The 57,671-nt window shown below is 30.8% G+C and carries 71 protein-coding genes and 3 pseudogenes (1 of these 74 running past the window's edge); 66 read left to right on the forward strand and 8 right to left on the reverse strand.

Going from position 1 to position 57,671, the window contains the following annotated elements; all coding sequences use genetic code 11:
• Window positions 1-171 precede the first annotated feature (171 nt).
• The 12 genes from ACX6U0_RS00005 (at window position 172) to ACX6U0_RS00060 (ending at window position 7,234) form a co-directional block, all read left to right on the forward strand.
• Window positions 172-498, forward strand: coding sequence for a hypothetical protein (locus ACX6U0_RS00005; RefSeq protein WP_464957957.1), 327 nt, complete (start codon window positions 172-174; stop codon window positions 496-498).
• An 88-nt stretch (window positions 499-586) separates the two neighbouring features.
• Window positions 587-1,003 carry a hypothetical protein gene (locus tag ACX6U0_RS00010; protein ID WP_464957958.1) on the forward strand — a complete coding sequence of 139 codons (417 nt, stop codon included), beginning with the start codon at window positions 587-589 and terminating at the stop codon, window positions 1,001-1,003.
• Window positions 1,004-1,164: 161 nt separating this feature from the next.
• Window positions 1,165-1,713 carry a hypothetical protein gene (locus ACX6U0_RS00015; RefSeq protein WP_464957959.1) on the forward strand — a complete coding sequence of 183 codons (549 nt, stop codon included), beginning with the start codon at window positions 1,165-1,167 and terminating at the stop codon, window positions 1,711-1,713.
• A gap of 136 nt (window positions 1,714-1,849) precedes the next feature.
• A complete protein-coding gene (locus tag ACX6U0_RS00020) occupies window positions 1,850-2,116 on the forward strand; it encodes a hypothetical protein (RefSeq protein WP_464957960.1) in 267 nt (88 codons plus the stop codon).
• Between the two features lie 212 nt (window positions 2,117-2,328).
• Window positions 2,329-2,712, forward strand: a complete 384-nt coding sequence (locus ACX6U0_RS00025; protein ID WP_464957961.1) for a hypothetical protein — start codon at window positions 2,329-2,331, stop codon at window positions 2,710-2,712.
• A 152-nt stretch (window positions 2,713-2,864) separates the two neighbouring features.
• Window positions 2,865-3,467, forward strand: a complete 603-nt coding sequence (locus tag ACX6U0_RS00030) for a hypothetical protein (protein ID WP_464957962.1) — start codon at window positions 2,865-2,867, stop codon at window positions 3,465-3,467.
• Between the two features lie 208 nt (window positions 3,468-3,675).
• Window positions 3,676-3,966, forward strand: coding sequence for a hypothetical protein (locus ACX6U0_RS00035; protein ID WP_464957963.1), 291 nt, complete (start codon window positions 3,676-3,678; stop codon window positions 3,964-3,966).
• A gap of 78 nt (window positions 3,967-4,044) precedes the next feature.
• On the forward strand, window positions 4,045-4,515 hold the full coding sequence (locus tag ACX6U0_RS00040) for a hypothetical protein (protein ID WP_464957964.1): 471 nt from the start codon (window positions 4,045-4,047) through the stop codon (window positions 4,513-4,515).
• 165 nt (window positions 4,516-4,680) lie between these two features.
• On the forward strand, window positions 4,681-5,256 hold the full coding sequence (locus ACX6U0_RS00045) for a hypothetical protein (RefSeq protein WP_464957965.1): 576 nt from the start codon (window positions 4,681-4,683) through the stop codon (window positions 5,254-5,256).
• A 114-nt stretch (window positions 5,257-5,370) separates the two neighbouring features.
• Window positions 5,371-5,952, forward strand: coding sequence for a group-specific protein (locus tag ACX6U0_RS00050; protein ID WP_464957966.1), 582 nt, complete (start codon window positions 5,371-5,373; stop codon window positions 5,950-5,952).
• A gap of 107 nt (window positions 5,953-6,059) precedes the next feature.
• Complete coding sequence (locus ACX6U0_RS00055) at window positions 6,060-6,557, forward strand: NUDIX domain-containing protein (RefSeq protein WP_464957967.1); 498 nt, start codon at window positions 6,060-6,062, stop codon at window positions 6,555-6,557.
• A gap of 221 nt (window positions 6,558-6,778) precedes the next feature.
• Window positions 6,779-7,234 (forward strand): hypothetical protein, encoded by a 456-nt coding sequence (locus ACX6U0_RS00060; protein ID WP_464957968.1) that lies wholly within the window; start codon window positions 6,779-6,781, stop codon window positions 7,232-7,234.
• A gap of 124 nt (window positions 7,235-7,358) precedes the next feature.
• Here ACX6U0_RS00060 and ACX6U0_RS00065 read toward each other — a convergent pair whose 3' ends face one another.
• Window positions 7,359-7,808: a hypothetical protein gene (locus tag ACX6U0_RS00065; protein ID WP_464957969.1), complete on the reverse strand. Its 450-nt coding sequence runs from the start codon at window positions 7,806-7,808 to the stop codon at window positions 7,359-7,361.
• Between the two features lie 232 nt (window positions 7,809-8,040).
• On the opposite strand from ACX6U0_RS00065, the gene ACX6U0_RS00070 reads away from it, so the two are divergent.
• The 7 genes from ACX6U0_RS00070 (at window position 8,041) to ACX6U0_RS00100 (ending at window position 12,844) form a co-directional block, all read left to right on the forward strand.
• The gene (locus ACX6U0_RS00070; RefSeq protein WP_464957970.1) at window positions 8,041-8,895 is read left to right on the forward strand and encodes a hypothetical protein; all 855 of its coding nucleotides are present in this window, start codon (window positions 8,041-8,043) and stop codon (window positions 8,893-8,895) included.
• A gap of 191 nt (window positions 8,896-9,086) precedes the next feature.
• Window positions 9,087-9,860, forward strand: a complete 774-nt coding sequence (locus ACX6U0_RS00075; RefSeq protein WP_464957971.1) for a hypothetical protein — start codon at window positions 9,087-9,089, stop codon at window positions 9,858-9,860.
• A 641-nt stretch (window positions 9,861-10,501) separates the two neighbouring features.
• Window positions 10,502-10,858, forward strand: coding sequence for a hypothetical protein (locus ACX6U0_RS00080; protein WP_464957972.1), 357 nt, complete (start codon window positions 10,502-10,504; stop codon window positions 10,856-10,858).
• A gap of 104 nt (window positions 10,859-10,962) precedes the next feature.
• The gene (locus ACX6U0_RS00085) at window positions 10,963-11,517 is read left to right on the forward strand and encodes a hypothetical protein (protein WP_464957973.1); all 555 of its coding nucleotides are present in this window, start codon (window positions 10,963-10,965) and stop codon (window positions 11,515-11,517) included.
• A gap of 168 nt (window positions 11,518-11,685) precedes the next feature.
• Window positions 11,686-12,264, forward strand: a complete 579-nt coding sequence (locus ACX6U0_RS00090) for a hypothetical protein (RefSeq protein ID WP_464957974.1) — start codon at window positions 11,686-11,688, stop codon at window positions 12,262-12,264.
• 170 nt (window positions 12,265-12,434) lie between these two features.
• Entirely contained in the window at window positions 12,435-12,590 is a 156-nt protein-coding gene (locus ACX6U0_RS00095) for a hypothetical protein (protein WP_464957975.1), read from the forward strand.
• Between the two features lie 50 nt (window positions 12,591-12,640).
• A complete protein-coding gene (locus tag ACX6U0_RS00100) occupies window positions 12,641-12,844 on the forward strand; it encodes a hypothetical protein (RefSeq protein ID WP_464957976.1) in 204 nt (67 codons plus the stop codon).
• Between the two features lie 94 nt (window positions 12,845-12,938).
• On the opposite strand, the gene ACX6U0_RS00105 is transcribed toward ACX6U0_RS00100, so the two are convergent.
• The 3 genes from ACX6U0_RS00105 to ACX6U0_RS00115 form a co-directional block, all read right to left on the reverse strand.
• Window positions 12,939-14,099, reverse strand: coding sequence for a hypothetical protein (locus ACX6U0_RS00105; RefSeq protein ID WP_464957977.1), 1,161 nt, complete (start codon window positions 14,097-14,099; stop codon window positions 12,939-12,941).
• Window positions 14,100-14,466: 367 nt separating this feature from the next.
• Window positions 14,467-15,000, reverse strand: coding sequence for a hypothetical protein (locus ACX6U0_RS00110; RefSeq protein ID WP_464957978.1), 534 nt, complete (start codon window positions 14,998-15,000; stop codon window positions 14,467-14,469).
• Window positions 15,001-15,018: 18 nt separating this feature from the next.
• Complete coding sequence (locus ACX6U0_RS00115) at window positions 15,019-15,309, reverse strand: DUF4879 domain-containing protein (protein ID WP_464958855.1); 291 nt, start codon at window positions 15,307-15,309, stop codon at window positions 15,019-15,021.
• 324 nt (window positions 15,310-15,633) lie between these two features.
• Here ACX6U0_RS00115 and ACX6U0_RS00120 point away from each other — a divergent pair, with 324 nt between their 5' ends.
• The 5 genes and pseudogenes from ACX6U0_RS00120 (at window position 15,634) to ACX6U0_RS00140 (ending at window position 18,918) form a co-directional block, all read left to right on the forward strand.
• A complete protein-coding gene (locus ACX6U0_RS00120) occupies window positions 15,634-15,849 on the forward strand; it encodes a hypothetical protein (RefSeq protein ID WP_464957979.1) in 216 nt (71 codons plus the stop codon).
• Window positions 15,848-16,291, forward strand: a pseudogene (locus tag ACX6U0_RS00125) (HAD hydrolase-like protein); the annotation flags it as partial. The gene ACX6U0_RS00120 and the pseudogene ACX6U0_RS00125, both read left to right, overlap by 2 nt.
• A 218-nt stretch (window positions 16,292-16,509) precedes the next feature.
• Window positions 16,510-17,424, forward strand: a complete 915-nt coding sequence (locus ACX6U0_RS00130; protein WP_464957980.1) for a DUF2716 domain-containing protein — start codon at window positions 16,510-16,512, stop codon at window positions 17,422-17,424.
• Window positions 17,425-17,615: 191 nt separating this feature from the next.
• The gene (locus ACX6U0_RS00135; RefSeq protein WP_464957981.1) at window positions 17,616-18,542 is read left to right on the forward strand and encodes an SMI1/KNR4 family protein; all 927 of its coding nucleotides are present in this window, start codon (window positions 17,616-17,618) and stop codon (window positions 18,540-18,542) included.
• Window positions 18,543-18,723: 181 nt separating this feature from the next.
• Entirely contained in the window at window positions 18,724-18,918 is a 195-nt protein-coding gene (locus tag ACX6U0_RS00140) for a hypothetical protein (RefSeq protein ID WP_464957982.1), read from the forward strand.
• A 216-nt stretch (window positions 18,919-19,134) separates the two neighbouring features.
• Here ACX6U0_RS00140 and ACX6U0_RS00145 read toward each other — a convergent pair whose 3' ends face one another.
• Window positions 19,135-20,352: an IS110 family RNA-guided transposase gene (locus ACX6U0_RS00145; RefSeq protein WP_464957983.1), complete on the reverse strand. Its 1,218-nt coding sequence runs from the start codon at window positions 20,350-20,352 to the stop codon at window positions 19,135-19,137.
• 336 nt (window positions 20,353-20,688) lie between these two features.
• On the opposite strand from ACX6U0_RS00145, the gene ACX6U0_RS00150 reads away from it, so the two are divergent.
• From ACX6U0_RS00150 to ACX6U0_RS00190, 9 genes and pseudogenes are all read left to right on the forward strand, one after another.
• Window positions 20,689-21,060: a hypothetical protein gene (locus ACX6U0_RS00150; RefSeq protein WP_464957984.1), complete on the forward strand. Its 372-nt coding sequence runs from the start codon at window positions 20,689-20,691 to the stop codon at window positions 21,058-21,060.
• Between the two features lie 672 nt (window positions 21,061-21,732).
• A complete protein-coding gene (locus tag ACX6U0_RS00155; RefSeq protein WP_464957985.1) occupies window positions 21,733-22,167 on the forward strand; it encodes a hypothetical protein in 435 nt (144 codons plus the stop codon).
• 264 nt (window positions 22,168-22,431) lie between these two features.
• Window positions 22,432-23,799, forward strand: a complete 1,368-nt coding sequence (locus tag ACX6U0_RS00160) for a hypothetical protein (protein ID WP_464957986.1) — start codon at window positions 22,432-22,434, stop codon at window positions 23,797-23,799.
• A 333-nt stretch (window positions 23,800-24,132) separates the two neighbouring features.
• Complete coding sequence (locus ACX6U0_RS00165; protein WP_464957987.1) at window positions 24,133-24,699, forward strand: hypothetical protein; 567 nt, start codon at window positions 24,133-24,135, stop codon at window positions 24,697-24,699.
• A gap of 55 nt (window positions 24,700-24,754) precedes the next feature.
• The gene (locus ACX6U0_RS00170) at window positions 24,755-25,012 is read left to right on the forward strand and encodes a hypothetical protein (RefSeq protein ID WP_464957988.1); all 258 of its coding nucleotides are present in this window, start codon (window positions 24,755-24,757) and stop codon (window positions 25,010-25,012) included.
• Window positions 25,013-25,096: 84 nt separating this feature from the next.
• Window positions 25,097-25,405, forward strand: coding sequence for a hypothetical protein (locus ACX6U0_RS00175; RefSeq protein WP_464957989.1), 309 nt, complete (start codon window positions 25,097-25,099; stop codon window positions 25,403-25,405).
• Between the two features lie 497 nt (window positions 25,406-25,902).
• Window positions 25,903-26,337 carry an SMI1/KNR4 family protein gene (locus ACX6U0_RS00180; RefSeq protein WP_464957990.1) on the forward strand — a complete coding sequence of 145 codons (435 nt, stop codon included), beginning with the start codon at window positions 25,903-25,905 and terminating at the stop codon, window positions 26,335-26,337.
• Window positions 26,338-26,406: 69 nt separating this feature from the next.
• A complete protein-coding gene (locus ACX6U0_RS00185) occupies window positions 26,407-26,658 on the forward strand; it encodes a hypothetical protein (protein WP_464957991.1) in 252 nt (83 codons plus the stop codon).
• A gap of 128 nt (window positions 26,659-26,786) precedes the next feature.
• Window positions 26,787-27,146 (forward strand): annotated as a pseudogene (locus tag ACX6U0_RS00190) (DUF3995 domain-containing protein); the annotation flags it as partial.
• 206 nt (window positions 27,147-27,352) lie between these two features.
• Here the strand turns inward: ACX6U0_RS00190 and ACX6U0_RS00195 are convergent.
• Window positions 27,353-28,246, reverse strand: coding sequence for a DMT family transporter (locus ACX6U0_RS00195; protein ID WP_464957992.1), 894 nt, complete (start codon window positions 28,244-28,246; stop codon window positions 27,353-27,355).
• Window positions 28,247-28,419: 173 nt separating this feature from the next.
• Here ACX6U0_RS00195 and ACX6U0_RS00200 point away from each other — a divergent pair, with 173 nt between their 5' ends.
• The 5 genes from ACX6U0_RS00200 to ACX6U0_RS00220 all read left to right on the forward strand — a co-directional run bounded on the left by ACX6U0_RS00200 (window position 28,420) and on the right by ACX6U0_RS00220 (window position 31,897).
• Complete coding sequence (locus ACX6U0_RS00200; protein ID WP_464957993.1) at window positions 28,420-29,304, forward strand: LysR family transcriptional regulator; 885 nt, start codon at window positions 28,420-28,422, stop codon at window positions 29,302-29,304.
• A gap of 135 nt (window positions 29,305-29,439) precedes the next feature.
• On the forward strand, window positions 29,440-29,802 hold the full coding sequence (locus ACX6U0_RS00205) for a hypothetical protein (RefSeq protein ID WP_464957994.1): 363 nt from the start codon (window positions 29,440-29,442) through the stop codon (window positions 29,800-29,802).
• Between the two features lie 264 nt (window positions 29,803-30,066).
• Window positions 30,067-30,501: a hypothetical protein gene (locus ACX6U0_RS00210; protein WP_464957995.1), complete on the forward strand. Its 435-nt coding sequence runs from the start codon at window positions 30,067-30,069 to the stop codon at window positions 30,499-30,501.
• Window positions 30,502-30,711: 210 nt separating this feature from the next.
• Window positions 30,712-31,275 (forward strand): hypothetical protein, encoded by a 564-nt coding sequence (locus ACX6U0_RS00215; RefSeq protein ID WP_464957996.1) that lies wholly within the window; start codon window positions 30,712-30,714, stop codon window positions 31,273-31,275.
• 148 nt (window positions 31,276-31,423) lie between these two features.
• On the forward strand, window positions 31,424-31,897 hold the full coding sequence (locus ACX6U0_RS00220) for a DUF2716 domain-containing protein (protein WP_464957997.1): 474 nt from the start codon (window positions 31,424-31,426) through the stop codon (window positions 31,895-31,897).
• Window positions 31,898-32,095: 198 nt separating this feature from the next.
• Here the strand turns inward: ACX6U0_RS00220 and ACX6U0_RS00225 are convergent, their stop codons facing one another.
• Complete coding sequence (locus ACX6U0_RS00225; RefSeq protein WP_464957998.1) at window positions 32,096-32,494, reverse strand: DUF5412 family protein; 399 nt, start codon at window positions 32,492-32,494, stop codon at window positions 32,096-32,098.
• Between the two features lie 331 nt (window positions 32,495-32,825).
• Between ACX6U0_RS00225 and ACX6U0_RS00230 the strand changes: the two genes are divergently transcribed.
• The 8 genes from ACX6U0_RS00230 (at window position 32,826) to ACX6U0_RS00265 (ending at window position 37,496) form a co-directional block, all read left to right on the forward strand.
• Window positions 32,826-33,098: a hypothetical protein gene (locus ACX6U0_RS00230; RefSeq protein WP_464957999.1), complete on the forward strand. Its 273-nt coding sequence runs from the start codon at window positions 32,826-32,828 to the stop codon at window positions 33,096-33,098.
• A gap of 86 nt (window positions 33,099-33,184) precedes the next feature.
• Window positions 33,185-33,529: a hypothetical protein gene (locus tag ACX6U0_RS00235; protein WP_464958000.1), complete on the forward strand. Its 345-nt coding sequence runs from the start codon at window positions 33,185-33,187 to the stop codon at window positions 33,527-33,529.
• Between the two features lie 336 nt (window positions 33,530-33,865).
• Complete coding sequence (locus ACX6U0_RS00240; RefSeq protein ID WP_464958001.1) at window positions 33,866-34,231, forward strand: hypothetical protein; 366 nt, start codon at window positions 33,866-33,868, stop codon at window positions 34,229-34,231.
• A gap of 139 nt (window positions 34,232-34,370) precedes the next feature.
• A complete protein-coding gene (locus tag ACX6U0_RS00245; RefSeq protein ID WP_464958002.1) occupies window positions 34,371-34,601 on the forward strand; it encodes a hypothetical protein in 231 nt (76 codons plus the stop codon).
• 190 nt (window positions 34,602-34,791) lie between these two features.
• A complete protein-coding gene (locus ACX6U0_RS00250; RefSeq protein ID WP_464958003.1) occupies window positions 34,792-35,442 on the forward strand; it encodes a hypothetical protein in 651 nt (216 codons plus the stop codon).
• 204 nt (window positions 35,443-35,646) lie between these two features.
• Window positions 35,647-36,006: an HIT family protein gene (locus ACX6U0_RS00255; RefSeq protein WP_464958004.1), complete on the forward strand. Its 360-nt coding sequence runs from the start codon at window positions 35,647-35,649 to the stop codon at window positions 36,004-36,006.
• A gap of 382 nt (window positions 36,007-36,388) precedes the next feature.
• Window positions 36,389-36,559 carry a hypothetical protein gene (locus ACX6U0_RS00260; RefSeq protein ID WP_464958005.1) on the forward strand — a complete coding sequence of 57 codons (171 nt, stop codon included), beginning with the start codon at window positions 36,389-36,391 and terminating at the stop codon, window positions 36,557-36,559.
• Between the two features lie 214 nt (window positions 36,560-36,773).
• Window positions 36,774-37,496, forward strand: coding sequence for a GntR family transcriptional regulator (locus ACX6U0_RS00265; protein ID WP_464958006.1), 723 nt, complete (start codon window positions 36,774-36,776; stop codon window positions 37,494-37,496).
• A 51-nt stretch (window positions 37,497-37,547) separates the two neighbouring features.
• Here the strand turns inward: ACX6U0_RS00265 and ACX6U0_RS00270 are convergent, their stop codons facing one another.
• A complete protein-coding gene (locus ACX6U0_RS00270) occupies window positions 37,548-38,495 on the reverse strand; it encodes an alpha/beta hydrolase (RefSeq protein WP_464958007.1) in 948 nt (315 codons plus the stop codon).
• A gap of 221 nt (window positions 38,496-38,716) precedes the next feature.
• Between ACX6U0_RS00270 and ACX6U0_RS00275 the strand changes: the two genes are divergently transcribed.
• The 20 genes and pseudogenes from ACX6U0_RS00275 to ACX6U0_RS00370 form a co-directional block, all read left to right on the forward strand.
• The gene (locus ACX6U0_RS00275; protein WP_464958008.1) at window positions 38,717-39,607 is read left to right on the forward strand and encodes a LysR family transcriptional regulator; all 891 of its coding nucleotides are present in this window, start codon (window positions 38,717-38,719) and stop codon (window positions 39,605-39,607) included.
• A 44-nt stretch (window positions 39,608-39,651) separates the two neighbouring features.
• Window positions 39,652-39,853: pseudogene (locus tag ACX6U0_RS00280) on the forward strand (DDE-type integrase/transposase/recombinase); the annotation flags it as partial.
• Between the two features lie 368 nt (window positions 39,854-40,221).
• Entirely contained in the window at window positions 40,222-40,395 is a 174-nt protein-coding gene (locus ACX6U0_RS00285) for a hypothetical protein (RefSeq protein WP_464958009.1), read from the forward strand.
• Between the two features lie 291 nt (window positions 40,396-40,686).
• Window positions 40,687-42,321, forward strand: a complete 1,635-nt coding sequence (locus ACX6U0_RS00290; protein ID WP_464958010.1) for a S8 family serine peptidase — start codon at window positions 40,687-40,689, stop codon at window positions 42,319-42,321.
• A 17-nt stretch (window positions 42,322-42,338) separates the two neighbouring features.
• The gene (locus tag ACX6U0_RS00295; RefSeq protein WP_464958011.1) at window positions 42,339-45,494 is read left to right on the forward strand and encodes an Ig-like domain-containing protein; all 3,156 of its coding nucleotides are present in this window, start codon (window positions 42,339-42,341) and stop codon (window positions 45,492-45,494) included.
• A gap of 287 nt (window positions 45,495-45,781) precedes the next feature.
• Entirely contained in the window at window positions 45,782-47,164 is a 1,383-nt protein-coding gene (locus ACX6U0_RS00300) for an alkaline phosphatase (RefSeq protein ID WP_464958856.1), read from the forward strand.
• Window positions 47,165-47,487: 323 nt separating this feature from the next.
• Window positions 47,488-47,874 (forward strand): hypothetical protein, encoded by a 387-nt coding sequence (locus tag ACX6U0_RS00305; protein WP_464958012.1) that lies wholly within the window; start codon window positions 47,488-47,490, stop codon window positions 47,872-47,874.
• Entirely contained in the window at window positions 47,858-47,998 is a 141-nt protein-coding gene (locus ACX6U0_RS00310; protein ID WP_464958013.1) for a hypothetical protein, read from the forward strand. The genes ACX6U0_RS00305 and ACX6U0_RS00310 overlap by 17 nt, the downstream gene beginning before the upstream one ends.
• Window positions 47,999-48,057: 59 nt before the next feature.
• Window positions 48,058-48,435, forward strand: a complete 378-nt coding sequence (locus ACX6U0_RS00315) for a hypothetical protein (protein ID WP_464958014.1) — start codon at window positions 48,058-48,060, stop codon at window positions 48,433-48,435.
• A 178-nt stretch (window positions 48,436-48,613) separates the two neighbouring features.
• Entirely contained in the window at window positions 48,614-48,841 is a 228-nt protein-coding gene (locus ACX6U0_RS00320) for a hypothetical protein (RefSeq protein WP_464958015.1), read from the forward strand.
• A 158-nt stretch (window positions 48,842-48,999) separates the two neighbouring features.
• On the forward strand, window positions 49,000-49,359 hold the full coding sequence (locus tag ACX6U0_RS00325) for a hypothetical protein (protein WP_464958016.1): 360 nt from the start codon (window positions 49,000-49,002) through the stop codon (window positions 49,357-49,359).
• Between the two features lie 222 nt (window positions 49,360-49,581).
• Window positions 49,582-49,782 (forward strand): hypothetical protein, encoded by a 201-nt coding sequence (locus ACX6U0_RS00330; RefSeq protein ID WP_464958017.1) that lies wholly within the window; start codon window positions 49,582-49,584, stop codon window positions 49,780-49,782.
• Between the two features lie 91 nt (window positions 49,783-49,873).
• Window positions 49,874-50,425, forward strand: coding sequence for a hypothetical protein (locus tag ACX6U0_RS00335; RefSeq protein ID WP_464958018.1), 552 nt, complete (start codon window positions 49,874-49,876; stop codon window positions 50,423-50,425).
• Between the two features lie 175 nt (window positions 50,426-50,600).
• Complete coding sequence (locus tag ACX6U0_RS00340) at window positions 50,601-50,747, forward strand: hypothetical protein (protein WP_464958019.1); 147 nt, start codon at window positions 50,601-50,603, stop codon at window positions 50,745-50,747.
• A 238-nt stretch (window positions 50,748-50,985) separates the two neighbouring features.
• A complete protein-coding gene (locus ACX6U0_RS00345) occupies window positions 50,986-52,614 on the forward strand; it encodes a YVTN family beta-propeller repeat-containing protein (RefSeq protein ID WP_464958020.1) in 1,629 nt (542 codons plus the stop codon).
• Between the two features lie 630 nt (window positions 52,615-53,244).
• Window positions 53,245-54,486: an ATP-binding protein gene (locus tag ACX6U0_RS00350; protein WP_464958021.1), complete on the forward strand. Its 1,242-nt coding sequence runs from the start codon at window positions 53,245-53,247 to the stop codon at window positions 54,484-54,486.
• Window positions 54,487-54,791: 305 nt separating this feature from the next.
• Complete coding sequence (locus ACX6U0_RS00355) at window positions 54,792-55,370, forward strand: hypothetical protein (RefSeq protein ID WP_464958022.1); 579 nt, start codon at window positions 54,792-54,794, stop codon at window positions 55,368-55,370.
• A 339-nt stretch (window positions 55,371-55,709) separates the two neighbouring features.
• Window positions 55,710-56,303 (forward strand): hypothetical protein, encoded by a 594-nt coding sequence (locus ACX6U0_RS00360; RefSeq protein ID WP_464958023.1) that lies wholly within the window; start codon window positions 55,710-55,712, stop codon window positions 56,301-56,303.
• 157 nt (window positions 56,304-56,460) lie between these two features.
• On the forward strand, window positions 56,461-56,997 hold the full coding sequence (locus ACX6U0_RS00365; RefSeq protein ID WP_464958024.1) for a sigma-70 family RNA polymerase sigma factor: 537 nt from the start codon (window positions 56,461-56,463) through the stop codon (window positions 56,995-56,997).
• Window positions 56,987-57,671: the 5' portion of a hypothetical protein gene (locus ACX6U0_RS00370; RefSeq protein ID WP_464958025.1), read on the forward strand. 8 nt of this gene lie beyond the right edge of the window; only the first 685 of its 693 coding nucleotides appear in the window; it begins with the start codon at window positions 56,987-56,989; its stop codon lies off the right edge, out of view. Before ACX6U0_RS00365 ends, ACX6U0_RS00370 begins: the two co-directional genes overlap by 11 nt.

A 57,671-nucleotide genomic window follows, 5' to 3' on the forward strand; every position in this document is an offset into this window, starting at 1 on the left:
AGTTAAAACAGTGTGGTAGTATTCATAAATCTGAGAATCTTTAATAATGTTCGAAGTGACAGATTTTTAGTAAGACTTCTACCCTTAATCCATTAAAGATATAGAATAAAAGCATCTAAGAAGAGATTTGAATAAAAAACCTAAAATAAAGAAGATTGACAGAGGTATGAAATGAATAGTTCGCTTAAGAAAATAATTAAAGTATTATTAATATCAGTTTTTTATTATTCAATAATTAGCTCATATATAATAGATGGATTGGGCTGGTCCTATTTTGAGAAGTTTTTAAAAACAGAGAAACATTTAGGTTATGATAATAGGGGTCATAAATTTGGTTGGTATGGACCCGATGGGCATTTAAATTATAAAGCAAGTAGTTTTAAAGATGGTGGAATTTTCAGAAAATATAAAGTGACTTTTCTTGATGAAAAAGGAAATAAAATTGAATATTCAGCATTTGAAATGTTTGGTATATTCTTTGATTTATCAAAAAACTAATAAAACTTATAAATATCTTATTCAACTAATTGGCGCTTTAGTTGTACAAAAATTACTTTAATAGTATTTAAAAAAGATGGTGAACTAATTGAAATTAGAGGATCAAATCAAAGTTATCAATAACTTTCATGATGGTAGTATTGTTCCACTTTCAAAAAATCCTAATTTAATAAAATTGAAGATTGAAATTGAATATTTAGCTGAGTTAATTAATAAAAATTTTAATTATTTTATATGTGAATTGATAAATTGTGAAGAAATTTATTTTAAATTTTGGGAAGAAGAAAATTTTGTTTATGATTTAGAAATTATAAATAATTATGAGTTAGAGATTCTAAGTGCGAAAGATGTTGAAGATAAACTGGTGGTAACGTGTCTAACTACTGTAAATAAAGGTGGAGAACTCTTTATAAAAACAGAAAACATAAAAATTTACGACCAAGATGAGAGAGAAATTACATATGGCGAGTTAGCTCAATTAAGCAAACAATATTGGAATACATGAACATTTTTCGTTATTTATTATATAACTAACTACAACTTGATCGACTGTATAGTCGATTTTTTTTTACACTAACTGAAGGTATAGTTGAATAAGAAATGTTATAATTGAGCTTAAAATATGAGACGAAAAATCTTTAATGTTATATATGGGAGAACAATATATTGGAATTCAAAACTAAATCAATTGAGACTAAAATTCTCTTACTTTACGGAGAATACGTTGCACCATACTATCATAGAGAAAAAATAATAAATAAATACCATAATTATTACATGCGTGATATGAATGAACCAAACTTTAACTTAGATGATTATTATGAAGTATATATTGAAGAACGGTATACTGGTTCAAAAAATAGGAACTACTATCCAACAGTTGGGGTAAGAGTAAGAAAAATATATTTTCAAAAATTTATTGAAATCTTTAAATCATTAAAAGGAAATTTAGAAATTTGTACTCGTAATCATGGTCATCCAATGGCACACATAAAAAATATTATGTATGAAGGTTATTGTTATGTATCTGATGAAAATCATGTATTTTTTATTGAGTCTTTCTCTATTGATGATAATGAGGAACAAAGCATTGATTACATTAAATGGTATAAACAGACTCCCGAAAATAAGCGATATCTTAAAGTGAAAAATAATCTTCCATTCGAGAAAGTATTCAAACAATGGATAAAGGAACTTGAGTCATTTTATAACTAAAGCAACAACTTGGATATTAATGTTATTGAACTAACGGCCGCAAGAGTTTAAGATTAGGATCATGAGCTGCATTGTTGTGAAGCCAATAACTTCAACATTACAGAAAGCAGGAACGAAATTATAAAAAGGTGATAATATGTGGGGTTGGATTGTAGCACTAATATTTCTAATTGGTGGAATTGTAGGATGTGTGAATGCATACCTTTATAATTTAGAACGACATAAAAGTGATATTCCTAAGTGGACTTCAACTTTAGTAAATGGTACTTTTATGGATGAATTTTTAAGAGTAACACTCCCTAAGTTACCCTGGTGGGTTACTAAAATTGTATATGCTTTACTTGGTTTGGCACTATTAACTATAGGAATTATTGCGATATTGGTTGAACTAAAAATTGTATAATAATAATTAGCTGTTATTAACATTATAAATATACTGTTGTACAACTAACGAAAGCGTTACTGGAATAACCAGAGTCACAGAGTGGCTCTTTTTTTGTTACCCTAAAAGGGGATTAGTTGAATAAGAAATTTTATTATTTAACCTAAATCATTAAGGAAATGTTACAATTATTTTCATAATAATTGTAAAGAAGAATTGGAGTGTACAACCAGATGAAGCTGATTTGTAAAACCTGTGGAATAAATGTTTCTAAAGAATTAGAGGAATTGAAAAATATCAAATTATTGTATAGTAATGGTGACCAAGAATATATTCGCAAAGGTTTCTATATCCTTGATTTCTCTCCAATTGGTAGGTACTTTCATGGAACTCCTTCTGTATTGAATACAAAAGATTTCTTTATTATTAATATTAAAGATTTAATTAATTCAAGACCTCACCCGAATCCAGATAGATTGAGTGGTTGTTGTGGATTAAGCGGAGATAATGGACATAATATTGTTTGTAAAAATAATCATGAAATAGGGATTAAAGAAGAAGACTGTGCTGGGCCACATTTTGTAGCACTAGATCCAGACTTAGTAAAACGTAATTAAATTAAATACAAATTCAACTAACTGGCGCGTTAGTTAAACAAGATCGCGAGTCGCTATTGCGGCTTTTTTTGTTCAATTAATTGGCAGAATAGTTCAACAAGGAATGATATAATTTATAATTAAGTAATTAATAGATAAGTTAAGGTGATGTAATGAAGAAAGAAGAAATAAACAAAAGATTCTTAGGTGCTACACTAAATGATCTAAGGTTATTGTATAAAATTTTTGGTTCTTTAAAAGTAGATACTCTTGAGACACCTGAATCTATTTTTAAAGGAATTGGAATCTTAGATGTTTTTAGCTTTTGTTTATCAGAGAACGAGGCAAGAAAATACTTATGGATTGATGATTTCGGACAAAAACATGTTGGTAAATACCTGAATTTCATCAGTGATGTTTTTCGGTTAAATCATGGTGAACCTGTCTTTGTTAAAATCGATAAATTTTTGAATGAATTTAACAAGAATAGTGTAATTAATAGAGTAATAAAGGAAGATGAACCAGAAGATCGAACAATATTTTTAAATATTTTATTAAATGATGGGTATTTCTTAAAAGTATATGATTTAAAAGTTTTATATACTCTTGTTAAGTTAATTGCAAGGGAAGATGTACTTTCGACATTCTATTTTCCAAAAACGGAAACGGTCTTGATTGGAAATTATGATCTTAGTTTACCTCTATATTCAAAAAAGGAACTAATGTTCAAAGAATACGAAAAATTGGCGCATAAAAGTAATTTGTATATAAGATGAATTTAAGTTTTTCTAATGTAACTAACTGGCGCGTTAAATAAATAAGGTTATGTTTTCTATTGCACCATTTTTAGTACCAAAATGTACAAGGATGTTTAATTGATATAGGAAATAAAGGAATTTAAAACAAGCAAATGGAAATATACTTATGTAAGAATTTGGAAATTTTATAAAGGGATTTATTACATAAGGAATGGAGTAATAGTTAATGAATAAATACAGTGTATTTTCTTTTCTATCTTTAGGTGTATTTATACTATTGTCATATTTACTAATTAATGGCTCATATGGATCATTCGGTCAATTTGGAAGATTAATAATCGTTTCATTGATTGTTTTGCCTGTAATTGGATCTTTAACAGGATTAAAGGGTAAAAAGGGGATAGTAAAATGGGTACCCATAGCTTTTAACTTTATTGCAATTTGCTCAGTAGTCTACATTTTTCTACTTGCATATGGGCTAGGAGAAAATAAATTAAACTTAGTATTTCTTATATAACTAACTGGCGCGTTAGTAAAATATAAACGGACTTATTTATTTACAAAAGGGTATTTAAATTAAAGAAGGAGTTAGTTGATGATACTTCTTAACGGTATTACAGGCAATTATGAAAAACAAGATAGGCCACCCAATAATGATGGTAAACAATTTAAAAAGATTTGTCATAGTATCATAAACAGTAATGGAGGGAAAGTGATAAAATTTACAGAACCACAAATAGATACGAATTTCTATATTGTGGAAGTTAATGTTTTCAGTAAACATTTTTACATTCTATTGAATAGCCATTATCCATTTGTAGCTTTTGCTACAAATGTTGATTTAGGTGAAATTAAATTTATTGATGAACCACGATTAGTAAATGAGTTTAACGTTTTTTATAGAGTTTTAAGTACAAATGAGCTAAACGAACCATTGAATATAAAGTTAGGATCAAAAAAGAATATTATAGAAAATGAAAATGATTTGAATAGAGCAGAATTGAAACAAATAGCCTTTTGGCAACCCAACAGAATTGGTGATGTAATTTTTAATCAGTGGGATTAAAAGGCTTTAAAATATCAAATTCTTATGTAACTAACGGATGCGTTAGTTGCATTACATGAGTTACTTCGGTAACTCTTTTTTTGTTGGTTAACTGGCAGATTCGTTTTATAAGGATAGTAGGAATAGGCTTGGATAAAATAATCAATAAATAGAAAAAGGGTGATTATGTTGAATAAGTTTATTTCTCTTATATTTATATTTTTGACATATATTTTTGTATCATTTAATGGTACGGTTTATGCAAACTCAAACCATAAAACTCGCACCTTAGAAGAATCTTATTCCGAACTTGGATATGTATCCGTCGATAAAGCTGTAAAAGCATTTGAACAACATTTTAAACATAACTTAGAACTACCATTGAGAGTCCCACCAATTCCATTTACTCATGTTTTTGGACGATTTAATGATTTGGAAGGCGAACAGAATGACTCGTTTGAAATGGAATTTATTAATGAGGAGTCATCAGGAAATCATTTCTTTATTAATGTAAGGCCTTCAGAGTATAGGATGAAAATATTTGATAAGGACGTAGTAAGAGTATATAAACTTAAGAACGGAGAAAAGGCAACATATATGAATATTAGAGGTGCCAATCTATTAGTATTTGAACGAGGTAATTTCAATTATATATTTAGTGCAAACGGAAAAATCTCGGAAAAAGTGACCCCTGAAATATTAGTTCAAATAGCCAATTCTATTGATTATTCAACAAGACAATCCAAAGAGGACTTTAACTAACGGATGCTTTATTTATATAACACGATCGACAAATAAGTCGGTCTTTTTTTTGTGTGCTGGCAATATAGTTCAATTTGAAGGACTAAATAACTAAAAATAGAATAATGAAAGAGTATGGAAAAAGGGGGAGATTTTATTAAATACGTTTATCATATGGTTCCAAAAAATATGAGTGGAGAAACACTTATGTCCTTAAATAAAATAAAGCTTATGGATTCAGAACTATATAAACATTATGCAAAAAAGTACTATGACCACCCTGAACGACCAAAACTTTTGGAAAAAGAAATTCCAAAATTGAATTGCCTGTGGAATGATGTTATTCATTTACTACCTTTACATCCACATCTTGTTTATGATGCCCTTAGAACTGTTGGTGTTAAAGTAAAAATGGATTTAATGTTTTATAAAATCCCGACTAAAAACTTAGTAAATAATAAGAATGTGGTTTATTTATACAGTAAAGAAAATTATATAGGACCTGCTGCGAGAATAAATAGCGAAGATGTTCATTTTATAGATATAGAGGAATATGAAGAAATTACTGAGTTTCCAATAGATACCCGAAATTACTATGTGGAAGAAAATAAGAAAGGCAATAAGTTTGGAGTGTTTCCATTTATTCCTCACATTCTAAGCTTAGGAGAAGTAAGTGTATTAGAAGCAGAGGTAATAAACTGGAGTGTATTCAACTAGTAATCCATATTATCCTTATGAAACTAACACTATATTTATCTGAATTAGTTTCTGTGAACGAAGATCGTTTTTTATTGACGATAATGATGATAAAGTGGGGATTAACAATGAATTGGGAAGAGTCTTATATCGGAAAACTAAGAAATCTTGTAGGTAATCAAAAATTAATAGTCCCGTCAATTAGGGCAATTATAGAAGACCAGAAGGGAAACATCCTCTTTATTGAGAGAAAAGGTGGAGGTAGGTGGGGGATGCCTGCTGGCTCAATAGAATTAGATGAATCTATTTTCGAATGTTTAGTTCGAGAGGTAAAAGAAGAAACAGGTTTAGAAGTAATTTCTGGAAAAGTAATTGCAATCTATTCTAATCCGAAGTATGGTCAGAAAAATAAGTTTGGTGATGAGTACCAATTATTTGAATTCTTGTTCTTGGTTGATAAATGGCAGGGTTCTTTGATTAAATGTACAGATGAAACAAGTGATGCCGAATTTTTTTCTATAGACGAAATTCCTCAAAACACTAATGAATTTTGGCAATTATTTCATAAGGAAGTCATTAATGACTATAAACAATTCAAAAACAATGAGAGATTAATATTAAAATAACAGGATAGGTTGGGAAAACAGAGAAAGTTTCCCCCTGATTAGTAACAGTAACAACATTAAATTCAACAGAGCTTTTATATTAAAGAAATTTCTTATTGAACTAACGGATGCGTTAGTTGTAGATCACGAGCTGCTAAAATGCAGCTTTTTTTATTAGATAACTAACAGAATAGTTCAACTTAAATTGGTATAATAAACATACACATTTAACGAGGTGACCTATGAAAAAATATGAAAAAATGTTATTAGGGATTAATGAAAAGGACCTTAACTGTTTCGCTAATAAAGGAGAATGGTTATATATAGCAAGTAAAAAGGATACAAAGAAAGGCCTATTTAGACTACCAAGTAGTTTTCATTACTTTGTCTCATTAAACAAAGAGCGTATGCCTTCTGAGATTGGAGTAGTAAAGAAAATTGATGGTCATATAACTGCGAAAGATTTAGCAGAGCTTGATTTTATAAGTAGAAAAAAAGATGTTACTACCATCAATGATGAAGTAATTGCAGAGTACGAATGGTTTCTGGATAAGGTTAATGCTCAACCCGAACATACTCCTATGGGAGTAACTTGGTTTGAAAGGATCTTTCCTAAAAAAGAAAAGGAATTGAGAGTTCATAAGAAGTTCTTTAGTGGTTTAAGTAAAGAAGAGAAAGAAGAGTTATTTGTAAATTAATATTTCTTATTGAACTAACTGGCGCTTTAGTTTCATAGCAAAACATGCTATGAGACACTTTTTTAAAGTAAGGTCAGCTAAGTAGAAAGAGTAACAGAACATCCATATTGAGGATGTTCTGTTCTTATTTAATTAATGAACCTCCACTTGCACTTCCACCAATTATTCCGATGCATGTCTCTGCATCAATAATTGTATATTTAAATTCTGATTCTTTTCTGGATTCTCTTGATGTTAAAAATAAATAAACTTGTCTTTTTGAATGTATTTTTGTATCTTTCGTTAATGTTTCTAATGGTACAATACGTTTATAGACTCCTAGTTTATTTTGTAGTAAACCTGGTAAGTCTTTATATAAGATTAAAGCTCTTATATTTATGGTTGCATTTGAATATTCGGTGTAAGCATTTGGATCATTTGAAACCATTTTTGTATAAAATTTATTAGCACTTTTAAATTTTTGATGTTCATTAGCATGTGAATAATCACCACGAGTTTGCATTGCTGAAATTGGTGTCACAATAACAAACATTAAAGATACAAATAAAATTAAAAAGCCTAGTAATTTTTTCATATACCTACTCCTTTTACTAAAGGATTTTCTAAAATGCTAAAAATTATTAATATAGCTGATTAAAATTTATTGAACTAACTTAGCGTTAGTTCAACATCAATTGACTACATCGGTAGTCTTTTTTGCTGCACTAACTGGTAGCAAAGTTCATTATAAGAGTAGTTTTTTTGATAGTAAAGGTGTAGCCTGGGGAACATAATAGCAAAAAAATACTCAAAAGGCTGTTGATTAGATGAAAACCAAATGGTATTTAACCATATTTATTTTGATATTTATAATTGTAGGTCCAGTTGCTTATGCTGCGACTCCTTTTAAGGTGTTTCTGAATGGACAGCCCGTTTTCGGAACTAATTCCATTGTACGAATCATAGAAGGGTTGCCCTTCGTTTCTATTCATTCAATAAGTAGCGAACTTAAACTAGATGTCGATTATGACGAGAAAAATAAGACGATTCATATTTCAAATAAAGGAGAACCGCAATCTGAAGTAGTGGCCACACTAAAGAAAGCAAAAGCAACTCTTTATGCTACAAAAAGGGAAGGGAATTTAGAAAAATTTAGATTGGAGATCGATGGAAAGGTTAGTTGGTATCCATATTGGAGAAATTCTGATTTTCCTTCATTTGGACCTAGATTATTTTTTGAAGATATTAACCAGGATGGAAAAGAAGAGTTAGTCATCATTTTAACCACTGGACATGGCACAGGCATTATGATTACAGAAGTTCATGTATTACATAAAACGAAGACAAATATTGGAGAAATATATGAAGAGAAATTAGTTGATAATCCAGAGGCGATTATATATAAGAATGTAAAAACTAAAAAGTTATCAAATGACAAAGTGGAAATAACAATAGGTAAGAAGAAAATAGTTGATAAGATCGATAAATCCATGGGAGAAGAGAGCGTTGAATTTTCTGTATTTAAAAACGAGCTTGTGGTTTATATGCGCGGTCATCTTTCCCCTCCTCCAGAAGGTGGGATTCTTATTTCATATCAGTTGAAGGAGAATATGTACCAATTAAAAAAGATAGAATATATAAAAAATCGTCCGGATTTTATCATGGAGGGTTCATTTCAATAAAAATAAATTGGAGAATTCTTCAATTTAGAATTCCCTTACCTCTTCAACTAACTGATGCTTTAGTTGAACAAATGATCGACTGTTTAGTCGATTTTTTTTTATGGGCAACTATCTGTTTTTGATAATTAAGTATTCAGCATTAATATTTGGGGAAAATATCTAAAACCTTATATCTAAAGGGGGCATAATTCTTGAAAAGACAAGTAATAACTGGTCTGTTTCTTTCTCTAATATTTTCTCCTATGTTATTAGTAAAGGCTGATGCCAAGCCAAGATTGAATGGAATTCGCCCACTAAAAACTGAGGAAGTTAATTCTGTACAAGTAAAGCAGTTATCTGGAGGATCTCGGATATTTCAAATAAATGATGGTTATGAAGAAGTTATTATCGGAAAGGTTATTAATTGGATTAACTCATCAAGACCAGCCAATGGTGTTACCAATTTTGAATCTTATAAATCTCCAGTACAACTTATCGTTAAAATGCAAAACGGCGATATTGCATTTATAGAACCTATTTTCCACTGTATTAAAAACGGTGGAAATACTTGCACAATAGTAGATGGTGAGGTTTTATATACCCACAATAATGTAAAAGTACCGTTAAAATCAGAAGCACTATATGATTGGCTTTTAGTGGGGTGGAAAAATGAAAGCTATGGAGCCCCTAAAGAAGAGTTATATGATGAAACATTATATTTCAGGTATTTTACTTATCTTGATAATAAATACTCTGATTTTATTATGTGTCCAAGGATAGACAGTATTGAAAGAATTGCTGGTGACACTCGAAGACATATCGTTCAAGCAAGTGCTTTAAACTATGGAGCCCATCACGGCGATGTTCCCTATGATAGAATACGTATAACGTTGTCCGATACGCCAGAAAATGGTGTTAAAATTACTAATGTCTCATTAGAAAAAGGTATCTCAGGAAAAGAAAGTCGTATTCAATGTAGGAGGTAGAGCAAAAACTCTTTTTCAAACAGTGATTCCCTTCAATAAAAAGTTAACAATGATATGTAACTAACGGATGCGTTAGTTGAACAACCAGGAACTGCTTATGCAGTTCTTTTTTTATACTAACTGCCGAATTGTTGAATTAGAATGCTATAATATGTTAGATGATAAATTTGATCAATTACATGAAATGGAAGAACGGAACGGACAAACTTGAAAAAATATTCATTTAGAGGTGTTTATTATTAAAGAAGAAGGATCGAGAGCCACGCTATATCTCGGAGATGGATACGGTTTATTAAATTTAATTTTAGTAATTTTAATTTTTTTAATTATAGTATTTTATTCTTTTTATATATTAAGAAAACTATTACTTAGATTTAGATTATATAACAGAGTTGTTTTTGTTGGAATAATATTATTGTTCATAGGAGTTATCTCCGTAGCAATTTATTCTATCTTCTTTTCTTATTGAACTATTGATAGCGTTAGTTAAAGAACATTAGCTGCTATATTGCAGCTTTTTTAAATGAAAAATCATTATTCTAGTACGTATTAAACTAACAAGCTAGGAGGCGAATTTTATTAAAATAAAAATTTTTTTCATATGTATTGGGCTAATTTTTATAGGTTTCTTAGTAAATTTTTTGTTTTTTAGCAGTGATGAACGAAAATCAATTTCTGCAGATAAGTTAGACTGGGGTTATTTAATAGATAGTGATGTAAACTCGAAAGCAGATTATGTTTTAGTAATTACAAATAATACAAAATTTAAAATAGCAGATGAAGAAGGATTTTGTAAAATAATGTATCGCAATAAAGATAAAATTTTTTATAAAAAAAATGAAAATAGTATAAAAATTTATTTTAGATTTAGTAAATCAGATCCTCTCGTACCAAACTTTGTGTATGAGCCTGATCAATATGAAGGAAAAGAATCAACCTTTTATGTAGATGAATCTTTATTATCAGAACTAGAAAAACTAAGAATAAAAACTGAATAAATTGCTTATTAACATAATTTCTTATGCAACTAACTGGCGCTTTAGTTGAATTGGAAAATCTTAGTCGGGAAAAATATCCTATAAAACTTATAGGAGGAAAATCCGTGCTAAGAGTAAGAGGTACTATCATCATTTTTTCGATTCTTTTCCTGCTTGTAATCTTAACAAGTTCTGTTCAAGCACAAAAAAAGAACGAACCGTTTAATGTCGTTAAACAATATATAAACGATATCGATAAACATAACTGGTATTCGATTCCTAACTTGTGGGTAAAAGATTCAGAGTTGCTTGGTTTTATTCAAAGTAAGCATAATCAAAAATACAAGTATGGTCTGTTTGGTAGACAGCAAGCAAAGTTGAAACTATGGAAAGAGTTACCTTATTCGTATGCTTCACAATATTTAGCGTCTGTTTATATAGAAAAATATAAGAATCCTAGAGTGTTTTATGTAGGTGTTGATTACAAAGTTTATAAAGAAAATGAGTATCAACTTAATGGAGTTAACTATATTTTTATTACCACTGTTCTGGAAAATGGTAAATGGAAAATCGTAACGGAAACCCTACCACCTATTAATTCGTTGATCAAAGATGGTTTTGGATTCGGAACTGATGATGAAAAAACATTTGATGAAAGACGAATGAAATTTATTAATTGATCTGTTAAATTTAATTAATCCATATACAACTAACTGGCGCGTTAGTTGAAGATCCAGAGCAGTTATTGGCTGCTTATTTTATTTAAGTATTTGGCAGGATTGTTAAATAAGAATTTTGAATACCTATAGAAAAGAGGATGATAAATATAAAAATTAGAGGTGAAATATTTGATAATAACTTGTGATGCAACATGTGATATGGGATTTTATTATGTAATACCACCTTCCGACGATAGACTACTTTACTTCCAAAATAAGGAAAACAAGTTGACTAATTATGTAGATAAATCAAAGTTAATTATACCTAATTCATTTAGGGATGATATTAAATACAAGTTAAGCAACATGAAATTATCTAACAAGACTTATAAGAAGGCACTTAGAGGAGAAGAAATAGACGCTGAGTTCATAAATGAACTTGATAAAAATGGTAATTTAAGAGGGATAGAATTATCTTTAACAAAGGAAAGGTTAGTTTATTTGGTAGAACACAATGCATTCAACTGTTATCGATTTAATTGGCTAGGCAAAGAGTACAAACTTCATACTCTTGATATAGAAGTCGAAGTATTCAATACTCAAAATATTATCTACCCTTTTTCAAATGAAAATGATAGCTTTGCAATTGTAAAAGTAGTAAAACGAAATAGTAACGTAGGTGTTATAGTGGGGATAATTACGATGAGGGAAGACATTTATCCAACTGAGTATATGATAAATCCGCTGTTTATATTAAGTGAATATTAGTGTTGGATCGAACTAAGAAAAGATAGAATTTTATATAACTAACTGGCGCGTTAGTTGAACAAGGATGGACTACTTCGGTAGTCCTATTTATTTTGCTAGTGGGCGTACAGTTGAATATAGAGTATAATAATTTTTGTCGCATAAAAATAAGGCTTCTAGGAGAATGATTAATGGGTAATTTTAGTTTAATAAATGCATTAATAGACTTGGCAATTTTATTTTTAATAGGGTATGCAATATTTAAGATTGTTAAAAAAATCAAGGGATTATCAAATAAAAAGATGAATGAATTAGAAAAGAGAATTAGCGATTTAGAGAAAAAATAATTAAAATCCATAATTTTAGATAGTATGAATTAAATGGTATGGAGGAAATTATGGAAAAAGAAACTGTTACAATATCAGCCATTAATTGGTTTGATATAGGTTATCAAATAGTGATTTTTGTTCTAATAATATTTGGTATTATATTTCTTACTAAGATAATCTTTAAGGAATATAGAGTAAACAAAAGTAAAAAAATAATTGAACTTGAAAATAGGATTGAAAGTCTTGAAAAACAGTTAAATAAATATAATTAAATTATACTAACGAACTAACGGATGCGTTAGTTGAATTAGAAATAGAGGATGATCATTTATCGACTATCCTCTATTCCAATATTTGGTAGTTTAATTAATAAAGGTACCATTTAGGTGCGGGACCATGCAATTCATCCAATTCTTTAAAACAATTATTTTCTAAGTAATCTATCACCACACAAAAGTTGGTAACAACTTTTTCTAATGTCTCCACATCAGATATTGGAAATGTATCACCCAAAGAATTCTCTACGCATGGTATGTGCGAATAATCGTATTTCCAACCAGGACCTTCTAAAATAACATTACAACTCAAATCATAGAACCATTTACCAGAATCGAATTCAATTACGATTCTGTTGTTATTTTCGGTAGTCTTTCCGTAAACAAGCATGCCTGAAAAACCCTCTTTAGGTAGATGTTTATATCCGAGTTTTTTTATTACACTAGAAATTGTTTTCTTCCTAGGGATATTATGTTCACTTGAACTTGACTTTTTTTCTTTTAAATCAAAAGGGTATGACATTAATTCCATTATGTTGTTTCGACTGTATGTTGTTTCTAACAGTTTATTTCCTGCAGCAGTTACCTCAGCAATTTTATTCTTTTCGTCTTCGTTAAATACACATTCAAACGTATCTCTTTTAATTCGCCCAAGATTGGTAAGAGTTTCTTTGGTGTCTTTAGACAATGATGGTAAAGTAGAACAATCAACACTTGGTAATCCCCTTGCGATTTTGGCATTCAAAAGGATGTCTCTTTTTGGGGTCCACCAGTTATTAACCAAAATAATTGAATTATCGTCTAAAGCAGAATCGTTATTCTTTTCATCAGACCAATCTAATCCGCAAAAAGCAAATAATGATTTATGGCAAGGGTAAGATCGAGGTATTCCAAGTGCAATTTTCTTTAACACCTCAAAACTAACATCCTCAAAACACTTTCCATTAAATTCTGGATATAATGAGAATTTATTGTGAGAAGGTAAATTTGTTAGCGCTTTGAATCTACTGATTTTATCTGGGTTATTTTCTTCTAAAACGATTTCAAATTTCTTTAATTCAGGAAACCTTTTAAGTATCCGACTTACCGAAGATACACTCCCTTCGTATGTGTATGAAGAATCCGAGATAAAGAAGTAGTTCTTTGTATCTTCTTTTCTATGTCTATTTAATGCATCTTCTATTTTGTCTAATATCATATCTATTTTGTCATTCTTATTCAGAGAATAGTTAATGTGTTGAATCAATTTCATGGCTTAAGATGCTCCTTTGAAAGAAAATGTCTTTAGAATAATTATAACATACCGAATTTTACGAATATTTAATATTTATAGAGGTTTTTAACAACACTCTGAAAGTAATGTTGCTGAATAGGTGTGTATGGAGTATTAAGATTTATACTTTAAAGAATTTTAGATAGAACGATAAAAAAATTAAAGATTTATATACTTCCTTATTCAACAAACGGATGCGTTAGTTGAGGACCTTGAGTATGGATAGGGATTACAAAGATAAAACTGATTTTGTAAAAGTTGAAGAAGTTAAAACATCATTGTAAATAGAAAAAAGGGCAACTTTTTCAGTTGCCCTTTTACCATCTTTAAGAGGTACGATTTTATATTATTTTTTATGATTAGTATACATTTCATTAAATGAACTTAGTTTTATTCTATGTTTATCGATGTTATTTAAAATTTCAGTTACTTTAACACTGTCTTGAAGTCCTTCAGAAAAACTACTTTTTTCTAATTTTAAGTGACTATTAAAAGCTGCTAGCCAGTTCCTTCTACCATTTGAGGTTGGGAAGAAACGGTCTTGCGAACCTGGTGGTAATACATCTCTATACGTTTCAAAATCGTTTGCTAAAATTAATAACCCCATTTTAGCAAATTCTTTCTCGGTAATGTTTCCACTCTTAAATAAATCTAAACTTAAATTTTGAATTTCTTCCTTAGTACAATTAGTAACATCAATATTTTTAGCTAACTCTCCGTATTCAATATTTGAAAAATTAAATTTGTTATCTAAAGTAGATTTCGTTATATTATTCAATGAATTACTTTCGTCATATTCAATTTTATACTTACTTTTATCAATCAAATGATTAGACTTTAGACTAGAAAATGCATGAACAGAATATGAGTTAACGCGCATAAAATACCTTCTCTCTAATTATTGAATGTTTAAAGTATCACTCATTGTGTTCCATGGTGAGTTTTGAGATGTTGCTTGATATTTAAATAGACCTGATTGTTTTCCTGAAGCATTCCATTTATATAAAAATCCGTCAACAATTGTATCCCCATCGACATCTACTGGTGTAGAAGCAATTAATGTAAGAATTGTTCCATCGAAAGTAGCAGTTTTACTTGAACTATACCCTTTTTGGAAGGTAGTAATGTACATAAAGCTTCCACCATGATCTTTTGTTGTTGTTGTTGTTGTTGTTTGAGATGCTGTAATTGATTCTGTTCCACCTAATTCAGATTGAACCTCTTTAACTTCTAAAGTAGTAAAGGTGGTGCAGAAGCTGAATTAATACTTACTCCCAATGAAACCCCTAAAAATGTTACGATACCAAAAATTTTCTTTAACATTTTATTACCCCTTATATTCTATAAATCGTACCACGGTAATCAATATTAAAGGATAATTATGGTAATTTATACAAAATAATGGAAAATAATTACAAATACCTATTTTAAGAATTAAGAAAAAACCTGATTTTTATACAACTAACTGGCGCGTTAGTTGTATAAAATCCAAATTTATATGGACGGTTAAATTATGACACTGAGTAAAAAAAGTTCAAGAAGAATAGTAGTTAATGAAGAAAATTACCTTTGGACAATCTCTCCAAGCAGTAATTATGTAGTTTTAATAGCAGAATTTGAAGGAGTTAAAGGTAGAAGGTTAGAGGTAAAAATACAAACCGATATAAATAGTTTCTGGATAAACTTTCCTGAAGTGTCTGATTTAAACTTAAAGATAGTTTATCCTTAAAAGGTTTAAGGTAAAGGGAATGTTTGAGAATGAATTATATTCTAACATTCCATCTTTATTAAAAACGTTAAAAGAACAACAATTTACTTTAGTAGTTGCAACTTCAAAACCTACTGTTTTTTCTGAGGAAATCCTAAATTATTTTAATATTGATCATTACTTTGATCTTGTTGTGGGAAGCAATCTTGATGGAACTAGAACATCAAAAACTGAAATTATACAATACATATTAGATAAGTACAAAGAGTATAAATTAAATGATTTTATAATGATTGGTGATAGGAAGCACGATATTATTGGAGCAATTAATACTGGAATAGACTCTATTGGAGTTACTTATGGATATGGTTCATTTGATGAACTAAGTCATTCAAATCCTACGTATATTGTAAAAAGTGTAGATGAGTTGGCTAAGGTATTGATTGGAAGTCTAGTAAAGTAATATACATATTTTTTGTACAACTAACTGGCGCGCTAGTTCTACAAAACGAGTTGCTTGCAGCTCGTTTTTTTGTTGCAGTAAATGGCACTTTAGTTAAAAAAATAAAGGACTGTTTCTGCAGTTCTTTTTTTATTTTACAGATTGGCAGATTAGTTAAAAAAGAGATGATATAATCAATCAAGGAATAATTAATAAAAAGTATAATATGAGGTCATTTTATGGAATTAGAAGAAAAACAATTTGCACTAAATGCATTAAAGAGAATGTTTATTGGTAGTCAATTAGATGGAATTAGATTTGGATTGAGCTCTGAAAATACATTTGTGTATTTTAAACATTACTCTAATCCAGATCCTGAATTATTATGGATCGATATCAAGGCGAAGTGGAGTATATTTCTACCTAATACAACTGATTTTCCAAATAGAGAAAAAGAAATAGAAAGTTTATCAGAAGATAAACAATATAAGTTACTTTTCGATTTAAGAAGAGAAGAAATATTAGATATAAGATTAGGAGATACTGCTCCTCACCTCTTAATAACTTTTGAATCAGGAAAAATCTTATTTATAAATGGTAACTATGAATCAAATATTTGTTGGAGAGCCGGAGATGGTGAAGGATACGGTGATAATGAGTGGTTTGTTGTACCCTTACCGGGTAATGGGATTGTAGCAGATGTTCCTAAATGGATACCATTAGATAATATAGAAAGAAACCAAATTTGGAATAATTTTGATAGGGTAATTAATTTTAATCCAAGTACTACTAATTTTCCATCATTTATTTTACCATCACCTTATATTACATTTGATATATCAGAAGGGGATTGGTCCGAAGAAGATGATGAACTGATTTTAAAAGCACTTCAAAATTGCACAAATGAAAGTGAAACAATTTATGCGTTAGATTGGAATCATACGTGCTACAAAGGAAAAGATTTATTAGATGTAAATGAATTACCAATACCTTTGTTTCCAGATGGAGATTATTACTTTTTTGTAAATGAAAATGTCACCTGGGGATATTTAGCTCATCCTTGGGAACAGTCAGTTACTATTTATGGTGAATTAGTTTCAAAAATTAAAGAGCATAGACCAGATAATTTTAAGAAAATTATAAGACAAGGATAGTAATTCAAGGCTTTTATAAAAAGTACTGAACATTTTACTAGGCTGTTCAATTAACGAGCGCGTTAGTTGAACAACATGATCGACGATTAGTCGGTCTTTTTTTATTAAACAAACAGACTGTTTATTGTAATAAGAATTACACAAATTTTTATGGTATCTTACTAATAAATGAGCATCTTGGGGGAGAACAAATGAGTTGGGCAAATTATGAAAAAGCTTTAGTACTATTGGAACAAAACAATGTTAATTGCGATTATATTGGTGAATGTTCGGACCTATTAATTGAGAAAGCAGAAATTGCTTTAGGTTTGAAATTTCCAAACACTTATCGCCATTTTATTAGAAAATATGGTGCAGGTGATTTTGCGACATGGGAAATATTAGGTATTACTAATGAAAACTTTTACAAATCTCCACATCCTGATAATCCAGATGCGATTCAGTTCACATTGTCACAAAGAAAAGAGAACAATTTACCAGAAAACTTACTTGCTATTATTGAAATTGATTACGAAATCTTATATTGCTTAGATTTTAATATACTCAATGACGAAAGTGAGCCAGCAGTTGTTTCTTTCAAAATAGGTGAAGACTGGGGTGAGCAAGAAATGATTACTGATGATTTTGGTAATTTTCTTTTAGATATTATTCAAAATGAGTTAGAATCATTAAAATTACCTCCAATTAAAATTTTTTATGATGTAGAGACTCTAAAAGGTACATGTGTAGAAATTAAACCTGGAAAAAATACAGGTAATCATTGGAATAAAGAATCTATTTACTTATCAGAGGAAACTATTACATATTTGTCTCGTGCTATTGAGAAGGAATTTAAAGACTACAGCCCTTGGGGACTTTGGGGAGTTAGTGAAATAGATAAAAATACATGGGAATTAATTATAGAACAATTAGAAAATGTGAAGCTTTTTTTAACTGACGAACCAAAAGAAGAAGAAATACAAACAATGGTTGGTTTTTTGTGGGAAGATACAGAATCAAAGTTTAAGGAAAATATTAACCAAAATATTAGTGATTTAATTGTTCTAATTGATGAATTTCAATCATGGATTAGAACTCAATGTAAGAATCATGAGTTTATCACAATTCTAGGAAACTGATATAAATTAAATAAATAATCTTCAACTAACTGGCGCGTTAGTTGAACAACACAAAGAGGGTGATCAATCGATCATCCTCTTTTTATAGTCATGTCAACTTTGCTAAATAAGATAAAGGAGTTTTAATAACATTGTTGAAATATTAAAAAGGAATATTTGGTATAAACAAATGGAGGTAAATATGATTTCTAAAAAGAGAGTCTATATAAATATCATTCAAGCTGTATCATTTTCTATCGCATATTGTTTAGTTAAAGTTTTCTTTTTTGACTCGGAAATTGATTCAGCATTAATTGGTTCTATTGGTGGTGGTTTTGTCTTATTCTTGATATCAATTATTTTAGCAAAACCAAGTGAAAATAAATTTAGTCAATAATTCTTATTGAACTAACTGGCGCATTAGTTGGAAAACGATAGACTGCTAAGGTAGTCTATTTTCTTACGATTAGTCAATGGATATTTTAATATTATTTGACTCTAATTCTTCAATTCTAATAAACTTATGATGTTAATTAAAATTGGAAATGACAAATAGACCTAGTCTTTTGGAATTTTTGAATAGGTCTAGATATATGTTAAAATGAAAGGGTGACTATGATGTGGTTGCCAGCCTGTAATCATAGTTCATATCGTGAGTGACTAAAAAGAATATATTCTTTAATAGTTTATTCACACAAGCGATGGACGCAACTTTATGACACTTGTTATAGGGTTGCGTTTTTAATTTGTCATAGTATTCCACAAGATGGTTTTGACCGAAACGTCGCATCTTTATCATGTTTTGAATGATGATATACAATAATTTTCTCAGGTGTTTATTACCACGTTTGTTGATTTTATCTTTGTAGAATGTTTTACCAGATTGGAAACGACGAATATCAATCCCTGCATATGCATTGAGTTGTTTATTATTAGAAAACCTTTTAATTTCACCTATTTCTGCCATCAGTCTAACAGCTGAATTGGGTCCAATTCCTGGAATACTAATAAGAATCTCGTATTCTTTTCTTTTTTGAGCCAGCTGAATCATCTTTTTAATACTTTTTTCCTTTTGATTTACTAAATCTTGATATCGACTTGCATAAGCTTTAACATGATCACAAAGAACATCATTTGATGAGACAGCTGGATAGGACCGTTCCGCAGCTTCAATTAGCTCTAATGCTTTTGTTTCAGCTTTTATTAAAGAAATCCGTTTGTTTGTATTTGCGATAATTCTATTTTTAATAATAGTTTTTGATTTCTTAGACACATAATCAGGGTGAGGAAATAGCTGTGCAATATTCAGGAATAAATCAGATTTTGATTTAAATATGGTTTCAAGTTCTGGAAAGGTTTCCTGCATAACTTTATGTAGACGATTTCGAATCACACTTAACTCATCATCAAGTTCACTGTAAAAACGAGAAAGAGATTTAAGTTGGCTAAAAATAGTGTCTGATTGAACTTCCGTTCTTCTCTCTAAAGTAAAATGCGTTAAAGCTAGCTTGTGAGCATCACTTCTATCTGTCTTATAAATCCGTAAGGATTCGCATTGCATTTTAGCTTCTAATGGATTTAATAAACAATATGAGAAGTTGTTCTCCTTCATAAAACGTTCTAAAGGTTTTGAGTAGACACCAGTTGACTCAAATACGATTTCGGGAAGTTCTCCATACGCTTGAATTAAATGTTCAATTTTCTCTTTCAAATTAATCAAATCTACCCGAGAATGATTGATTTCTCCTTCAAATACACACTGCTTTAAAGGGTTGTAAATAACCATAAAACTTTTCCCCATACTTATGTCAAACGCAATAACATGTTTCATAAAATCTCTCCTAACGCCAAGAATCTTTTGAAGTCTTCAACTTACACTTATCGATTCCCATTTCTTATACACGATCTCAAAGGATCCAACATACTTAAACCTGATTCAAATAAGGTAAGTGAAGTAGGTCAGTTTTTATTACAGATTCAAAGATCCCATAGACTACCCGACCTATTCTTCACTTCTACTATATAAAAAATAGTAGTGCTAACCAATGCCTTGGTTTACACTACTAATCTTAGTATGTTTTTTTTGAAACCTTTACATTAAAAAGTATTATTCAAAAATGGTAATATTATTTTAATAACTAAATGGCTTTTTTAGGAGGATAAAAAGTTGGACTTGTTCGGAAGTATATTTTTAATTTTACTATTAATATTTTTTTACTTTGCTAACAGTGTAAATAAAAGAAACAGAGAGTTTGTCATAAATCACATCATTAAATTAAATAAGGAATTAAAAATAGTCATAAAAACAATTCCTAATGATAAGTTGACAGATCTAGTGAATACTGTAGAATTTTACAAGAATCAAGAACTAATAGATTCCTCGATAACCCAATTTAAAGAATTTTATAGATTATATTATTTTAAAGGGGAAAAAGGATACTACATTTATGATAAATTATTAAAAAAACTAAATCTCTATTCAAATTTTGAATCTCTTAATAAAAAACAACAACAAGTTGTAAAAAGATATTTAGAATAATTAATTTGAGTAACCTTATGCAACTAACGGATGCGTTAGATGTACAATGGTGGGCTGCTTCGGTAACTCATTTTTTATTTTCTAACTGGTAGAATAAATCAGTAAAGTTTTAAAACTGTTATAATAGATCGAAAGCTTTATTTAATATTAGGAGAAGTTTATTTATATGAAAATAAAACTAAGCACTATACTTTACATACTTTCTTTTTTTGTTGTATTCCCTTTAAGTCATGCATTATTCCTGTTGATTGGGTTCGCAAGTGATGATCCTTCAACGCCTACTTCAACTTTAAATATGATATATATTGCTTACCTATTAATAATAAGTATTTTAGGATTGGTTATATTAAATTTTATTTTTCGCATTTTTTCGTTCGAAGAGAATAATAAATTTACTTGGATGATATTTATGGATCATTTAATTTTAATTCCATTAAGCGTTAATATATGGCTTTATATTGATTAGATAAACATTATGAAATTGATTTTAAAAGTAAACCTAATTCGACTAACTGGCGCATTAGTTTTATAACTTGAGTTGCTTCGGCAACTCATTTTTTATTTAACTCTTAAACAGGATAACTGAGGAGGGATGATATAATAGAAAGATGAGAATTGATACTTCGGTAGGAGAAAATTCAATTCATTCAATTGATATAGGAAGTGAAAATAATGTTAATGTATTACCTTATGCTCATAATAGGGATATTAATAGTAGTAGGAACTGTATATTCCTTTATAGCGATGTGGGTTGATAAAGAGTATCCATTAGCAACTGTAGCTAAAAGCCTTGGAGGCTTTCTACTGGGAAGTTTACTCTTATGGATTACACTTCCAAGCCTTAAATATGTTGTGCTAAAGCAATATGATGTTGTCAGTGGACGATGTGTTATTGAAATAGATTCATCAAGCCGTTCATCAACCGCGGACTTTGAAATGATGGATACTGATGAAATCTTTACTTTCAGTGATATCCCTACCCTGGATGCTTATGGAAAAGCAATACCTTATTATTGTAAAGTGACAGTTACAAAGGACCATATGTTTGAAATTAGCTACAAAATTTATAATGTTAAAACACGAAAGTTAATTTTAACTGGTAAATAGTTAATTTTTTATAATTGTTCTTAAGTAACTAACGTTTGTTAAAACCTTATGAAACTATCTGGCGCGTTAGTGAAACAATACGAGCTGCTATTAAGCAGCTATTTTATATTATTGTGTTATTTGTCAAGTTAGTAGAATTAGTTTGAGGAATAAATGGTATTATTTGCCTTGGAAATATGAGGGCATTAATTGTTAAAATTAAGTAAAATATCTTAGCAAATATCTTTAAATTTGAAAGATTGGTAGCTAGAAAGAGAGAAACATTTGAAAAAGTATAAAATATTATTTAGTGCAATTTTCGTGAAAACTAAAAATAAACTATTAGCTCTAACAGTTTTAGCTATATGTGTTTCGTTATTAGGATGTTCTATCGAAAAACACAAACCTTTTAAGTTCTTACCTAATATGCCAACTGTATATCGGTATCAAATTCCATTTGATACTTATGGAGATAATGATTTTGGTGGGATTTTTAAAGAAGAAAATTTAGAAACTATGACAGCTTCAGGTTCAATGGAGGAACATTATCTGTATTTTAATAAGGGATTTGTTCAATCAACTGTTATATCAGACGGTCAAAAAATGACACATATTTATTATGAAGATAAAAATGGTTTATATGAATTAATGAATAAAGATTCAACAAATATGTTTCCTTATAGTAAAAAAAATGTAATTGATAAATACAAAAATAATAAAAAAGAACTCATCATTAATTTAAATATCAAAAAGGGCGAAGAGTGGAAAACGGATTCTAGAAAGTTTAAGTTAGAATTAAAAAATGGTTCGATGAAATTGAATAAACGGAAAATAAACAACTTATATGTTATTACGGATAAATCAGATGAGTCTGCAATTACTCATTATTACTATCAAGAAGGAAAAGGTTTGATCAATACAAGACTCTTATTTATAGATATGCCTCTTATTGAAGGAAATAATAAAGATAAAGTTAAAAATGAAGATTATACAACAACCGATGAACAAGTTACATATCATCATACTACTAGTTACATGCCAAAAGAAGATAAGCAATTTGTTATGGAGACGTATTCTCCTGAAATTAAAGAAGATAGATTTTATTCAGTAGTAAATGTTAGACACATTAATGATAATTATAGTAATTTTATTGATGGTGATACATCAGGGGACTCGGATGAGTCTTTCTCGGTAAAAGATGTATTTGCATTTGAAGAAACAGAAAAAGGTCTATTTAAATATCAACTAGGTGAAATCGAGAATACTAGCCAATATGATAGAGTATTTAATAAAGAAATTAAAATAGCCAGAAGTAAATCTACCAGCAAACAACAAGTTATTAAGTTCCCAATCAAGAAGAACTTAGAGTGGCAGATTATAGAAGGTAATAATTTTTCCATTAAATATAAGATTTTAGACAATAATGCTACTATTAAAATACCAATGGGTACTTTTTCTAATGTTCTTAAAGTCAGAAACGAATATATTTACACAGGTCAATCGGATCAAGAAGACTCTGATTATATAATAGACTATTATGCAAAAGGAATAGGTCTAATAAAAAGAGAATTTTATAATAGTGATGGAACTCTTAACCAAGTGCAACAACTTTTTAATGATAAAGGAATTGTCCCAAAACAAGATGAAGAATAAAAGGTAGTAAAAATAATATTGAAAATAACATAGAAGCACCTTTTGGTGCTTCTTAATTATTTTAGTAACAAATTTAATTAACTACTTACTACTCTTAAAGTTAAATTAACATGCAAGGGATCAAAATATAAATATATATTTTATTAACTGGCGCGTTAGTTGAACAACAAGAGTAGCCAATGGCAACTTTTTTTGTTGTTCAACTGGTAGAATACTTGAATAAGAAGGGGACCTATATAAAGTATTAAATAAAAAAATTCTGTTCTCCCTATAAGTTATAAGTTAAAATAGGGAAGATTTCGTTGACAACATTAGAAGAAATAGGAGAACAACATGAGAAGAATTGTCTTATTATTTGCAATAATTATAACTATTGTAAGTTTAGTTTTATGGAATGGAAGTAAGAGCTCCGCTCTGAAAACTACAAATGATTTCTTAGAAAATATTCAAAAAGGCAAATGGAAAAGTGCCTCAAGTTATATCGAAAATCTAGATGCAAAAGAGTATTTCCTTGAGGAAACGCATAATAAATATAATCGCGTCGTATTTGAGAAAACGGAATATAAAATTGGTAACATAAAAAAAGATGAAAAACATGCTTCGATTAATGTAAAGTTAACAACAATTGACAAACGAAAAGCTCAAGATAAAGTAATTGACTTATTAAGGAAAGAACAACCAAGTATTGGATCCCGTGTAGTGGATTCAATTCCTTATCTTATAAAGATTGCAGAAAGTCAATCAGCTGAAAAAGTGACTATACCAGTCAAATTAAAATTAGTAAAACTAGGAGATACATGGAAGGTAGACTTAACTGAAGAATTTATGGACGCATTAACTGGTACATATGATCGAAGTACTGATACGCATATAATATTTGAAAGAACCGATTCTAAGTGAATTTAAGTTAATAAAGAATAGTTTTGATGAAAATAGATTAAAAGTAGGTAATTTTATGAAATATTTAGGAATTGTATTTATATTTTTAGGGCTTAGTTTTGTAGGGTTAAGTGGATTAGAAAAGATTCTGATTTTCTTAGCTTATAAAGGTAGTAATTATCAAGAAATACAAGTTATTAAAGATTTAACACCACCTTATATTTGGAGAATAACAAATATTACTTTTATTTTTGGAGTGTTATTTTTCATTTTTGGATTACGTGTATTTTTCTCAAAAGAATGGAAGACATGGTTAGATAAATATCTAATGTAGAGTTAAATATCAAATAACACGATAGGAAGTGAACCGTAGTATGAGTTTTGTAAGTTTTATATATTACCTTACTACATATAAAGAATGTTAGAGAGTATTATTTTATATGGAATTATTGCGATTTTCGTTTTATCTGCAATTTTACTTTTCACCAAAGCAGAAAAAATTAAAAATACAAATAGAAAAATGTCGCTAGTACTGAAAAATTTAAGCCTAAATGTATGTGCTATCCCATTTGCCCTTTTTATTGGCGGAATGGGTACAGACTCACCATATAGTACTACTTTAGATTTTTATAAAGGATTTTTATTTATTCAAGGAATTCCTTTGATCTTACTAATTAGAAGTTTTGTTTTTTTATTTGTTAAAAAAAAAGAAATAATTATTAACTGAAAATGTGAATTTATTTGTTTAAATTAATTATATCGTTATACAACTAACTGGCGCGTTAGTTGAACCACAATATTTTAATTATAAAAAAAGTTAAGAGGTAACAAAACGATGAAAAACTATCAATTCAAAATTGCATCATTTTCAATTTTTACTCTTTCTTTCTAATTAATACTCACTATGTTTATAGATATAGTCCTTACCTATCTTAACTACTTAGAGCATCCAGAATGGTCAGCACCTTTTTCAGCGTTTTTATTAGTTAGAGTAATTTCTTAGGGTTGTAGGATTGGTATTATCTTATATTTTTAACAAGAAGGCAAAAAATCAAAAAGTGTGAGGTTTCTAATAAAACTAACTGGCGCGTTAGTTGAACAAAAAGGGTTACCATTGGTAACCTTTTTCATGTTGAATCTATGTAGTTTAGTTAAAGCAGGAGAACTGCAAAGATATGGTGAATAATATCATGTATAAGTAAGTTAAAGGTGGGTTTTATTTTTATGTGGAAAAATTATATATCTGATATATCTAAGGAATATCAGTTTAAAGCACCTGCTACAAATGCAGAACTAGCATCAATAAAAAATGAATTAAATGTTGAATTACCGAAAAAGTTAGAAGATCTATATAGTGAAACAAATGGCGTATTTGGTGAATTTGGAATTTATTTGATTTGGTCAACGGAACAAATAGTAAAAGAAAATTTGCTTTTTAGGACTATACATGATTTTAGAGATAATATGATTCCATTAGATAATTTTTTATTTTTTTCAGATGCAGGCAATGGAGATTTATTTGGCTATCAGTTAATAAATGGTTGTATTCAAAATGAAGAAATATATGTATGGGATCATGAAGATGATACACGTACAGTGGTCGCATCTTCGCTCGAGGATTTTATCAGTAGAATGATAAACGGAGGTATTTCTGTATAAAGAAATACCTTTTTTGTGCAACTAAGACAGTTTTTTTGGGGGTACATATTATTGAGATGAGGGAAAGAAATGAATGGTTCAATTGGGCTAAGTTACTCTACAAGTTTTTTTGAAACAATTGGAACGCTAATAGCAGGAATAATTTTGGGAGTAATCTTATTAATCTATAGCAAGAAAAAGGGAGTTAGAAAAATAGGGTTCTTTGGATTTAGTGCATGTGTAGCGAGCAGTTTTATCCTCGGACTGTATGTGCAAATTCCTTTTTTTTTAATCTTTTTATTTTCGATTAAAGTTTCTTCTAAAAAACAAATAAATACGTAAGTTATTTAAATAGAATTTATATCCTTATCGAACTAACTTGTTCGTTAGTTGAACTGCTTCAGCAGTGAAATATGAATTGTTGAGCTAACTTAGATAGATAGCTCAATAGTGTATTTTTCTATTGGGCGTTCGGGGGAACATGGGGCATTAATAATGTTCTGCCTAAAGGTACAAAACTGGAGCAACAACCAGTTTTTGTTACCAGTAAAAAGGCGACGCTGGTTGTCTCGTTACTTGTATTTTCTGCAGCATTGCTCCTTATGTTACAAGGGGGAATCATGGTGAATCAGCCTAACTTATTGGTTAAATGGGGATGCTGGGCATGTATTACTGCTTTCGGTTTTAGGGTGGTTGGAGATTTCAAGTACTTCGGGTTGTTTAAAAAAGTAAGGAATTCACGTTTTTCCAATTATGATACTTATTTGTTTACACCAATTTGTGCCTGGTTTTGTTTCATCTTTTATTTAGCCATTAAAATTTGGGGATAAAGAATCAATATTGTTATATAAAAAGAAATCGATTGTTCCAGTTAGATAAGGGCGAGCTTTAATAATTTGTTGTACAACTAACTGGCGCGTTAGTTGTACAAGAAATGCATTGAAATTCCTAAATACTATATCTGACCAAGTGTTTGATTAAAAAAATATAACATAATAAACAGAGGGAAAACGAATGCTTCCCACTGTTTATTATGTTATTTAGCTGTTTTGCTCATTAGTAGTTTTGAAAATTTCATTGATTGATTTTCGCTAACAAATGTGGAACCTAGTAAAAATGCTCCACCAATTATTTGGATAATCGTCATTTGTTCTTGTAAGATTACCCCTGAAATCAATATAGCTACAAATGGATCAACATAACTTAGCATAGCAATACTTTGACCCTTTAAATTTTGCATACCCGAGAAAAATAACCAAAACCCAACACCGGTGTTTATAATGCCTAACAGTATAATAAAGAGAATGGATGATTTTGGTACTTCTAAAATAGCGAACCCTTCCATAAAAAGAACGTATGGGAAGAGAAGTATAGCAGTAATTCCAAGTTGAATGATTGTAATTTCTAACTTTGGAATGTTTTTAATAAATTTATTCAATAACATTAATGCAGCATAAAATGCTGCTGCAACTAATCCAAAAAAGATTCCAAGGAAATCACTTTTACCAGATGCACTTATACCATTTCCAACAATTAATAACATACCTAATATTGCAACACCAATACAAATAACCTTTTGAAAAGGTAAGTGTTCTTTAAGGATTAATGGTGAGAGAATCATGAGAATAACAGGTGCAAAGTAGTACGCTAATGTTGCATTGGTAACTGTTGTATAATCGTAGGATTTATAAAGAAAGATCCAGTTTCCACCTAATGCAATTCCAGAAAGAAATATAATGAAAGCATTCACTTTAACTAATTTCCACGGAATAGATTTTTTCATCACAAAAAATACGAACATTAAAAATAAACATCCAATTGAACTGCTTAGTAAAGCTGTCTCACTTGAAGATAAATCAATGTATCTTACAACTAAACCAATTGTTCCAAAAATAATCATTGATAAAATAAACTGAATTTTAGATTTCATCGGGCACTCTTGGTGCTTTTTCAATAATATCACACACATAAAACATCATTTATTCCCCATCCCTTTCAAACTTGAATTTTGAATAGAATTAGCATAGCATACTCATAAATATTACAAAATTGAATGTTTATCATGTTATCTATGACAAAATCGAATGTAAATGAGGTAGAGTTATGAATATCCAAAAATATATGGCATTTGTCAAAGCAGTTGATTATGGAAGTTTTACTAGAGCAGCTGATGCATTAAATTATACCCAGTCTGGCATCAGTCGTATGATTAGTGATTTAGAATCAGAATGGGGAATTACTCTTTTTGAAAGGGGACGTACAGGAATCAATTTAACATCTGACGGTTTAAAATTACTGCCTCAGTTAAAGCGAATCTGTAATGAACATGAAATTTTACGGATGCAGGTCGAAGACTTACACGATATGAAATCAGGAATGATCCGTATCGGAACATTTTCAAGCGTGGCAACACATTGGTTACCCAATATGATTAAATTCTTTAAAAAGGACTATCCAAATATTGATTTTGAATTATTGTTAGGCGATTATACGGAAATTGAAAACTGGATTGTAGAAGGACGAGTCGACTTTGGATTTTTAAGGCTGCCAACAAAAGTAGAAATTGAAACAATCTTTGTGGAGCAAGACCGTTTGCTTGTAGTAATTCCTCATGACCACCCATTTGCTAATTGTGACAAGTTTCCAATCAGCGAATTATTGAACAGTCCATTTATGCTACTGGAAAAAGGAGGAAAAGCAGAAATCTCTGAAATTTTCGAAAAACACCAAATATCACCATTAGTACATTTTACAACATGGGATGACTATGCAATTTTATCTATGGTAGAAAACGGTTTAGGTATCAGTATATTACCAGAATTAATTTTACAACGTATTCCATACAAAGTAATATCGAAAGAGCTTGAAGTTCCTGCATTTCGAAGCATTGGTATAGCTATGAGAGAGGAAAAATCATTGTCTCTTGCTGCCAAGAGATTTTTAGAATATTTATCACTTAGAAGATTGATAAGTGAACAGTCTGATTAAGACATCTCTTAGTTGTAATTAATATCGTTTTTCTTATTGATCTAACTGACGCGTTTGTTGTAAAAAATAAGAATAAAACATGCTATAGTAATGTTAACTTGAAATTAAGAACTTACTCTTCTAGGAGAATTACAAATGAAAAAGGGAATTATTATTTGTGTAATTTTAGCTGTTTTATTACTTAGTGGGGTAGACATTACATTTAAAGATGCATTATTATATGCTGTTATTTTTCTTATTGGGAAGAGTCTAATCTATTATTTCGAATCTAAAAAAATAAATTGGAAGCAAAATATTAGAGATTTTGCTTTTTTCGTTATTTTTACCTTTTCATATCATACTTGTTATCTAATATTAGAATCGTTTGGGTTTAGATCTATTAAACTTTTTTCAAGTGGGTTCGGATTAATAATGGGAATTTTAGGAGGATTATCATTTATTTATATTGTATTTGTAATTCCTTATAAAATTTTAACTCAAAAAAAGGAAAGAAAATAAGTAAGCTTATTCAACTAACTGGCGCGTTAGTTTGATAACTTGATCGACAGTTGTGTCGGTCTTTTATAAAATTTTGTTAACTGTCAGAATGGTTCAATAAGGAATTACATTATTAGATTTGCTTTATCACATGAATAACCACTTATATGAAATTAAGTCATAGCTTGGAAAGATGAATTTAATTTATTGTGTAAAAGGATTATTCACCTTTAACATTTAATATCTATAAATTAGGTCTTATATTTCCAAGGAGTGATCATGATTATGGCTGTAGTTGAAAGGAAAAAAGGTGTTAATAAAGGTATTTTACTAGTGGTAGTTATTGTTGTTATTATTTTAGCTGCGAGCTTTCCTACGATTCTAATTGCTTATAGCAAAAATAACATTCAAAAGACGAAGGAAGAGACAACTGTTACCAAAACTCTAACTCAAGATGAAATTTACAAAATCGGACGTTACCAACGAGAACTAGCTTTAAAATATCATGAGAAAAACGAATGGTTGTACAAAGAAATTACAAATGCTGCAAGCATGGTGTTGAATAACTATGATTTCATGTATCAACATCCTGAATACGATTCGGTTAAGATAACATTTCCAGTAACTAAATACAAAGTCGATGGAAAAACAATTGAATTTTTGTCAGATGAAGGAAAAATAACTCAAGTACATTCAGAAAGCGGTTGGGAAGATAAATAAAATTAAAAAACCTTATAAGAACTAACTGGCGCGTTAGTTGAACAAAACTATGGAGCTGAGCGATCAGTTCCTATTTCACTTTTTGACAGTTTAATTGAATAAGAACGACCTTGATTTCGTGTGAAATTTCCCATTTTTCATTATATTAGAATCTGTATGTATTTAGATGTTGTATAATAGTTTTACATATCAAGGGAAGTTGGAAATTAAATGAGTAAATTTATTCTTTATTTATTCTATATCAAATTTACATGGGATTTCATTCATTTAATCTATGGGAATTGGCATCATTATTATCTACAATCTCTAGTTTATGATTCACTTACAATAATCGTAGATTTGTTTATTATTTGGCTTATTCTAAGAGCAAATAAACCTAGAAAAACATTAACAAAGTTTGAGCATTTCCATAATGAAGCATTTAAAGCTGAAACAAGAAAAGAATACGAGAAGGCACTGCAAATAAGAAAAGAAGGTATAAAATTAATAACACTAAATGACCTACAAAGAGCAGATTTGCATTTGGGGAATGGAGGGACATATCTTCATTTAAATGATTATATAAATGCTACCATTTGCTTTGATAAAGCTTTTGAACTAACTAAACAAGAGGAGTTTCCATACGATGAACAGTATAAAAAAATTATTGAAAGTTATGTAAAAGCTAATAGAAAAGAAGATGCTATTAGATTGGTTGAAGAATTGCTAAAAAGACAATCTTATAATAAAAAATTCAAAAGGTTAGAACCTTTGAAGGATAAATTATTAACTTAATTAATTAAATTCTAAAAGAATAGTAATTAACATTATATTCATTAGTAAAAAAGGCTCCTCGATGAAGAGCCTTTTTTACTGCTATGCAACTAACTGGCGCGTTAGTTATATACTTAGTAAACCCATAATAAAGAATTGGAGAATAATAATGAATCAATGGAAAGTAATGAATGACGTAGAAATAGATCAGATTTATGATAAAATGAGCAAACAATTAAATTATAATTTTAGCAATGACTTAGTCTTTGATATTCCTTATTTGTTTATTACTTTTGATATTTCTAAAGTTTTTGAAGGAAAATTAAGTTGGACAGATAATGACGATTTTCTAATACTAGATGCAATTAACAAATGTATAAAAGGTAATGAAATAATATATGCAATAGATGAGGAGCACGAGTATTTTATAGGTACTATTGTAGAAGAATTGAAAACTATTGATGAAATTCCCATTTCAATTTTTCCAGATGGCGACTTTTACTATATATTTGATAGTAATCTAAAGTGGGGCTATTTGGCTAATCCAAGGGAAGAATCCATTACAATATTTGGTGAGTTAGTAAACAATATTATTGAAAATAAGCCAGGGGTTTTTAAAAATGTAATTCGAAAGTCAATTTAAACATCCTTATGCAACTAGTTGACGCGTTAGTTGTATAAGGGAAGTGGAACCTCGAATGAAACTATCGGGTTCTCTATGAGGAGTTTTGTATTAAAAACATAACTTTCGCACTCAATTTAGTAAGTTCTATGACACAAAAAAAACGTAATTAAAAGAGCATCGATTTCGATGCTCTTTTTTTATAACTTAAAGTTTTACTTATTCTCCTAGATATTCAATTTTCGTCCAGTTCACACTTTTATCCATTTCGTATGTCTCAGATGACTTCTGATAATTAACTTGTAATTTTTTATTGTTAAGCCATTTGATTTTGAATTGCTTATCTGAAACGAATGTATTTCCTCCTTCATTAGGCAGCTTTTCATCTTCATCAATAAGTGATAATTGATACGATATTCCAGTTGTGGCACCACAATCTCGTTGGAAAATATAAGCCACCTTATCTCCATTCGGAGATGCTACCTTTTGATCAATCTCGTTTACGCACAAATCACCAAATAGTTCATCTAGTGTATATTTTCCCGCAATATAGAACCCTGATAGAACTACCGCAGTTATCAAAAATAGTTTTAAACGTTTTATCCATTTATTTCTCATTGCTTTCCCCATCCAATTAATATAATTCTACCTTGAATTTATTATATCATTAATGTCGAATACCTTGTTTGTTCATCCTAATAAGATACCTTGCTTTAATTACTCTTATTCCTTTTGCAATTTCTTTTTACAGTTGCATTGATGAAATTAGGTGTACCTTATCCCAACTAACTGGCACGTTAGTTAAAATCAAGAGTTGCTTGCAGCTCGTTTTTTTATTGTGGTAAAGGCAGAATAGTTCAATTAGAATATTCTAAATTCAATTGAACATATGCTAAGATATGATAGTAATAAATATTGATAATTAAATATTAAGGAAGAGTTGTGCATCATGAACAAGAAATTTACATTGATATTCTTATCATTTATCATTTTTTACATTTTTTCTTTGTGGTTAGTAGATTCAAACAGGGAGTATGCAATTATGAATGGATCTGGTGCTAACCCTGTAATAGACATTAATTATTTTTACGATAAATATGAATATCTAAGTTGGTCGTATAAAGTAATAAAATTTGACCGTATTATTGTTTTTATATATACAATTATCTTTTTTATTATTTGTTTAATTAAAAAACATTCAAAGGTATATGAAACAATCTAATACAACTATCGTAGAGCGATAGTCCAAGAAGGAATTCACCAATATAAGAAAGCTTTTAATGTGAATTTACAAATAGGAGGACTCTAATGACCAATTTTATAAGTATTAAAGATTTTAAAAAGTGGGTAATTGAAAAGGACTTAGAAAATGAAGCTATAGAAGCATGTTTATGGGTCATTAGTAATTTAAAGGAAACATTCCCAGATGAATATAAAGAAATGTTTAAGAAAGGTATTGAACTAGAAAAACTTTCTATTAAAATTGATTCAGTTTCAATGACAATTAGTGACTGGGCAGATGAGGATTATAATCGGTTGTTTATTGTTATACGACTTAATATTGAATATGATGGTTCAACAATAGGGGAACATAAAAGTTTTTTTGACTCTGAAACAGGCGAAAAATATGATGATAGGTTTGAGATTTATTAAATTTTTGCCATTTTCTTATACAACTAACTGGCGCTTTAGATTAATAAGAATCTTTCTTTTTTGGGAGGAAATTTAAAATGTTAAAATGGTTCATAGGAGCAATTGCAAGCATAATTGTTCTTTACCTTATTGGTTTCTTAATTATTGCTGCAACAAAATATGCTTATTTAACTAACTGGCGCGTTAGTTGAACAACGAGGAACTGCTTAGGTAGTTCTTTTTTTATTGTTCTAACTGGCAGTTTAGTTGAACATGGAATGATATAATTATCGTAAATAGTACCATGATTTTTATATAATTTAGATAACTCGTTACTTTAATAAGGAGGGTTTATTATTGAGATTAAATTCTGAAGATATAATGAAACAATTACTTGATACAGAATATATTGATGCAAATTTAAAGGACTTATCATATGACCATTTATCTCATACTGTAGTAATGAAATATGGTGAATATAACAACGAGGTACCTGATTGTACAGTAATTTTCAAAGACTGTTTTTCAGTTAAATTAAATACTTGGATAGAGGGAATGAAGGGAACTGTTCCCAAAAAACCAGGAGAGTTAGACTTCTTTTTTCATGATATAGAGATAGAAGATATAGAAATTAATGGAATAAAACTTTATAAATGTTCAATGGTAATACCAATGATGGACTGCCAAATTATTTGTGTGGATATCGAAATTTTAAATCATTAAGTAACTAACTGGCGCATTAGTTGAAAATTGCAGAGTTGTTAATTCAGTTTTATTTTTATTTACGGGAAGGACAATTGTTCTGTCAATATCATACAATATATAGAATAAATAATAAATTGGTTGGTTTAGGAGTGAACAAATGGCATTCATTCTTTTAGGTTTTATCGTTTGGGGATTAATTAGTTTTGGATTGATTCTTCTGATATGGGGGCTTTGGAAAAAATCTTGGAAATCATTCCTATGGAGTGGAATTGCTTTACTACCGACACTATTTTATATTGGTGGAGAGAGTTGGGAAAGGTTAATCGCACTATTTCCTCTGATTCCATTTGCACTTGCTTTTTATACAAAAAGCGCAAAAATAAAGTAAACATAATAATATTCCTAATGCAATTAACTGGTGCGTTAGTTCATATCATGAGCTGCTTAATTGCAGCTATTTTTTTTGTAAATGGCAGAAAATTGATTAAACTTTTTATTTTAATAACCTTAATCTAAATTTTTATATATAATTAGCAGGACATCAATTAGAGTGTTATGCAAAGAGGAGATAGTTTAAATTGCAGAATAACATTATTTTACTTATATATGGTGATAATTTGCCTCCCAAAAAACATATTGAGAAGATCGCGAATAAGTATGGATATTATTATCAGATTGAACGAGATAAAAAAAATTTTAATGAAGCTGACTTTTACAATATTACGATTGAAGAAAGGTATACTGGTTTAGAATCTAGACAAGGAATATATCCAACCACTGTGAGAGTTAGAAAAGAATATTTAACCAACTTCTTTAAAATTTTTAAAGCTTTAACTTGTAATTTGAGTTTGTGTAAGGATATTCATTCACACCCAATTGCAGTTTTTCACGGTAAAGAATATGAAGGATATTGTTATTATTTTTACCAAGAAGACAAAAAGATTATTTTCTTTGAGGACTATGGGTTAGAAGCAAATAGTATAAATATAGACGATTTATATAAAATGTTGTTAGAGATGCCAGAAATTGATATTAATGATGAAGATTCACTAAAAAAGGTAGATTGGAATAAATTTATCCCATTAAATGAACGATTTTGTGTTGAAAAACTAGAATGGTATAGACAAACACCAAAAGAAAAAAGATGGTTGATAGTAGATGCTAATAGGAATACCGATAAAGCTTTTAAACAATGGATCAAGGAACTTATGCAGTTCGAAAATAAGTAAATATTTTAATGCACTGTAGGAACACAGAAAGTATAAAGATTTAAACTATTATATTAAATTTTATAAAGCCTTGTTTCACTAACTGGCGCTTTAGTCGAAAAAAATGATCGGCATCTTTGCCGGTCTTTTTTTATTTTTCGATTTGGAGGATTTAGTAAAAACTTGTCGTATAAAATAGTTATTAAAATTTAGGAGTTGTTATTAGTGGCAAATGGTGTTGAGGATTTTTATTGTGATGAAGTATTAAGTGGAAAGACGGCTGTAAAAAAAGTGTTGGAAACTGATAATACATTAGCCTTTTATCATACTCGTCCTTTTTATGAGGTACATATCGTGGTTATTCCCAAAAAACATGTAACTTCATTAATCGATGTTAAACCAGAAGATAAAGACTTGTTAGCCGATTTGTTTGCAGTACTTCAGGAAGTATCAAAACAAGTTAACGAAAAATACGGTGCATGTACGGAATCGACTAATATAGGTGAGTATCAAAGTAATAAACATATGCATTGGCATGTACACTTTGGAAATCGTATAAAGTTATTAGACGGTACCTGGTGTTAAAGAGATATAATACGAAGATTTTGAAAGATAAATTAGAATTTCTTGTATAACTAACTGGCGTGTTAGTTAAAAAATTATTTGCTTTGTAATAACTGGTACAAATGAGATTCCTATGTAGATGGAAAGGGTGTTGCCTAAATGAAAAATAAACAAGCAGTAATATGGGGAGTAATTGCTGTCGTGTTGTTAGCGATTTGGTTTTTTATCAGGTAAATTTACACTTCTAATTTAAAGTATGTTTTACTTAAATTCTTAAGAACACGGTGAAGATTTTGATGACGAATAAAATCAAACTTATTAAACTAAAGAGAGCGTTAATTGAATATGAATATAGGAATTCGTATATTATTTGGTAAAATATACTACAAAGGGGAGCGGGAAAATGAAAAAATCAGATATTTTTTTTATAGCATTAGTTGCTCTCATTGGTGCAATACTCTCTACTTTCCTTCAAGGAAAAATAAGCAATATTTATATCTCATTAATAGTTTTAACTTTTGGATTGGTGGTAGGTTTAATTTCTAGATACGTTACTGCAAGACAAAAAAAATAAAACCTCACTATTCAACTAAAGGAGGCATTAGTTAAACAACTAGGAACTGCATATGTAGTTCTTTTTTTGCACTAACTGGTATAAAAGTTGAACCACATTAGACAAGTTATTTAAGTTAATCGTATTATTATATTTATAACATCAAAATAAAATCATGAACCTAATCAGCGAGGTGAAACCAGTAAACAATCATAGGATTGGAACTGAAAAATGTATGAAAAAAACACAAAGAGACCTTAAAGTTTCAAGATACATCCAAGTTTATAGCGATATATTAAAAATGATTTTGAATGGAATCTATCCACAAGATAGCAGACTCCCATCCGAAAACGAACTCTCAGCTATGTTCGGCGTTAGTAGAATGACGCTAAGGCAAGCACTATTGCTACTCCAAGAGGACGGTTATATTGAAATGCGGCATGGTTCGGGAAGTTATGTGTGTAAATCAAAGGATAGTCAAGCCAATGGACTGGAAATGAAGACAAACCCTATTTACAAATGTTGTTCTAAAAATGTTGTATTGGAAAAATTTAAATACAGAATTGGAGCACCAAATGAATACACGGTGGACACCTTGGGAAGAGAGGTGCAAGTCATGGGAATTGAAAGAGTTTATGAGCAAGAAGGAATTCCATCTGCATATGCCTTTACCACTCTACCCATTGATACCCTGGAGATTTGCAGCATCAATCATAACAAAAAAGAGGAACTTCAACGTTTTGTCGAGGAATCCATTTACGAAATCGCACATGTTACAAAAATAGACATCAGATTTGTTAAGGGAAATGAACTCATCAAGGATCTAAAAATACCTACAGAAACCAACAATTACGTGCTTTTACTGGAATCTGTCTATGACAACAAAGGTGTAATGCTAATTCATAACAAATTCTTTATACCAGCGGAACATGCAAAGCTTAGTGTTTTTACGCATTAACATAAAACTCGCACCAGAATGGGGGATCTGGTACGAGTCTTCTTTTTTAGACTATAGTTTTTCTTTAAACCATTTTGTTGTTAAATCGAGTAGTTTTTCAGGTGTTGATTGGTCTGGATTCAGTTTCCCATCCTTGAAGATGAGGAAACCATGATCGGCATTTTCAATCATGTTTAATGAGATATCGTTACTGCCTGCTTGTTTAATCAACTCTCTGGATTTTGATGGCGAAACAATAACATCTTTTGTGCCGTGAATGACAAGCAAGGGGTTTTTATATTGCTTAACCTCGGTAAGCGCTTTCGATTTTTTCATTGCAACATACCAATTGCTTCCAAGTCTAAGACTTGTTCCCCAAGGTAATTTATAGTCATAATAACCATATTTCATAGCTTTCTGTTCATATCTGAACATACCTTCGAAATCTTTCTTACCGTTGGATGAAGCTGATGCCCAAACAGCCAACGCTTTGACACTCTTGTTTCTTGCTGCTTCAACTTGTGCGATTCTTCCTCCCTGACTCCATCCGAGCATTCCAATTCTATTCTTGTTAATTGCATTATTGCTTTGAAGAAACTTCACCGCTTTGTCCGCATCTTTAACTGAATCATCAAAGTTATTTTTCACGTGTGGTACTTTGCTGTCACCACAGCCAACGAAATCAATTCTGAGTGACGCATACCCTTGTTCAGCAAGTTTTGCGGCTAGACGCTTGTAGATATCGCCAAGCTCATTTTTATTGCCCCCTGTTCCATGCAATAGGACTACCGCGGGCACTGGCGTATCTTTTGTGGCACCTGCTGGTAGGGTTAGGATGCCTGGGATATTATAATTAGTATTAGGAATAGTAACTTTAGTTTCAGTAAAAGATACATCACTTTGTGCGTATGCTGGTGTTTTGAACAGCGTTCCAAATGCTGAACCAATAGTTACACTGAGCACCATAACAATTACTAGACAAAGAGAGACTTTATTTTGAGAAATTTTGATAGCTTTCATATACCCTCCTAGTATCATGTGGATTTAAATTGCTTCCCCCAAATATGCAATTAAAGCTATACAAATAACAAAAAAGTTGTATAGTTAGTAATATATTAAAATCTTCATGATGTATTGTCAATGAAATCTGTTCCTTCCACGAAAAGATTTCATTAGTAGATTCTAAATTTCCTAAACTAGATTTAGAGTGGCAAATAGAGAGGGGCTAAAGAGAAGCTATTATGGAATTAAGACATCTAAAAACCTTCAATTTCGCAGCAGATTACTTAAATTTTACAAAGACTGCACAAAAGTTAAACTTCACTCAACCTGCTGTAACTTCACATATTCAGACGCTCGAAAATGAATTGAAACAGCAGCTATTTGTTCGGATAGGAAAGAAGACTTATTTGACGCCTGAAGGAGAAATTCTTAAAGCATATACGAATCAGCTTTTTTACTTAGTAGAGGAGATTGAATCATCATTCGCCGAACTTTCAAATTCGTATGGAAATGTAAAGATTGCCGCTTGTGAATGTTATTGTACGAATTATTTTCCTTATGTTATTTCTGAGTACCTGAAGCTATATCCGCATGTACAGATTAAGTTGTTTTCCTGTAAAAGGGATGAAATTATAAAGGGGATCGAATCAAACAAATATGATATAGGGATTATTTCGGGTGAATTAAATCAAAATGGAATAACAAACATCGTAATTGCCGAGGACGACATAGTTCTAGTTGTTTCTAAAGATTTATATACTAGATATCCGGAAGACCAATTACTGAAGAAATTTCCATTAATTAAATATCAAGCTGACGGATATTTTGAATCAATGATGAGTGAATATTTGAGGCAATCAAAGCTCTCATCACAGAACGTAATAGAATTTGGAAGTTTAGATGGGATTAAAAAGGCTGTATTGAATAAAATTGGGGTAGGGTTAGGAATAAGTGTCTGCATAAAAAAAGAAATTAGCAATGGTGATTTAGTCCCGATTCTAGTTGCAGAGAATAAGATAAAAGTAAGAAGCTCTATCATTACCTTGAAGGAAAAAGAAAATAAAGTAACAATTCAATCTTTTATTAGCGTAATCCAAAAAATTTGGAATAGCATTCCTACTATGGAGTAAAGCCTTGTGATGTCTGCATTTTATTAAAAATTTAGGACTCCTGTCATCATCTCAAACAAATAAATGACGAATGGAGAGCGGACAAAACGTACATCAAAGTAATAGGACAATGGTTGTAGTTATATCGCTCATTCGTTTCAGAAGGAAATAATATTGGCTTTATACTAAGTAAAGCAAGATATGCCAATCAGCCAAGCGCTTCTAAAAAAAGCCTTGGCTTTTTCGTTTGTTGCCAGAGCTCTTGTATAAGAGAAGAGCCCTTCCTATATTATGATTCGGGTCTTTTGACACAGTTACATCCATTTATAGAGTAGTGTTGAACATCGATAAAATAACGTTATGGTTTCAATAATATTTCATGATTTTACAATAAACGCGTAAAAACTTAAAGTTTTGATATAAGATATAGCAGCCGAGAAAACGAACTCAGCAACTTGTATCGCATTAAAAATTCAGAATCTTAAGAAAGGGTAAACTATTGTGAATTTAATTCATTAATTTTAGAAGGCAACTGCTATGTCTTTTTCAGAAGGCTTAATAATCTAACCAATTCATCGGTACTTTCCACTGAAGCAGTAGGACAAGAAATTAATACAGAGGACGTTCTGTTATCTTTGACAAAAGAACAGCGTGAAGCATTGCAGCAATTGCAAGTGAATAAGTCTTCAGATCTTGAAGGATTCCATGGTGGAGTTAAAGTCGAAAAAGATATTTCCATCATTGAAGAATTCAAATCAAATCCTAGTAAAGTTGCTGTATTTAAGGAGCTTCAAAATGCAACAAATTAACAAATAAAGACGATGCTATTTAAACGTCTTTAAAGAAAAAAACATTTGTCTCAAGTGAACTCAAAATCAAAAGTATTTCAAATACCATCATCCTGACCTTTACGAATGATCCTGTTAATCCTATTAAAGGAAAACTGGTATGACATCGTTATTAATAAGGTATTATCTTATTGCTTGGAGGTGTTAAACCTTATTTACCTAAAAAATAGAGAGAAAGGTGAAGTGATATTCTTTTTTAAACTACATCATTACTAAAAAATTATTATCTTAAAAGCGAGAGGGAGAGAGAGATTGAAGAATCATCAAAAATTGAAAAAGTTCACGGCAATTGGGTTGGCATCATTATTAACTGTATCAGGCTCAAATACTTTTGTAATGGCTACAAAGGCAGATACGTTGAATCATGAAAATCTAGTTGTCCCAGATAGAACAGAACAAAAGAGAATTACTCCTACACCAGAGCCTAAAGAACATGAGAAAGTTAGAGTAGTTGTTGAATTAGAAGGGGAACCTGCAATATCTTATTCTATTAAAAAAGGCATTAAATATAAAGATCTACCTGAAACGAAAAAATTAGAGTTGCAATCAGAAGTTAAAGATGAGCAAAAAGAGTTTTTAACAGACGTTAAAGATGAGAACCTCGATTTTAAAGTTGAGAATACCTTTACAACAGTTGTAAACGGTGTCAGTGGTGAAATCGAATATGGTCAGATTGATGAACTTGAGAGATTACCAAATATAGAATCTATTAATCTTGTAAATGAATATGAAAGACCAAATGAAAAACCAGATATGTTGTCAAGTAAAACAATGGTTCAAGCCATTCAAACATGGAATGCTGGTTATACTGGAAGAGGCATGGTTGTTGGAATCATTGACACTGGGATTGATCCTTCTCATCCAGATATGACATTAAATGAAGATCCTAAGAATAAGTTAACAAAAACCCAAACAGATGAAGTTATCTCAGTAAATAATTTGCAAGGAAAATATTTTACTACAAAAGTTCCATATGGCTATAACTATGCAGATAAAAATCAAGAAATTCTAGATCTTGGACCAAATGCATCAATGCATGGGATGCACGTTGCTGGAACTGTTGGAGCAAATGGTGATGAGAGTGGGAATGGTATTAAAGGTGTTGCTCCAGAAGCACAACTATTAGCACTAAAAGTATTCGGTAACGATCCAGCTATGCCATCTACATATGGTGACATTTATGTAAAAGCGATTGATGATGGTATAAAACTTGGAGCGGATGTTTTAAATATGAGCTTAGGCTCAACAGCAGGATTTGTTAACTCTGATAGTATGGAGCAAAAAGCAGTTGAAAGAGCAGTTAATAGTGGTGTATTAATGTCAATTTCTGCTGGAAACTCTGATCAAATTGGAAGTGGTGGTGCTAATCCGTACGCATCTAATCCTGATATCGGACTAGTTGGAGAACCTAGTGTTGCTACTAACTCAATTTCAGTAGCAAATATTGAAAATGACTTTATTACATTAGATGATATGAAATTAAAAATTGGAGATGAAACACTTCCAATCGCTTTTAAACAACAATCCTCTCCTAATCCGATTGAGGTATTTGGAAAGAATAAGGAACTTGATGTTGTCTATGTGGGCAATGGGTATAGTTCACGGTATGATGGTAAGGATGTAAAAGGTAAAATTGTTTATGCAGTAAGAACAGCAGATGTACCGAACTATGCTGCAATTCAAAAAACTGCTGAAGCTGCAGGTGCGGCTGGAGTCATTATTCGAGGTCATGTAAGTCATGGTGATTATGTCAGTATGGCATTATCAAACCCGACTATTCCTGTAGTTTCAATAGTATTAGTGAAGGGAATACTCTTGAGTCTAAACTTATTTCTGCAGGAGGTACCGGGAAAGTTACATTTACCGGAAATAAAAAGCAAGTTGTAAACAGTGCTGCTGGTAGAATGGACACATCAACTTCTTGGGGTGTAACTCCAAGTTTAGAATTAAAACCTGAAATTACTGCCCCAGGTGGACAAATTTACTCAACCTTAAATGACGGAAAATATGGTGTAATGAGTGGAACTTCGATGTCTGCACCTCACGTGTCAGGTGGATCTGCATTAGTACTACAAAAAGTACAACAATTATTTCCAAATTTACAAGGTGCGGATAAAGTAAAAAGAGTAAAAACGCTATTAATGAATACAGCAAAACCAGTTCAGGATCCAGATAACAATAATAATTACTATTCTCCACGTAGACAAGGTGCTGGACTAATGCAACTACATTCAGCTATTAATACACCTGTTTATGTTGTGCGTAAAGACACTAATGATGCGAAGGTTGAATTAAAAGAAATCAAGTCCGACAAAATTGAAATGACTTTAACGGCAACTAACTTTAGTGATAAGGATGTAACGTACAAAGTTGACACATCGGTTTTAACAGATGCTATCTCAAATGGCAGAAATGCTTTAAAATCACAGGTAATATCAAAAGCTGTCGTTACAACAGATTCACCAAATTTAACAATATTCCCAGGTCAATCGAAAGATTTTACAATAAGAATCGATCTTACAAATGCAAAAGCAGAGTTAGAAGGAGTAATGAAAAATGGTTATTTTGTAGAAGGATTTATCACTTTAAAAAATGATTCTCAAGATGCAGCACTTCCAGATATTTCTGTGCCTTATGTAGGCTTTAAAGGTGATTGGAATGCACCTCCAATCCTAGACGCTACATTATATGATCTTTCATCTTCATACTTCAGTAAATTGTTAAATGGCACGGGATTTGCTGATCAAACAGGAATAATGATTGGTAATAATTATGGGACACCAGGTACTTTCCGTAAAGAAAAAGTTGCTATTTCTCCAAATGGAGATGGGAATAAGGATGCACTTGCTCCAGTTCTTTCATTATTAAGAAATAGCAAAACAGTTGAATACAGCATAACAGACAAAACTGGCAATACACTTCGTAAGTTAAGCACTGATAAAGATCAACGTAAAAATTATTTTGCACAAAGTGGGAAGTATTACTACAATCCTAGTTTTACTCAATGGGATGGAAAAGTAAATAACAAACTTGTTCCAGAAGGTTTATATTACTATACTATTAAAACCCAAGTTGACTACCCTGGTAAGCCTCAGCAAGTTGTAAATTTCCCTGTAGTTGTTGATAACACTGCTCCAGTTATCTCAAATGCTACTTACAGTAAAAATAAGCTATATTTTAATGTTCAAGATAATGGTAGTGGTATTAATGACATTTGGATTTTAACTAATACTAGTAAAGGTAAAGTATTTTTATATGACTTTAAAGAAGTCAACCCTACTGATAAAAAGGAATACGTACTTAATTTAAAAGAACTTAAAGAAAAATACAATATTGATATCAAAGATATTGAAATCGGGGTATGGGACAACGCAGATAATCAATCTTATGTTTCATTAACTTCTCCTGATAACACGATTCCATATGTTACTTCGGATTCACCAGCACCTATGGCTGGATATAATAAACGTCAAATTCCTGTTACAGGTTACGTAAAAGACGATTCACTTATAAAATATTTACAGGTAAGAAGTGACAAACTTGTTGGCGGTCCAGTAAAGAAATTAGATTTAATTTATAATCCAACCCTAAAGCGTTATGATTTTACATCACAAATCAATTTCAGTGAAGATGGAGTACATGATGTCTACTTTGAAGGCGAGGATGTAGTTGGAAATAAAATTGAATTTCGTCGTGAAATTTATATTGACACACAGTCGGCTAATATTGATATTAAAGGTTTACCAGTAAATAATTATGTAGCAAAAGACGGTGTAGATCCAGAAATAACAGTTTTAATTTCTGATAACTTTGATGCATTCCGTTTAACAGTGAATGGTAATGAAGAAGCTAAGCGACTTTTTGAAAAACCATACCAGCAAAGACAGTTAAATTATGAACATAAAATGACTCTTAAATTATCAGATGGTAGAAATGATTTCCAATTTTATGCAACTGATCTTACAGGACATATTACGTTTAAGACTATTTCGATTTATAAAGGTGTTACTCCACCTACATCATTCATTACATCATTAACAGGTACTCACGACAAGGATGTAAGTATAAATGAACCATTTACATTCAAAGCTGTGGCATCTAAACCAATTGTTTGGGACGTTAAAGTGATTGATCCTGACGGGAATGAAATCAATATTGATTCCTCAAAGGATCCGAGTTCAACATATAATGGAAGCTTTACACCAAATGGGTCTGCTGCTAGTGGGGTATACAAAGCAATTCTATCTCCTGTAGGTGGCTCAAATGCAGATAGACAAATCGTAAAATTTAATGTAACAAACAATGAAAACTCCGGATCAGGTAGTACAAATCCTAGTAACATTGTGGTAGTAAATGAAGTAAGTGATAAAGATAATTTAGTAACTGGTAGTGCTGAAGCTAATTCAAAAGTGACGATAAAAGTTGGGAAAGTTATTCTTGCTTCAGGAACTGTTAATACTTCAGAAACTTTTGCACTTCCAATCAATGTTCAAAAAGCTGGAACAATTCTTGAGGTAACTGTGATTGACCAAGCTGGTAATGAGAGTAAAACTAATATTACTGTAAAAGACAAGACAGCACCAACTATTCCTTCTGTAAATAAAGTTACATATACAAAAATATCTGGAACAGCAGAAATAGGTACTAAAGTATATGCTAAATCAGGAAAAGAAATCATAGGATCTTCTGTTGTTAACAGTAATGGAAAATTCTCTATTAGCTTCACAAAACAAAAAGTGGGAACAATCATTTATGTTTACGCAGTAGACAAATCGGGGAATATTGGAACTGATAAACGAGTTATAGTAAAAGATATAACACCACCAGCAATTCAATCCGTTAGTAGTATATCTAAAACAAAAATGAGTGGAAAAGCTGAAGCAGGCGCAAAAATTTATGTGAAATCAGGAAAAGTAATTCTTGGTACAACTACTGCTAACAGTAAAGGAAAATATACTGTTAATTACAAAAAGCAAAAAGCCGGAACAACTCTTTACGTTTATGCAAAGGATGAAGCAGGGAATATTGGTCATGTTAAAAAAGTTGTAGTGAAAAAATAATGACGGTGAACATAATAATACAGCTCGGTTCAGCTTTACTACAATTTATCGTATTAGGCATTGGTTTACCAGAATCCACGATAAATATGCAGGCGTAATTTTCTATGTTAGTAATGGGACTTGCATCAGTTAACTAAACTGCCTTATCAGATTCTATTAGTATTAGGTTTTGGTTTTTAGTGATTCATTCTGGTACAAATACATTGGTAGGATATACAAAGGCGAAACGTTACTTAGTGGAATCTATTTATAGATACTGATAAATTTGGAACAATTTTTATGGGGGAATTAATGTGAAAAAGTTTATGAAGAAAGCAGGCCCATTTTTAGCATTATCAACATTAGTATTTACTTCTATTGCAGGGTATAGTGTGAAAGATTCGAATGAAATAGTTGTAGAGGCTGGGACAAAAATTAAAAATGTAATTGTTTTAATTGGGGACGGGATGGGTCCTTCTTCCACGGTAGCGTACCGTTATATGAAAGATGATCCAAAGACAAAAGCAATGGAGAAAACAGTATTTGATAAATATTTCGTTGGAACGCAAATGACATATTCAGAAGATGAAAATGAAAATATTACAGATTCAGCTTCAGCTGCAACTGCGATGTCTTCAGGGGTTAAAACATATAATGATGCAATTGCGGTGGATAATGATAAACAGCCAGTAAAAACAGTATTGGAACAAGCTAAGGAAAAAGGAAAAGCAACAGGGTTAGTTGCGACTTCTGAAATTACACATGCAACACCAGCCGCATTTGGTGCACACGATATAAGCCGTAAAAATATGAATGAAATTGCGAATGATTACTTTGATGAAAGAGTGAAAGGTAATCATAAAGTAGATGTTCTTCTAGGTGGTGGTGTAAATAATTTTATTCGTGATGACCGTAACTTAACAGAGGAGTTTAAAAAAGCTGGTTATAGCTATGTAACAAATCGTGAACAACTATTAAATGACAAAAATAAGCGAGTGTTAGGTTTATTTGCATCAGGTGGTTTAGATAAAGCAATTGATCGAGGTACAGAAATACCTTCTTTAGAAGATATGACAAAAACAGCAATCGACCGTTTAAAGAAAGACAAAGATGGATTCTTCTTAATGGTTGAAGGTAGCCAAATAGACTGGGCTAATCATGATAATGATGTAGTTGCAGCAATGAGTGAAATGGAAGACTTTGAAAAAGCATTCAAAGCTGTCATTGATTTCGCAAAGAAAGATAAAGAAACGTTAGTTATAGCTACTGCAGATCATGCTACAGGTGGTTTTACTGCTGGAGCAAATGGCATCTACAACTTTGATGCAAACGTTTTAAAAGCAGCAAAACGTACGCCAGACTTTATGGCAAAAGAAATTGCGAATGGCGCAAGTGTAGAAGAAACATTAAAAATGAATGTTAATTTAGAGTTTACACCGAAAGAAATTGCGTCAGTAAACGAAGCAGCTCTAACAAAAGATGTAAAGAAAATTGATAATGCAATTGAGAAAATCTTTGATGTACGCTCATATTCAGGGTGGACGACAAGTGGTCATACTGCTGAAGATGTAGGTATATATGCATTTGGTCCAGGAAAGAACCTTTTCTCTGGTTTACAAGAAAATACAAACATCGCGAAACGTGTATTTGATATAATTGGTGGCGGTGACCCTAATAAAAGTCGCTATTAATAAGATGAAAAAGCGAGGCATTGTTGTCTCGCTTTTGTTTTATATTTAATAGAGAAAAAAGAAATATAATCTTTACTAAGATTATATTAGTGGTTATTATATTCTTTAAATACCTTTTGATAAGATTCACAGGTAATTAACAACCATTTATTCCTTATGTAACTAACTGGCGCGTTAGTTACATAACACGATCGACAATTTAGTCGGTCTTTTTTTTGTTCTAACTCGCATTGAGGTTGAACAAGGTTTTTATCTATTATTGGAGAATACTTTATTTTAGATTAAATTCATAAGATGAAAAAATATTAATGGGGGGTGTAGGTTTGAAAAAGTTTTTTCTGATAGCCCTATCTTCCGTTCCTTTATTTTGTGCTCTTTCCGGTTGTCAAAAAAAATCTTCAAACAAATTTGAACATCATCAAGTGAAGGAAGCAAATAGTAATGAAAGACAAGAATTAGATGTCAGAGAAAATGTATGGAATCAACTTACTATTGAGGATAAAAAGCATATCGATGGGAATTGGAAAGGTGCAAGTGTTCAGAAAATAATCCTTCGAGAATCAATGGGAATTATAAAAGACAAAAAGTTTATTGGAAAAGAAGTTTTCATTGTAGACTATCCTTCAAATGATAATCCCACATTAGGTGGGTTCGCAGTTTACGCAGATACAAAATCACATGAAATAATTGGGTATGGATATCGAGATTAATATAAACAAAAGATTTCAAAATCTTGTTCAACTTACTGGCGCGTTAGTTGAACAGGACTTAGGAGCTGATAAATCAGCTCCTATTTCAATATCTAGCACTTTAGTTGAAGAAGGATTTCAATAGTACTTTAGGGAATATGGATATTTATAAGATCAAAACTATTGGCTTGAAGGGAGATAACAATGAAAACGATGGGCATTATAGTAGCTACTATCGTAGTAAGCCTAGGACTAATAGTAAGTATTGTTTTTTTTTATCTTTATCGTGTAAAAGAACACCCAACTGTAATCAACAATACTCAGCCGAAAAATATCAATACCGCAAATGAAAAAAAGGACCCCATAAAAGAGGTTACAAGCTTACATACTTTTAAGTGCGAAGTTGTTGAAGTTGCTAATGAAGAAAATAAATTCCATCAAATCGGTTGTGAAGATGGTAGTAAAGATGGATTTACTGATACCGATATTGTAGGCAAACACTCAAAGCTTAAAGTCGGTGATACTGTTGTTGTAACAAGATCCAAGGATGGTATATTAAATGTCCGTATTGAAACTGAATAGCTAAATTTTGGGTTAAAACGTCCATGTTCAACTAACTGGCGCGTTTGTTAAAAAACCTTGGGAGTCCTGACCGGCTCTTTTTTTACTAATATGGAGGTTAGCTAATTAATGAATAAAGGAATAATCCAATTTGAAACGAATAATTTATATGATTCAATTTGAATTGGAGTGAAGTAGATTGAGTGAATCCATAGCTGGGAAAATTATTATGTTTATTTTAGCAATTCCTATTTATGCTATTTTAATATGGACAATAATTGATACTAGAGAAAGCTTATTATGGGGAAAAAGATGGATGTATAATGAAGAACCTGACCTATCCGATGGATATATTCGTTATACAAAAATTGTAACGGTAGTTTTTACGATAATCATTACCATTTTTTTGATTGGTTTCTTTTTTTAGATCATAAGCGAACATAGAAAATAGAAACAAATTTCAACTTAACGAGTATTCCTAATTCAACTAACTGGTGCGTTAGTTCTATAAGAAAAAATGCTACCCTTTCGGTTGTTTCATATTATAATTATATTGAAAATTACTAAAGGGAAAGCAGGAAAAGTATGAGTAATATTATTTGGTTATGTTACTTAGGATTTCTAGCACTGGCTGCAATTGGAATACTTATAAAAGTTAGCTATAAAACTAGATTAGGTAGAATAGATTTTCTAATTTCCATAATTACTTGGGTAGGTTTATTTGGTTATGTTAATAATATTCATTTTCTCACTACTCTTATTTGGAAATTTGTATTTATCTTTGGTTTATTATGGGATGCAATTTTTAGTTTCAAAAAGTTTAACGAAGAAACAAATGATGAAGATGATGAGCCACATGCAATTAAACTAGCTATTTTCATTATTACGTCAATAATTTTACTAGGACCCTTATATTATGGATTATTTAATTATGCATTCAAATAATGGTACAAATTCCAAAGTGAAGTGTTCCAGTAAAAAAGATACATAATATTTCTTATGTAACTAACTGGCGAGTTAGTTGAAGAAAACGAGTTGCTTGCAGCTCGTTTTTTTAATGCAGCTAATGTCACACATTAGGTTAAATAAGAATGGTATTATTAATAGACAACAAGAATTGTGGAGAAATTAATGATTTAGTATATTAATATTGGTTTTATTTATGTAATGGTGATTGGATTAACAATAGGTCTATTTAAATTACCGTATAAAATCATAGAGAGTGATGGTTATGGTACAACTTACTCAACATTTATGAATCACTTAGATTATTTAGTTCCATTAATTAGAGTAATCCTAGTAATAGGTATTCTAGGTGCAATTGTGGGCTTAGGAGTATTTGTATTGCAGAATAAAAAAATTCTTTAAATAAAGTATTACTAAGAATATGGTTTCAAGTCTTGAAAAATGGAATAGTAATCAAGGTATAAATTTGTCCTTAAAAAAGAGGTGAGAATTTGTGAAAAAAACTATAATTCTTATTATATTTGTTACAATGATAGGCTATTTGATTTACTATAATAGCCAATTTAATGTGAAACATAATAATAAATCGATTCAAAGTAATGTAATGAAATTTTTGAATCACGGAGAAAATAGTAAAATGATTCCGAAGATAGTTGACGTTGATCAATTGGGAGATTCAAATACTGTTATAGCTACATTTAAATTAAGTACAACACAAAATGGCTATGCAGTTCTTAAAAAAGGACTAAATCATAAAATGAAGATTGTAAGTACAAGATATGGTAACGGTAAAGTTGCGTATTCTGGAATTGAAACAGATAAAGGTAAATACGGTTTGTTAACGGGAATTAACGTAGGATTAAAAGTGGATCATGTTACAGCCAAATTATTGAACCATGATTACTCTTTTACAGTAACCGTCCCGAAGCAACAATATTTTATAACATTTAAAAAGTTACCAAAAGAAATTAAAGAACCATTTCCTGCTGATCTAATCTTTTATGATAATAATAATAAGATTCTAAAAAACAAGGATGTACAGTAAGAAGTAAAAACGAGTTGCTTTTGCACCTCGTTTTTTTAATTGCACAAGTAGAAGTTTATAGTAATCATACGATTACTATAAGTAATTTCAAGGGAGAACTAACCAATGTATATCGAAAACTTAATTACTTCTTCAACTAACGGATGCGTTAGTTGACCAACGTTGGACTGCTTCGTTGGTCATTTTTTTTGCTCTATTTGGCAGGAAAAACGGATTGACTGATCAAAATATTTTAGGAAAACAGGAACACGCTACACTTAAAGTTGGTGATAGTGTTGTAGCAACATTTTTTGAAGATGGCATATTAAACGTCAAATTGTAGATAAATAACCGAAGGATTGGCGAGGGACATGGAAATTAACTACTACATCACAGAAAAAGATTTTAAAAATAGCGTACAAACTATTACTAAAAAGCAAAAATACTATATTTGGTAGAAAGAAATCTAGTAAATAAAGTTTTTACAAATATTAGTAGAAATAGTATTAAAATCCAAACAGGCTTGTCCTCTATTAAATAATATAAACAGTACGACAATTATTTTATGGAGGTGTATCTATTTGCCATTTCCACCGGGACCACCAGGACCAACGGCGCCGCCGGGTCCAACAGGAGTAACAGGCCCAACAGGCCCAACAGGAGCAACAGGGGCAACAGGAGTAACAGGCCCAACAGGCCCAACAGGAGCAACAGGGGCAACAGGAGTAACAGGCCCAACTGGGGCAACAGGAGCAACGGGGGCAACAGGAGCAACGGGGGCAACAGGAGTAACAGGAGTAACAGGCCCAACAGGGGCAACAGGAGCAACGGGGGCAACAGGAGCAACAGGGGCAACAGGAGTAACAGGCCCAACAGGCCCAACAGGGGCAACAGGAGCAACGGGGGCAACAGGAGCAACAGGGGCAACAGGAGTAACAGGCCCAACAGGCCCAACAGGGGCAACAGGAGCAACGGGGGCAACAGGAGCAACAGGAGTAACAGGCCCAACAGGCCCAACAGGGGCAACAGGAGCAACGGGGGCAACAGGAGCAACAGGAGCAACAGGGGCAACAGGAGCAACAGGAGCAACGGGGGCAACAGGAGCAACGGGGGCAACAGGAGCAACGGGGGCAACAGGAGCAACGGGGGCAACAGGAGCAACAGGAGCAACAGGGGTAACAGGAGTAACAGGAGTAACAGGAGTAACAGGAGTAACAGGTGAAACAGGAGCAACGGGGGCAACAGGAGCAACAGGTGAAACAGGGGCAACAGGAGTAACAGGAGCAACGGGGGTAACAGGAGTAACAGGACCAGCGTTCCCAACATCAGTTAACCGAATTTATGTGTCTAACACAAACAGTAATGATGTTACAGTAATTGATGGAAGTACAAACTCTGTGATTACTACTGTCTCAGTAGGCACTTCTCCAAGAGGTGTATCGGTAAATCCAGTTACTAATCGAATTTATGTTGCAAATTTCTCTAGTGATAATGTCTCAGTTATTGATGGAGATACAAATACAATTATAGCTACAATCCCGGTAGGAACTGGTCCAGATGAAGTAGCTGTAAATCCTATTACAAACAGACTATACGTTGCGAACCAAGGATCAGATAATGTTACTGTAATTGATGGAAGTACAAATTTATTAATTACGACAGTGACAGTAGGTGATGGACCATCTGGTATTAAAGTCAATACGAATACGAATGAAATTTACGTTGCAAACCAGTTTAGTAATAATGTCAGTGTTATTGATGGAAACTTTAATACAGTCATAACTACCATTACAGTTGGTACTGCACCAGAAGATGTAGGAGTAAATCCAAACACGAATAGAATTTACGTTGCAAATTCAGGTAGCAATGATGTTACAGTAATCGATGGAAATACGAATACTGTTTTAACAACAGTTGCAGTTGGTACTGTACCTATTGCTTTAGGTGTAAATAAAAATTCAAACCGTATATATGTAGCAAACCAAACCGCTTTTACTGTTTCTGTAATAGATGGAAATAGTAATACAGTTATTGCTACTTTAAATACAGGTCTTGGCCCACGTGGTGTTGGTATTAATCCAAATACAAACAAAATTTACGTGGCGGACGAGAATGCTGACAATTTAGGAGTGTACAGTGGACCTTCTAATACTGCCGAAACTTTTATAGGAACCGGAGATGGTCCATTTGGTGTAGATGTTAATCCATAACACAATTTTTAGATGGAATAAAGGATTAACGGTTTTAATTACCAGGATAATGAAAGTATTATAGAAGAAATAAATAGGTAGTTAAATTGCTCTTTATTACGATTAATTTTTTATTAATGTAATAGAGCTTTTTTTATTCCTCTTTTATTAAGTTATATTTAGGAACTTAGCAGTATGGATACCATGAATGTTCCAGAGTTTTTAAGATTAAGTAAACATCTTAGTAACCAAGTTAACATAGACGATAATGAAGAACATCTTAAAAAAATTATTGATATGTTAATTTAATATCTATTAAAACTAAAAGATTAAACGTAATTCCTTATTTAACTAACTGGCGCGATAGTTCAACAAACTTAGGGGTCGAAATGATTGACTCTTTTTTGTATTTAATAAAATATTTTATTAGGGATTTATATTATAGGATTTGAAGGTACTTTTAGTATTTAAGTAGAAAAACCTGACCAATTTTTTAATGCCTAATCGTATTTGGTAATAGTAGTAGTTACAACTGCAATATAGTTTAACTCTACGATATAAATACCAGAGTTTTTACTTATTTGAAGAGGAAATTCCCAAATTTTGTCGAAAATCACAAAAGGCACATAAATTTAGGAAGTAGGGAACAGTATGTGGGAGTCAATCCAAAGCATGTGCTTGCATGTGGTCTTCATTCTTTTTACAATCCTCATCTATCAAATTTTTTTAAAAGAAAGAGAAAGGAAACAGAAAAAAATTCGTTCGAAATTTTTTCTATTCATGCTGATTATTTTAGTTTTTACAATGACCCAGCCAGTCCCTTATTCAGAAATTTATAAGTATGACTTTAAAGCAGTCGCTATAATCCTGTCTTTTATATACGGTAGTAAACGGGTAGGATTTGCAGCCTTTATGGCACTGCTTGTAATCGCTATTTTTACCGACCAGAGGCTGTTGATTCTTTTAGGCAATTATACAGTGTTTTGTCTATTGCTAATGCCTGTAACAAGTGCGTTTCACCGATATAGAATAAAAGGTAAAGTCTTAGTAATCAGCTTATTTTATATGATGATTCCAATCACAAGAGGGATCTTTCTTCTATTAAAAGGAGACTATAAGCAAACTATTTTTGAATTTAGCTCTTCTCTTATTGTTTTGGCAACCCTAATTGTGATCATTTATTTAATTGAAAACATGAATGAGCAAATTGAAATGAAGCATGAGTTAATTAGAATGGAAAAAATGAATGTTGTCAGTCAACTGGCTGCTTCGGTTGCACATGAAATTCGCAATCCAATGACATCTGTCCGGGGGTTCATGCAATTAATGCTGAAAGAAAATTTAACCAAGGAACAGCAAATGTACATTAACATTTCGATTGATGAATTAGACCGCGCACAAGGAATCATTAATCAATATTTAGCTCTAGCAAAGCCACAAATCGAACATTATGAAACCATTGATTTAACTTCAGTCATTCAACAAACGATTGATGTGATGCATTCATACGCTATTTTAAACAGTATTCATATTTCACAGCAAGTGGAATCATCACTCGAAGTTGAGGGACTTAAACTAGAAATTCAACAATTGTTAATTAACCTCATTAAAAATGCGATTGAAGCAATTAAAAGTGAAGGAGAAATCTGGATTTCTGCTGAAAAAAATTCCGATGGCTTCGTATCTATTCAAATTAGAGATAACGGTGTTGGAATGACCGAAGACCAGTTGAAAAAAATAGGTAGCCCTTATTATTCAACAAAAGAAAAAGGAACAGGGCTAGGGTTATCAGTATGTTATCAAATCGTGAAGCAAATGGGTGGAAAAATTATGATTAAGAGCGAATTAAAAAAAGGTACATGTTTTATCATAAATCTGCCATCGAAAAATTGAGTAAAAACAGAATTCCAGTTTGAACTAGATTAGTATTAATTATTATTTTAATTGCAGTTTTTGCACTATTTTATAGATGATAAAAAAATTATTTGAAATTACCTTATGTAACTAACGGATGCGTTTGTTAAACAATGGTAGGCTACTACGGTAGTCTATTTTTTTGGCACTAGCTTGCTATTAGTTAAATAGATAAAGGGTTTATTAACTTTTAATCGAATAAATTCATTAACATATTATGGAAATTAGACATTATTAAAAAGAACAGACAAGCGATGTAAAGTTTATTATTTGGAGTTGATTAAATGAAAAAATTCGGTGTTTTTTTAATTCTAATTTTGTTGACTAGCACTTCAACATTAACATTAAAACCACGTGCAACTTTTGCTTGTTCATGCGTGAAAGAACAAACTGTACAAGAGGAATTCTCTCAATCTAAGGCTGTATTCAGTGGTAAAGTAATTGATATTAAAAAGACTAAATTTTCAAACCCTAACTATAAAAAAGTGCTTTTTAAAGTATCCAAAACGTGGAAAGGCATTAGTGATTCTCAAGTAATTATTAAAACAGGGCAAGGTGACGGTGACTGTGGAATTAACTTCATCAAAGGGCAAAATTATCTTGTTTATGCCAGTTCTTCTAAAATGTATGGAGAAAACTCTCAATCGCTTACAACTACCATATGCGATTCTACAAAAGAGTTTAGCTTAGCACAAAAAGACCTAACAATTCTAGGTAATGGAAAAAAACCAACCAAAAATGTAAATTTCCAAGAAAACTTTCAAAGAAATATTTTTGATACTCTATTTAAATCTATAGTAATTGGATGTATTTGTACGATTATTTTAGTCATCTTTTTTAGAATACGAAAGAATAAAGCCTAAAATTGTTCGTTTTAAGTAGTGTTTCCTGAATTTTCGACTGTGTACTTAATCAACTAACTGGCGCGTTAGTTACATTGGAAAGAGCATCCATTCAAATATGAGTTTTTGATAAAACAATTTAGTAACCAGCATCAAGAATAGACAATGCAAAAATCAAGTTTTAAATATTTTAGAACATCCTAAGAATAACTCGGGTTGTTTTTTTTTTATATAAATTTTTTTAAAAAAAGTAAAGCCAAATAAAAGTTTTGCTAGTCTAATTAAAGAAGGGATTTTGATCTTTAGGCAAATAAAATATCTAAATATTAAATTATGCAAAATTTTACAAGGGGGTTATGTATGAAAAAACTTTTTTTGTTGTTAACAATGATATCTATATTGATTTTATCAAGTTGTACAATAAATAAAGAAACAAAACAGAAAGAGTCAGTTTTGGATAAATATAATGCAATGAATACTAAGTCTGAAGTTAGAGTAAGAGACTTCATTTATCGTATTGTTTCTGAAAAACAAGAGTATGAAAATGGTGAAAAAGTTAAGATTTATGCAGAATTGGAGTATGTTGGAAATCAGGAAAAAGTAAACATATTTCATGCGTCTTCACCTTTTTATTTTGATGTGACAGAGAAAACTAGAAATTATGATTTAACCTATGCTATGACACAACCACTAATTAAAACAACATTATATAAAGGTAAGCCACTTCGCGAAGAATACAAAGAAGGTGGCGGGGGGTACGGTGAAGATGACACAGAAGATTACATTAACTTTGTTAAAAAAGTTTGGAAAACAAAGAGATTTCCTTCAGGTTACTACTTATTAAATGGTAGGGCTGATTTTTATATTGAAACAGAGCAGAATGGCAAGGAAATAGAACGAAATTATTATATAAACTCTCAAATTGATTTTAAGGTTCGAGAGAAAAATAATTAAAATGATATCGTAGAAAAAATTTCATTCTTTAGGTAAATTACTGAGATTTTGAGGAAACAACCTGGGACTAACGCAGGATGTTTTTTTTTGTAAAATAAAAAAAGTGAAAGCCAAATTAAAGATTTTACAATCTAATTTGTGAAAGGGATGAATGATCTTGGTTCACAAAATACTTCAATTAGTGAAAAAAGCTCAAAAAGGTAATGAACAATCATTTTTATCATTATTTAATGAATATGAAACAGTTGTATACAGAACTGCATTTATTTATGTCAAAAACCAGGATGATGCTCTTGAGATTGTACAAGAAACAGCGTATCGATCATTTAAAGCTATAAAAAATTTGAAAGAACCAAAACTTTTTAAAACATGGTTGATAAGAATTACGATTAATTGTGCATTAAGCTTAATCAAAAAACAAAAAAATGATATTAATTTATCACAAGAATGTATACATACGATTGCAGAAGAGAATGTAAATGACATAGATTTAGTTATTACGATTCAAGATTTAATTGACCAATTAAATGAACAAGAAAAAAGTGTAATAATTTTAAGATATTATCAAGGATTAACAATAAAAGAGGTTGCAGAAACATTAAAAATTCCATTAGGGACAGCTAAAACAATATTGTATAGAGCTTTAGGGAAACTTCGAAATGAATTGAAGGGAGATGTATACAATGAGAAATAATATTAAGGAAGAAATCGATAAAATTGAGATACCTAAAGAAATAAGAGAAAGAAGTAAAGCAGGTGTTTTGAAGGCAAAAAGTGAAATGAAAAAACAAAAATCTAAGTGGTTTCTTTATGGAATGCCGATGATTGCAGCCTCAGTGTTAATCATTATTATAAGTGCAACATCTTCATCAATTTTTACAACTGAAAATAAAAGGAATCTTGCTAATTCTTCAAGTTTAAAGAAAGAAACAAGTGATTATACAAAAAGCTCAAAAGATCAATCTACACATTTTACAGCAGAAACGAAAAAGATTAATTTAAGTGATCCTAATGAGCTGGTCGAGTTCGGCGACAATGTTTTTATTGGTGAAGTAATTAAAAAAACAGGTGAAAAAAAATTTGATCCTAGATATCCACAAACTCAATATAACGTGAAAGTTAAACACAATATAAAGGGAAAAGTATCGAATACTGTTACTGTCAACCAGCAAGGTGGATACCTAAATGGAAAACTAGTCTTATCTAACAAGGATCAATTACTTCAAGAGGGTAAAACATATTTATTTATAACAAGTTACATGACTAATTTTAAGTGGCATAATATAGCATTTCCCGTTCATGGAGATATTTTAATTAGAAATGAAGATGAGCAAAAAAAATTAATCGAAGAATATACTAAGGCTATCG

It is taken from the genome of Gottfriedia sp. ABJ_BB2_2, from assembly GCF_055484705.1.

Coding starts and splice junctions, on each gene's coding strand:
- ACX6U0_RS00180 (WP_464957990.1), top strand. CDS start 25,903: ATGTGGAAAAATTATATATCTGATATATCTAAGGAATATCAGTTTAAA.
- ACX6U0_RS00225 (WP_464957998.1), bottom strand. CDS start 32,494: ATGAGAAATAAATGGATAAAACGTTTAAAACTATTTTTGATAACTGCG.
- ACX6U0_RS00325 (WP_464958016.1), top strand. CDS start 49,000: ATGAGTAATATTATTTGGTTATGTTACTTAGGATTTCTAGCACTGGCT.
- ACX6U0_RS00230 (WP_464957999.1), top strand. CDS start 32,826: ATGAACAAGAAATTTACATTGATATTCTTATCATTTATCATTTTTTAC.
- ACX6U0_RS00065 (WP_464957969.1), bottom strand. CDS start 7,808: ATGAAAAAATTACTAGGCTTTTTAATTTTATTTGTATCTTTAATGTTT.
- ACX6U0_RS00050 (WP_464957966.1), top strand. CDS start 5,371: ATGGAAAAAGGGGGAGATTTTATTAAATACGTTTATCATATGGTTCCA.
- ACX6U0_RS00130 (WP_464957980.1), top strand. CDS start 16,510: ATGGAATTAGAAGAAAAACAATTTGCACTAAATGCATTAAAGAGAATG.
- ACX6U0_RS00215 (WP_464957996.1), top strand. CDS start 30,712: ATGAGTAAATTTATTCTTTATTTATTCTATATCAAATTTACATGGGAT.
- ACX6U0_RS00270 (WP_464958007.1), bottom strand. CDS start 38,495: ATGAAAGCTATCAAAATTTCTCAAAATAAAGTCTCTCTTTGTCTAGTA.
- ACX6U0_RS00165 (WP_464957987.1), top strand. CDS start 24,133: ATGAGAAGAATTGTCTTATTATTTGCAATAATTATAACTATTGTAAGT.
- ACX6U0_RS00360 (WP_464958023.1), top strand. CDS start 55,710: ATGAAAAAACTTTTTTTGTTGTTAACAATGATATCTATATTGATTTTA.
- ACX6U0_RS00170 (WP_464957988.1), top strand. CDS start 24,755: ATGAAATATTTAGGAATTGTATTTATATTTTTAGGGCTTAGTTTTGTA.
- ACX6U0_RS00020 (WP_464957960.1), top strand. CDS start 1,850: ATGTGGGGTTGGATTGTAGCACTAATATTTCTAATTGGTGGAATTGTA.
- ACX6U0_RS00210 (WP_464957995.1), top strand. CDS start 30,067: ATGGCTGTAGTTGAAAGGAAAAAAGGTGTTAATAAAGGTATTTTACTA.
- ACX6U0_RS00055 (WP_464957967.1), top strand. CDS start 6,060: ATGAATTGGGAAGAGTCTTATATCGGAAAACTAAGAAATCTTGTAGGT.
- ACX6U0_RS00145 (WP_464957983.1), bottom strand. CDS start 20,352: ATGAAACATGTTATTGCGTTTGACATAAGTATGGGGAAAAGTTTTATG.
- ACX6U0_RS00220 (WP_464957997.1), top strand. CDS start 31,424: ATGAATCAATGGAAAGTAATGAATGACGTAGAAATAGATCAGATTTAT.
- ACX6U0_RS00105 (WP_464957977.1), bottom strand. CDS start 14,099: ATGAAATTGATTCAACACATTAACTATTCTCTGAATAAGAATGACAAA.
- ACX6U0_RS00185 (WP_464957991.1), top strand. CDS start 26,407: ATGAATGGTTCAATTGGGCTAAGTTACTCTACAAGTTTTTTTGAAACA.
- ACX6U0_RS00295 (WP_464958011.1), top strand. CDS start 42,339: ATGGACACATCAACTTCTTGGGGTGTAACTCCAAGTTTAGAATTAAAA.
- ACX6U0_RS00155 (WP_464957985.1), top strand. CDS start 21,733: ATGTTAATGTATTACCTTATGCTCATAATAGGGATATTAATAGTAGTA.
- ACX6U0_RS00110 (WP_464957978.1), bottom strand. CDS start 15,000: ATGCGCGTTAACTCATATTCTGTTCATGCATTTTCTAGTCTAAAGTCT.
- ACX6U0_RS00140 (WP_464957982.1), top strand. CDS start 18,724: ATGATTTCTAAAAAGAGAGTCTATATAAATATCATTCAAGCTGTATCA.
- ACX6U0_RS00095 (WP_464957975.1), top strand. CDS start 12,435: ATGGGTAATTTTAGTTTAATAAATGCATTAATAGACTTGGCAATTTTA.
- ACX6U0_RS00120 (WP_464957979.1), top strand. CDS start 15,634: ATGACACTGAGTAAAAAAAGTTCAAGAAGAATAGTAGTTAATGAAGAA.
- ACX6U0_RS00030 (WP_464957962.1), top strand. CDS start 2,865: ATGAAGAAAGAAGAAATAAACAAAAGATTCTTAGGTGCTACACTAAAT.
- ACX6U0_RS00310 (WP_464958013.1), top strand. CDS start 47,858: ATGGATATCGAGATTAATATAAACAAAAGATTTCAAAATCTTGTTCAA.
- ACX6U0_RS00135 (WP_464957981.1), top strand. CDS start 17,616: ATGAGTTGGGCAAATTATGAAAAAGCTTTAGTACTATTGGAACAAAAC.
- ACX6U0_RS00040 (WP_464957964.1), top strand. CDS start 4,045: ATGATACTTCTTAACGGTATTACAGGCAATTATGAAAAACAAGATAGG.
- ACX6U0_RS00315 (WP_464958014.1), top strand. CDS start 48,058: ATGAAAACGATGGGCATTATAGTAGCTACTATCGTAGTAAGCCTAGGA.
- ACX6U0_RS00070 (WP_464957970.1), top strand. CDS start 8,041: ATGAAAACCAAATGGTATTTAACCATATTTATTTTGATATTTATAATT.
- ACX6U0_RS00265 (WP_464958006.1), top strand. CDS start 36,774: ATGAAAAAAACACAAAGAGACCTTAAAGTTTCAAGATACATCCAAGTT.
- ACX6U0_RS00260 (WP_464958005.1), top strand. CDS start 36,389: ATGAAAAAATCAGATATTTTTTTTATAGCATTAGTTGCTCTCATTGGT.
- ACX6U0_RS00205 (WP_464957994.1), top strand. CDS start 29,440: ATGAAAAAGGGAATTATTATTTGTGTAATTTTAGCTGTTTTATTACTT.
- ACX6U0_RS00275 (WP_464958008.1), top strand. CDS start 38,717: ATGGAATTAAGACATCTAAAAACCTTCAATTTCGCAGCAGATTACTTA.
- ACX6U0_RS00350 (WP_464958021.1), top strand. CDS start 53,245: ATGTGGGAGTCAATCCAAAGCATGTGCTTGCATGTGGTCTTCATTCTT.
- ACX6U0_RS00045 (WP_464957965.1), top strand. CDS start 4,681: ATGTTGAATAAGTTTATTTCTCTTATATTTATATTTTTGACATATATT.
- ACX6U0_RS00100 (WP_464957976.1), top strand. CDS start 12,641: ATGGAAAAAGAAACTGTTACAATATCAGCCATTAATTGGTTTGATATA.
- ACX6U0_RS00355 (WP_464958022.1), top strand. CDS start 54,792: ATGAAAAAATTCGGTGTTTTTTTAATTCTAATTTTGTTGACTAGCACT.
- ACX6U0_RS00060 (WP_464957968.1), top strand. CDS start 6,779: ATGAAAAAATATGAAAAAATGTTATTAGGGATTAATGAAAAGGACCTT.
- ACX6U0_RS00035 (WP_464957963.1), top strand. CDS start 3,676: ATGAATAAATACAGTGTATTTTCTTTTCTATCTTTAGGTGTATTTATA.
- ACX6U0_RS00330 (WP_464958017.1), top strand. CDS start 49,582: ATGGTGATTGGATTAACAATAGGTCTATTTAAATTACCGTATAAAATC.
- ACX6U0_RS00200 (WP_464957993.1), top strand. CDS start 28,420: ATGAATATCCAAAAATATATGGCATTTGTCAAAGCAGTTGATTATGGA.
- ACX6U0_RS00245 (WP_464958002.1), top strand. CDS start 34,371: ATGGCATTCATTCTTTTAGGTTTTATCGTTTGGGGATTAATTAGTTTT.
- ACX6U0_RS00195 (WP_464957992.1), bottom strand. CDS start 28,246: ATGAAATCTAAAATTCAGTTTATTTTATCAATGATTATTTTTGGAACA.
- ACX6U0_RS00175 (WP_464957989.1), top strand. CDS start 25,097: ATGTTAGAGAGTATTATTTTATATGGAATTATTGCGATTTTCGTTTTA.
- ACX6U0_RS00005 (WP_464957957.1), top strand. CDS start 172: ATGAATAGTTCGCTTAAGAAAATAATTAAAGTATTATTAATATCAGTT.
- ACX6U0_RS00025 (WP_464957961.1), top strand. CDS start 2,329: ATGAAGCTGATTTGTAAAACCTGTGGAATAAATGTTTCTAAAGAATTA.
- ACX6U0_RS00235 (WP_464958000.1), top strand. CDS start 33,185: ATGACCAATTTTATAAGTATTAAAGATTTTAAAAAGTGGGTAATTGAA.